Origin of the sequence: Bradyrhizobium commune (assembly GCF_015624505.1) — a bacterium.
GTDB classification, from domain to species: Bacteria; Pseudomonadota; Alphaproteobacteria; order Rhizobiales; family Xanthobacteraceae; genus Bradyrhizobium; species Bradyrhizobium commune.
The window spans coordinates 283,789-339,826 of the sequence record NZ_CP061379.1; the positions used below are offsets into that span (position 1 = coordinate 283,789).

At 64.8% G+C, this 56,038-nt stretch carries 53 protein-coding genes, 2 tRNA genes and 1 pseudogene (2 of these 56 running past the window's edge); 30 read left to right on the plus strand and 26 right to left on the minus strand.

What is annotated here, in order from left to right; translation table 11 throughout:
- The 4 genes from IC761_RS01335 to IC761_RS01350 form a co-directional block, all read left to right on the plus strand.
- A protein-coding gene (locus IC761_RS01335) for a COG4223 family protein (RefSeq protein ID WP_195801526.1) crosses the window boundary here: on the plus strand, nucleotides 1–749 show its 3' portion. It extends 481 nt beyond the left edge of the window; the window shows 749 of its 1,230 coding nt (coding positions 482–1,230); its start codon lies beyond the left edge, outside the window; the stop codon is at nucleotides 747–749.
- Nucleotides 750–784: 35 nt separating this feature from the next.
- The gene (locus IC761_RS01340; RefSeq protein WP_195801527.1) at nucleotides 785–2,530 is read left to right on the plus strand and encodes a heme biosynthesis protein HemY; all 1,746 of its coding nucleotides are present in this window, start codon (nucleotides 785–787) and stop codon (nucleotides 2,528–2,530) included.
- A gap of 99 nt (nucleotides 2,531–2,629) precedes the next feature.
- Nucleotides 2,630–2,705, plus strand: a tRNA-Thr gene (locus IC761_RS01345).
- Nucleotides 2,706–2,904: 199 nt separating this feature from the next.
- Nucleotides 2,905–3,306, plus strand: a complete 402-nt coding sequence (locus IC761_RS01350; protein ID WP_195801528.1) for a hypothetical protein — start codon at nucleotides 2,905–2,907, stop codon at nucleotides 3,304–3,306.
- Nucleotides 3,307–3,385: 79 nt separating this feature from the next.
- Here the strand turns inward: IC761_RS01350 and IC761_RS01355 are convergent, their stop codons facing one another.
- Entirely contained in the window at nucleotides 3,386–4,429 is a 1,044-nt protein-coding gene (locus IC761_RS01355) for a polysaccharide deacetylase family protein (RefSeq protein WP_195801529.1), read from the minus strand.
- Between the two features lie 253 nt (nucleotides 4,430–4,682).
- Between IC761_RS01355 and IC761_RS01360 the strand changes: the two genes are divergently transcribed.
- Nucleotides 4,683–4,973 carry a hypothetical protein gene (locus IC761_RS01360; RefSeq protein ID WP_195801530.1) on the plus strand — a complete coding sequence of 97 codons (291 nt, stop codon included), beginning with the start codon at nucleotides 4,683–4,685 and terminating at the stop codon, nucleotides 4,971–4,973.
- A gap of 186 nt (nucleotides 4,974–5,159) precedes the next feature.
- Nucleotides 5,160–5,375, plus strand: a complete 216-nt coding sequence (locus IC761_RS01365) for a cysteine rich repeat-containing protein (protein WP_195801531.1) — start codon at nucleotides 5,160–5,162, stop codon at nucleotides 5,373–5,375.
- Nucleotides 5,376–5,377: 2 nt separating this feature from the next.
- Here IC761_RS01365 and IC761_RS01370 read toward each other — a convergent pair whose 3' ends face one another.
- On the minus strand, nucleotides 5,378–7,072 hold the full coding sequence (locus IC761_RS01370) for an MFS transporter (protein WP_195801532.1): 1,695 nt from the start codon (nucleotides 7,070–7,072) through the stop codon (nucleotides 5,378–5,380).
- A 137-nt stretch (nucleotides 7,073–7,209) separates the two neighbouring features.
- Between IC761_RS01370 and IC761_RS01375 the strand changes: the two genes are divergently transcribed.
- The 7 genes from IC761_RS01375 to IC761_RS01405 all read left to right on the plus strand — a co-directional run bounded on the left by IC761_RS01375 (nucleotide 7,210) and on the right by IC761_RS01405 (nucleotide 14,961).
- Nucleotides 7,210–8,565 carry a hydrolase gene (locus tag IC761_RS01375; protein WP_195801533.1) on the plus strand — a complete coding sequence of 452 codons (1,356 nt, stop codon included), beginning with the start codon at nucleotides 7,210–7,212 and terminating at the stop codon, nucleotides 8,563–8,565.
- 34 nt (nucleotides 8,566–8,599) lie between these two features.
- Nucleotides 8,600–9,967, plus strand: a complete 1,368-nt coding sequence (locus IC761_RS01380) for a cytochrome P450 (RefSeq protein WP_195801534.1) — start codon at nucleotides 8,600–8,602, stop codon at nucleotides 9,965–9,967.
- Nucleotides 9,968–10,017: 50 nt separating this feature from the next.
- A complete protein-coding gene (locus IC761_RS01385) occupies nucleotides 10,018–11,427 on the plus strand; it encodes an adenylate/guanylate cyclase domain-containing protein (protein ID WP_195801535.1) in 1,410 nt (469 codons plus the stop codon).
- Between the two features lie 188 nt (nucleotides 11,428–11,615).
- Complete coding sequence (locus IC761_RS01390) at nucleotides 11,616–12,116, plus strand: tellurite resistance TerB family protein (RefSeq protein WP_195801536.1); 501 nt, start codon at nucleotides 11,616–11,618, stop codon at nucleotides 12,114–12,116.
- A 221-nt stretch (nucleotides 12,117–12,337) separates the two neighbouring features.
- Nucleotides 12,338–13,117: an SDR family NAD(P)-dependent oxidoreductase gene (locus tag IC761_RS01395; RefSeq protein WP_195801537.1), complete on the plus strand. Its 780-nt coding sequence runs from the start codon at nucleotides 12,338–12,340 to the stop codon at nucleotides 13,115–13,117.
- Between the two features lie 128 nt (nucleotides 13,118–13,245).
- Nucleotides 13,246–14,046, plus strand: coding sequence for a glutamine amidotransferase (locus tag IC761_RS01400; RefSeq protein WP_195801538.1), 801 nt, complete (start codon nucleotides 13,246–13,248; stop codon nucleotides 14,044–14,046).
- Between the two features lie 102 nt (nucleotides 14,047–14,148).
- Nucleotides 14,149–14,961, plus strand: a complete 813-nt coding sequence (locus IC761_RS01405; protein ID WP_195801539.1) for an enoyl-CoA hydratase — start codon at nucleotides 14,149–14,151, stop codon at nucleotides 14,959–14,961.
- Nucleotides 14,962–15,071: 110 nt separating this feature from the next.
- On the opposite strand, the gene IC761_RS01410 is transcribed toward IC761_RS01405, so the two are convergent.
- Nucleotides 15,072–15,147, minus strand: a tRNA-Ala gene (locus IC761_RS01410).
- A gap of 186 nt (nucleotides 15,148–15,333) precedes the next feature.
- On the opposite strand from IC761_RS01410, the gene IC761_RS01415 reads away from it, so the two are divergent.
- From IC761_RS01415 to folD, 3 genes are read left to right on the plus strand one after another with little or no spacing between them, the layout of a single operon-like run.
- Nucleotides 15,334–15,624, plus strand: coding sequence for a YggT family protein (locus IC761_RS01415; protein WP_195801540.1), 291 nt, complete (start codon nucleotides 15,334–15,336; stop codon nucleotides 15,622–15,624).
- 16 nt (nucleotides 15,625–15,640) lie between these two features.
- Entirely contained in the window at nucleotides 15,641–15,964 is a 324-nt protein-coding gene (locus IC761_RS01420; RefSeq protein WP_195801541.1) for a DUF167 domain-containing protein, read from the plus strand.
- A 9-nt stretch (nucleotides 15,965–15,973) separates the two neighbouring features.
- Nucleotides 15,974–16,858 (plus strand): bifunctional methylenetetrahydrofolate dehydrogenase/methenyltetrahydrofolate cyclohydrolase FolD, encoded by an 885-nt coding sequence (folD, locus tag IC761_RS01425; RefSeq protein ID WP_195801542.1) that lies wholly within the window; start codon nucleotides 15,974–15,976, stop codon nucleotides 16,856–16,858.
- A 6-nt stretch (nucleotides 16,859–16,864) separates the two neighbouring features.
- Here the strand turns inward: folD and IC761_RS01430 are convergent, their stop codons facing one another.
- From IC761_RS01430 to IC761_RS01440, 3 genes are all read right to left on the minus strand, one after another.
- The gene (locus tag IC761_RS01430) at nucleotides 16,865–18,346 is read right to left on the minus strand and encodes a M20 family peptidase (RefSeq protein WP_195801543.1); all 1,482 of its coding nucleotides are present in this window, start codon (nucleotides 18,344–18,346) and stop codon (nucleotides 16,865–16,867) included.
- Nucleotides 18,347–18,412: 66 nt separating this feature from the next.
- Nucleotides 18,413–18,949, minus strand: coding sequence for an inorganic diphosphatase (ppa, locus tag IC761_RS01435; protein WP_195801544.1), 537 nt, complete (start codon nucleotides 18,947–18,949; stop codon nucleotides 18,413–18,415).
- Nucleotides 18,950–19,126: 177 nt separating this feature from the next.
- A complete protein-coding gene (locus tag IC761_RS01440; RefSeq protein WP_027555342.1) occupies nucleotides 19,127–19,636 on the minus strand; it encodes a GNAT family N-acetyltransferase in 510 nt (169 codons plus the stop codon).
- A gap of 263 nt (nucleotides 19,637–19,899) precedes the next feature.
- Between IC761_RS01440 and IC761_RS01445 the strand changes: the two genes are divergently transcribed.
- Genes IC761_RS01445 through IC761_RS01460 form a run of 4 tightly spaced genes read left to right on the plus strand, consistent with a single transcriptional unit; the run spans nucleotide 19,900 to nucleotide 23,044 of the window.
- Nucleotides 19,900–20,784 (plus strand): alpha/beta hydrolase family protein, encoded by an 885-nt coding sequence (locus tag IC761_RS01445; RefSeq protein WP_195801545.1) that lies wholly within the window; start codon nucleotides 19,900–19,902, stop codon nucleotides 20,782–20,784.
- Nucleotides 20,781–21,248 (plus strand): DUF2269 family protein, encoded by a 468-nt coding sequence (locus IC761_RS01450; protein WP_195801546.1) that lies wholly within the window; start codon nucleotides 20,781–20,783, stop codon nucleotides 21,246–21,248. Before IC761_RS01445 ends, IC761_RS01450 begins: the two co-directional genes overlap by 4 nt.
- 8 nt (nucleotides 21,249–21,256) lie before the next feature.
- Nucleotides 21,257–22,576: an SDR family oxidoreductase gene (locus IC761_RS01455; protein ID WP_195801547.1), complete on the plus strand. Its 1,320-nt coding sequence runs from the start codon at nucleotides 21,257–21,259 to the stop codon at nucleotides 22,574–22,576.
- Nucleotides 22,577–22,636: 60 nt separating this feature from the next.
- Entirely contained in the window at nucleotides 22,637–23,044 is a 408-nt protein-coding gene (locus IC761_RS01460; RefSeq protein ID WP_195801548.1) for a thiol-disulfide oxidoreductase DCC family protein, read from the plus strand.
- Nucleotides 23,045–23,079: 35 nt separating this feature from the next.
- Here IC761_RS01460 and IC761_RS01465 read toward each other — a convergent pair whose 3' ends face one another.
- Entirely contained in the window at nucleotides 23,080–24,327 is a 1,248-nt protein-coding gene (locus IC761_RS01465; RefSeq protein ID WP_195801549.1) for a flavin monoamine oxidase family protein, read from the minus strand.
- A 217-nt stretch (nucleotides 24,328–24,544) separates the two neighbouring features.
- Between IC761_RS01465 and IC761_RS01470 the strand changes: the two genes are divergently transcribed.
- Entirely contained in the window at nucleotides 24,545–26,467 is a 1,923-nt protein-coding gene (locus IC761_RS01470; protein ID WP_195801550.1) for a DUF2339 domain-containing protein, read from the plus strand.
- A gap of 191 nt (nucleotides 26,468–26,658) precedes the next feature.
- Here IC761_RS01470 and typA read toward each other — a convergent pair whose 3' ends face one another.
- From typA to IC761_RS01495, 5 genes are all read right to left on the minus strand, one after another.
- Nucleotides 26,659–28,485: a translational GTPase TypA gene (gene typA, locus IC761_RS01475; RefSeq protein WP_195801551.1), complete on the minus strand. Its 1,827-nt coding sequence runs from the start codon at nucleotides 28,483–28,485 to the stop codon at nucleotides 26,659–26,661.
- A 262-nt stretch (nucleotides 28,486–28,747) separates the two neighbouring features.
- Nucleotides 28,748–29,008: a hypothetical protein gene (locus IC761_RS01480; RefSeq protein ID WP_195801552.1), complete on the minus strand. Its 261-nt coding sequence runs from the start codon at nucleotides 29,006–29,008 to the stop codon at nucleotides 28,748–28,750.
- Entirely contained in the window at nucleotides 29,005–30,450 is a 1,446-nt protein-coding gene (locus tag IC761_RS01485) for a radical SAM protein (protein ID WP_195801553.1), read from the minus strand. Before IC761_RS01485 ends, IC761_RS01480 begins: the two co-directional genes overlap by 4 nt.
- On the minus strand, nucleotides 30,431–31,147 hold the full coding sequence (locus IC761_RS01490; RefSeq protein WP_195801554.1) for a prolipoprotein diacylglyceryl transferase: 717 nt from the start codon (nucleotides 31,145–31,147) through the stop codon (nucleotides 30,431–30,433). The genes IC761_RS01485 and IC761_RS01490 overlap by 20 nt, the downstream gene beginning before the upstream one ends.
- 85 nt (nucleotides 31,148–31,232) lie before the next feature.
- Nucleotides 31,233–32,000: a Crp/Fnr family transcriptional regulator gene (locus IC761_RS01495; protein ID WP_195801555.1), complete on the minus strand. Its 768-nt coding sequence runs from the start codon at nucleotides 31,998–32,000 to the stop codon at nucleotides 31,233–31,235.
- Nucleotides 32,001–32,164: 164 nt separating this feature from the next.
- Here IC761_RS01495 and IC761_RS01500 point away from each other — a divergent pair, with 164 nt between their 5' ends.
- The gene (locus IC761_RS01500) at nucleotides 32,165–32,563 is read left to right on the plus strand and encodes a response regulator (protein ID WP_195801556.1); all 399 of its coding nucleotides are present in this window, start codon (nucleotides 32,165–32,167) and stop codon (nucleotides 32,561–32,563) included.
- 1 nt (nucleotide 32,564) lies between these two features.
- Here the strand turns inward: IC761_RS01500 and IC761_RS01505 are convergent, their stop codons facing one another.
- Both IC761_RS01505 and IC761_RS01510 read right to left on the minus strand, forming a co-directional pair.
- A complete protein-coding gene (locus IC761_RS01505; RefSeq protein ID WP_195801557.1) occupies nucleotides 32,565–34,112 on the minus strand; it encodes an alkaline phosphatase D family protein in 1,548 nt (515 codons plus the stop codon).
- A 108-nt stretch (nucleotides 34,113–34,220) separates the two neighbouring features.
- Nucleotides 34,221–35,666, minus strand: coding sequence for a TAXI family TRAP transporter solute-binding subunit (locus IC761_RS01510; RefSeq protein WP_195801558.1), 1,446 nt, complete (start codon nucleotides 35,664–35,666; stop codon nucleotides 34,221–34,223).
- A 150-nt stretch (nucleotides 35,667–35,816) separates the two neighbouring features.
- Between IC761_RS01510 and IC761_RS01515 the strand changes: the two genes are divergently transcribed.
- Both IC761_RS01515 and IC761_RS01520 read left to right on the plus strand, forming a co-directional pair.
- The gene (locus tag IC761_RS01515) at nucleotides 35,817–36,107 is read left to right on the plus strand and encodes a 4a-hydroxytetrahydrobiopterin dehydratase (RefSeq protein ID WP_195801559.1); all 291 of its coding nucleotides are present in this window, start codon (nucleotides 35,817–35,819) and stop codon (nucleotides 36,105–36,107) included.
- 101 nt (nucleotides 36,108–36,208) lie between these two features.
- Complete coding sequence (locus IC761_RS01520) at nucleotides 36,209–36,583, plus strand: YkvA family protein (protein ID WP_195801560.1); 375 nt, start codon at nucleotides 36,209–36,211, stop codon at nucleotides 36,581–36,583.
- A gap of 224 nt (nucleotides 36,584–36,807) precedes the next feature.
- Here IC761_RS01520 and IC761_RS01525 read toward each other — a convergent pair whose 3' ends face one another.
- The 3 genes from IC761_RS01525 to IC761_RS01535 form a co-directional block, all read right to left on the minus strand.
- The gene (locus tag IC761_RS01525) at nucleotides 36,808–37,968 is read right to left on the minus strand and encodes a TAXI family TRAP transporter solute-binding subunit (RefSeq protein ID WP_195801561.1); all 1,161 of its coding nucleotides are present in this window, start codon (nucleotides 37,966–37,968) and stop codon (nucleotides 36,808–36,810) included.
- Nucleotides 37,969–37,986: 18 nt separating this feature from the next.
- The gene (locus tag IC761_RS01530) at nucleotides 37,987–38,823 is read right to left on the minus strand and encodes a hypothetical protein (RefSeq protein WP_195801562.1); all 837 of its coding nucleotides are present in this window, start codon (nucleotides 38,821–38,823) and stop codon (nucleotides 37,987–37,989) included.
- A gap of 432 nt (nucleotides 38,824–39,255) precedes the next feature.
- Entirely contained in the window at nucleotides 39,256–40,230 is a 975-nt protein-coding gene (locus tag IC761_RS01535) for an NADPH:quinone oxidoreductase family protein (protein WP_195801563.1), read from the minus strand.
- A 154-nt stretch (nucleotides 40,231–40,384) separates the two neighbouring features.
- On the opposite strand from IC761_RS01535, the gene IC761_RS01540 reads away from it, so the two are divergent.
- The 6 genes from IC761_RS01540 to argG all read left to right on the plus strand — a co-directional run bounded on the left by IC761_RS01540 (nucleotide 40,385) and on the right by argG (nucleotide 46,481).
- A complete protein-coding gene (locus IC761_RS01540; protein WP_195801564.1) occupies nucleotides 40,385–41,224 on the plus strand; it encodes an SDR family oxidoreductase in 840 nt (279 codons plus the stop codon).
- Nucleotides 41,225–41,338: 114 nt separating this feature from the next.
- The gene (locus IC761_RS01545; protein ID WP_195801565.1) at nucleotides 41,339–41,974 is read left to right on the plus strand and encodes an invasion associated locus B family protein; all 636 of its coding nucleotides are present in this window, start codon (nucleotides 41,339–41,341) and stop codon (nucleotides 41,972–41,974) included.
- Between the two features lie 181 nt (nucleotides 41,975–42,155).
- Complete coding sequence (gene rlmN, locus IC761_RS01550) at nucleotides 42,156–43,358, plus strand: dual-specificity RNA methyltransferase RlmN (RefSeq protein ID WP_195801566.1); 1,203 nt, start codon at nucleotides 42,156–42,158, stop codon at nucleotides 43,356–43,358.
- A 123-nt stretch (nucleotides 43,359–43,481) separates the two neighbouring features.
- Complete coding sequence (locus IC761_RS01555; RefSeq protein WP_195801567.1) at nucleotides 43,482–43,976, plus strand: hypothetical protein; 495 nt, start codon at nucleotides 43,482–43,484, stop codon at nucleotides 43,974–43,976.
- A gap of 297 nt (nucleotides 43,977–44,273) precedes the next feature.
- Nucleotides 44,274–45,050, plus strand: a complete 777-nt coding sequence (locus IC761_RS01560) for a phosphatase PAP2 family protein (RefSeq protein WP_195801568.1) — start codon at nucleotides 44,274–44,276, stop codon at nucleotides 45,048–45,050.
- Nucleotides 45,051–45,143: 93 nt separating this feature from the next.
- Nucleotides 45,144–46,481, plus strand: coding sequence for an argininosuccinate synthase (argG, locus tag IC761_RS01565; protein ID WP_195801569.1), 1,338 nt, complete (start codon nucleotides 45,144–45,146; stop codon nucleotides 46,479–46,481).
- Between the two features lie 152 nt (nucleotides 46,482–46,633).
- On the opposite strand, the gene IC761_RS01570 is transcribed toward argG, so the two are convergent.
- From IC761_RS01570 to sdhC, 9 genes and pseudogenes are all read right to left on the minus strand, one after another.
- Complete coding sequence (locus IC761_RS01570) at nucleotides 46,634–48,646, minus strand: OmpA family protein (protein WP_195801570.1); 2,013 nt, start codon at nucleotides 48,644–48,646, stop codon at nucleotides 46,634–46,636.
- Between the two features lie 209 nt (nucleotides 48,647–48,855).
- A complete protein-coding gene (locus IC761_RS35775; RefSeq protein ID WP_246791422.1) occupies nucleotides 48,856–49,149 on the minus strand; it encodes a hypothetical protein in 294 nt (97 codons plus the stop codon).
- 73 nt (nucleotides 49,150–49,222) lie between these two features.
- Nucleotides 49,223–49,450: pseudogene (locus IC761_RS01580) on the minus strand (VOC family protein); the annotation flags it as partial.
- Entirely contained in the window at nucleotides 49,420–50,271 is an 852-nt protein-coding gene (locus tag IC761_RS01585; protein ID WP_195801572.1) for an FkbM family methyltransferase, read from the minus strand. The pseudogene IC761_RS01580 and the gene IC761_RS01585, both read right to left, overlap by 31 nt.
- A gap of 171 nt (nucleotides 50,272–50,442) precedes the next feature.
- Entirely contained in the window at nucleotides 50,443–52,581 is a 2,139-nt protein-coding gene (locus IC761_RS01590; RefSeq protein ID WP_195801573.1) for a hybrid sensor histidine kinase/response regulator family protein, read from the minus strand.
- Nucleotides 52,582–52,772: 191 nt separating this feature from the next.
- Complete coding sequence (locus IC761_RS01595) at nucleotides 52,773–53,555, minus strand: succinate dehydrogenase iron-sulfur subunit (protein ID WP_195801574.1); 783 nt, start codon at nucleotides 53,553–53,555, stop codon at nucleotides 52,773–52,775.
- A gap of 24 nt (nucleotides 53,556–53,579) precedes the next feature.
- Nucleotides 53,580–55,430, minus strand: coding sequence for a succinate dehydrogenase flavoprotein subunit (gene sdhA, locus IC761_RS01600; RefSeq protein ID WP_195801575.1), 1,851 nt, complete (start codon nucleotides 55,428–55,430; stop codon nucleotides 53,580–53,582).
- Nucleotides 55,431–55,433: 3 nt separating this feature from the next.
- On the minus strand, nucleotides 55,434–55,838 hold the full coding sequence (gene sdhD / locus IC761_RS01605; protein ID WP_195801576.1) for a succinate dehydrogenase, hydrophobic membrane anchor protein: 405 nt from the start codon (nucleotides 55,836–55,838) through the stop codon (nucleotides 55,434–55,436).
- Nucleotides 55,835–56,038, minus strand: partial view of a succinate dehydrogenase, cytochrome b556 subunit gene (gene sdhC, locus IC761_RS01610; protein ID WP_195801577.1) — the 3' portion only. 195 nt of this gene lie beyond the right edge of the window; 204 of the gene's 399 nt are visible here — the last part of the coding sequence; the start codon falls outside the window, past its right edge — the gene reads right to left on this strand; the stop codon is at nucleotides 55,835–55,837. The genes sdhD and sdhC overlap by 4 nt, the downstream gene beginning before the upstream one ends.

The window sequence follows — 56,038 nt, forward strand, 5'->3', positions numbered from 1 at the left end:
CTGCCAGCACCCTGCGCAGCGACATCGCCAGTCTGCGCGCACAGTCCGACAAGACCGCGAGCGCCTTGAACGACTCGAAATCTGCGCCGCGCGACGCAGCCGCATCGTCCGACATTGCCGCGCTCAGCGACCGCATCGCCCAGCTCGAGCGCGCCAGCACGACCGCCCGCGCCGAGCTCGCGCAGCAGGGCGAGAAGATCGCCGATGCCAAGGTGATGGACGACAAGCCGTTGCGCTATGTGGTTGCCGCCACTTTGCTCGACGTTGCCGTGCGCCATAACGATCCCTATCAAGCGCAGCTCGTCGCCGCGCGGCAGCTTGCGGCCAAGCCTGACGCGTCGAAGCTGCTTGAACCGCTCGATCTGTTCGCGTCCACCGGCATCCCGACGCCGGTCGCGCTCAGTCGTGAGCTTCTCAACATCGTACCGAAATTATCGCCACCGGCGGACACGCAGACCGGTGGGAACAGCATCGTCGAGCGGCTTCAGGCCGGGGCCTCGAAGCTTGTCCGCATCGAGCGCACCGACGGGGTCGGCAACGACCGCGGCGCCATCGTCGCGCGGGTCACGGCTGCGGCGTTGCGCAACGATTTCGTGGAGGCGCGGCGCGAGCTGAAGATGCTGCCGGAGGCCGATCGCGTGCCCGCAAAGGCCTGGCTCGACAAGGCCGATGCCCGCGATGCCGCGCTCGCGGCCTCCCGCAAATTCGCCGATGACGCCATGGCCGGTCTCGCCAAGCCTGCTCAATAAGATTCGCGCAACAATCTGCGCGTATAGGGATCGCCATGCTTCGCATCGTCCTCTTCCTCGTTCTGATTGCGCTCGCAGGCGCCGGCGCGGCCTGGGTGGCCGATCAGCCCGGCAATGTCGTGATGACCTGGGGAGGCTGGCGCGCCTCACCGAGCATTCCGGTGTTCGTGCTCATCCTCGGCATCTTCGCCGTCGCGATTGTCTTGTTCTGGAGCATCCTGACCGTGATCTGGCGGATGCCAGGCCGCATGCGCCGCCGCAGCCGCGAGAAGCGTCATGCGCGCGGCCGCCACGCCATCACCCACGGCCTGCTTGCGATCGGCCACGGCGACACGGCGCTCGCCCGCCGGCACGCCGAAGCGGCGCGGCGCCATGCGCCGAACGATCCGCTTGCGCTGCTGCTGCACGCGCAGTCCGCCCAGCTCGACGGCAATCGCGACGAGGCGCAGCGCGCCTTCCGCGCCATGGCCGAGCGCGAGGATACGCGGCTGCTCGGCCTGCGCGGCCTGTTCATCGAGGCGCAGCGCGCAGACGATGCAGTCGGCGCGGTCATGATCGCGGAGGAGGCGATCAAGCTGTCGCCGTCCTCGACCTGGGCCTCGCATGCGGTGCTCGGCTTCCGCTGCGCGCGCGGCGACTGGAGCGGCGCGCTTGCGATCCTCGATTCGAATTTGTCCGCCGGCTTGATCGACAAGCAGGCCTATCGCCGCCAGCGCGGCGTGCTGCTCACGGCGCGCGCGCTCGAGCTCGAGACTATGGACCGCGATGTCGCGCGCGAGAGCGTGATGGAGGCAGTCAAGCTCGCGCCGACCCTGGTGCCGGCCGCCGTGCTCGCCGCGAAGTTCGAGAGCGAGGCGCATCAGGTGCGCCGCGCCATGAAGCTGGTCGAGGCCGCCTGGCTCGCCAACCCGCATCCCGATCTTGCGGATGCCTATGCGCATGTGAAGCTCGGCGATTCCGCGCGGCAGCGCTTGCAGCGGGTCGAGACGCTCGCGGCGAAGACGCCTGCGGACAAGACCGGTCACGTCGAAGGCCAGCTCGCGCTTGCGCGCGCCGCGATCGATGCCTCCGAGTTCGCCCGCGCACGCGAGGTGCTGGCGCCTTATGTCAACGATCCGACCCAGCGCGTTGCGCTCTTGATGGCCGAGCTCGAGCGCGCCGAGCATGGCGACGGCGGCCGGGCCCGCGCCTGGACCCTGCGCGCGGTGCGCGCCCGCCACGATCCGGCCTGGACCGCGGACGGCTATGTCAGCGACCGCTGGCGTCCGGTCTCCCCGGTCACCGGGCGGCTCGACGCCTTCCAGTGGCAGACGCCGGTTGCGAGCCTGCCTTCCGACAAGGGCCCCACGATCGAATCGTCGGCCTTCGAGGAAGCCATGCTTGCCGCCCCACCGCCGAAGCGGGTGACCGCGGCGCCGAGCGAAAGCCCCGCGGAACCCGTCGTTATAACGCCGGCTCCGGTCCCAACCCCGGCCGCGCAGGACAACGCACCCCCGGCGGCCAAGGAAGAGGAGTCGGCCAACTTGCCCGTGGAGCCGGTCAAACCGGCCCCTGAGCCCGCCGAATCATCGCCGGTGGCGGCAACGCCGGTGTTCCGGACCCGCGCCGATCTGGGCAAGCCCGCGCCAGCCGCGATCCCTGACGTCATCCCGATCGTGCGCGCGCCGGATGATCCCGGCATCGACGATGACGGTCCGAGCGATGAATTTACGGAACAAATCGGCACGCCAAAGGTCCAGGCCGGCGGCTGGCGCGGATTCTGGTCCCGCTGGGGCGGGTGAGCCGCATTTCGCGGCCCGCTTGTCCTTGCCAATTCCGGCCGTGCCCGATATCACGAGCGCGCGTATCGGAGCCGGCATCGCCGGGTCCCGTCAGGGTTCGCCGCAATAGCTCAGTCGGTAGAGCACGTCATTCGTAATGACGGGGTCGGGGGTTCGAATCCCTCTTGCGGCACCAGCGCCTTGATTGATCCCATCACGACGATGTCCTGGCTGGCGCATCCGGCAGAAATCAGCGCGCGCATTTCGGGTAACTCTGGTGGTGGGCGCGGAGGCCGTACGCGTTCGAGGTCGCGCTAAGCTGCGTGATCTGCATCACATCGTGTGGCGCGCACCTTCCCTACTGTCCCGGTCACGCAAGCACCGGGAGAGTTCACATGCGCAAGATCATTCTGGTTGCCGCCATGGTTCTGGTCTCTGCATCTGCCCAGGCCGGCGGACCACGCAGCCTCTCGATGGCCCCCGCCAACGAAAAGGCCGCCGCTCCGCAACCGACGACGGCCACCACACCCGCGGCCGCACAGGTGAGCGAAATTTCCACCGCTCCGAAAAATATCGATGGTCCACCGGCGGTTTCGAATACGGCGCCCACCGCGGCGAGCACGACGACGACTGCGACCACGAAGCCGTCAGCACCCATCACGGCACGGCCGGCGCCGAAGTCCACCGCGAAGACCTATGCCTTGCCGAAGGTCTACGCCTATAAGCCGAAGCACAAGCACTATTGGACCGAAGCCCGGTTCGTCGCCGAACTGCATCGCTACGGCTTCTATTGGTAAGCAGCTATTCGTCGCCAGAACACAAAATGGCCGGGCAGATGCCCGACCATCAAACCCACGAGGTTCGTTCCGATCGCGCTTATTGCGACACCGTCTGCACCACGCTTCCGATCGGACGCGCGCTTGAGGTCGGCACCTTCAACTCCTTCATCAACGCTTCGTCATATTCCGGAAGCGTCTGGAAGGTGGTCTTGGCCTTGATCTGCACGACCTTGTAGCCGCCGGCCTTCAGGCGCGCGAGCAGGGTCGGCAGTGCTTCGCCGGTGTGCTTCTGGAAGTCGTGCATCAGGATGATGCCCTTGCCGAGCTTGTCGAGCCTGGTCATCACATTGTTGACGATCTTGTCCGGCGTTGCGCCCTTCCTGAAGTCGAAGGAATCGAGATCGGTCGAGAACATCGCGACGTTGCGGGTGCCGAAATAGGACACGATCGCCGGATTGTGCTGAAGCTGCGGGAAGCGGAAGAACGGCGCCGGGTTAGTGCCGAGCGCGAATTTCACCGCGGAAAAGCCCAATTCGACTTCGTCCTTAGCCTGCTGCTCCGTCATCTTCTTGCTGTTGAGATTGACGTGCGACCAGGTGTGCGCTCCGACCGTGTGGCCCTGGGCCAGCACCTGGCGCAGGATCTCCGGATGATAGGTCGCATGCTTGCCGACCGAGAAGAACAGGCCCTTGGTGCATTCATCCGCGAGCGCCTTCAGCACGGCGGGCGTGTTGACCGGCCACGGACCGTCGTCGAAGGTCAGCACGACCTCCTTGTCGGTGAGGAAGTCGAACTGCTTGAAATGCTCGAAGCCGAAGCCCGGACCGCCCGTGGTGTCGATCTCGACCACGCGGGAGACGCCGAGTGCGTTCGGATTGGTGCAGGTCGATTTCTGCTGCACTGGGATCGCAGCCGGCGCGGGCGCCGGGGGCGCGGCAGGTGCGGCGGGCTTGCTTGCGATCGCCGCAGTGGTATCGACATCGTCCTTGGCGGAAAGTTTCGCCGGCAGCGGATCGGCGGCACGGGCGGCTGTTGTCTGGGGGGCGCCCTGGTCGGCGCGCGAGGAATAAAAGTACCAACCTCCGGCGATCACGATCGCCGCAATCACACTGGCCAGCATCAGGCCCAACGCATTACGCATCGCTACTCTTTCCAAATACGCAAACAAACCAGCGGATTGCCCCGCGTGCCGAGCCATTAATGCGAAGGAACAGTTAACGTGACACCAACACGACAGCGGTTCCGGAGGAATTTCAGGCAGGTGCGCCAAAGTGACCGGTGTCACAATCGGGGTGCGGCCTGTGATGGTCATCACAGTAGAAGCGATTCTGCTGGGGCATGGTCGCTCCCATCGACAACGGGCCCCGCTTGGGCGGCGCCAATGGGAGCTTCACATGACCAAGTCTTTCTCTGCCAAGGTCCGCGACACCAGCCTGGCTCTGGGCTTTGCCGCCATTGTCTCGATCATCTCGACCAGCTCGAGCTTCGCCTTCTCCGAGCAAGTGAAGCAGGCGTGCTACAGCGACGCCTTCCGCCTCTGCTCGTCGGAGATTCCCAACGTCCAGAGGACCACGGCGTGCATGATGAAGCGTAAGTCCGAGCTGAGCTCGGGCTGCCGCGCTGCGGTGGAACAGGACCTCGGCGGTGCCTCAGGCAAGGTCGTGAACGCCCAGAACAACCGATAAGCGCGCGCAACACAACGAACGTTGCATTCCCCCAAAAGCTCCCGCGCGATGTGCCCCGGCGTCAGGCCGGGGCCGTCCGGCGGAGCAAGTCTCCTATCAGGTCCTCCCAACAATAAAGCCGTTGCGGCTCCTTTATCGCCGCTCTAGCTTCGCGCGCACATTCTTCCGGGTAAGAGGCATTAGGCGATGAGCAGATTTCTTTTCATCATTCCTTTGGTTCTGTGCACAGCCGGCGCGTCGGCGCAGCAGCAACCCGGCCAGGATGCCTGTGCGCGTGACGTCACGCGTCATTGCCGCGCCGTCATGAACAACGGCGATGGCGCCGTGCTCGCCTGCCTGAAGCAAAACCGCGCGCGATTGAGCAAGGCCTGCGACAAGGTGCTGACGGATCACGGGCAGTAGGGCTAGTGTCTGACGCTGCTCCCCGCAGCGGTCGCAACCACCGGCAGCACTTCGGCGCTGGCGCGGTCCGGCGTCTCTTCCTTCGAGCGCACTGAGCCGAACGGCCGCTCCAGCATGCGGCGGATCCGCACCGGCTCGGGGCCGATGTGGAAGGCGATCGCTTCCTGATGCAGCGCGCGTTCCGACTGGGTCGCGCGATTGCGCTGACGGAGGTAGTCGAACCAGGTCGGGCAGTGATAGCGCTCGGTCCACAATTCAGGATCGGCGATGTCGCGCGCGATCGACCAGCCATAGGCGCCGTTGCGCTGCCTCGAGAGCTGCACGTCCTGCATCACATTGTGGAAGGCGCGCGCGTTCTCCTGGGCGACGCGGTATTCGATCTCCACCACCAGCGGTCCGCTGCGCCCGGTCAGCGACAGCTTCACTTCCGGATCGGCCAGCACCTCGGCGTCCTCGTTGCGGGCGCCGACGCGCGGCATCGCAAGCCAGATCCCCAGCAGCGGCGAGACCAGCATCAGGCCTGCCGCAACCAGCAGCGCAACCTCGACACCGGCATAGTCAGTGAGATGGCCCCAGCCCCAGGCGCCGATCGCGATGCCGCCGGAAATCGAGGCCTGGAACGCTGCGAGCGATCGTCCCGCGACCCAGCGCGGTGCCGAGAGCTGTACGCCGATATTGAACAGCGCCACCGCGGCCATCCAGACCGCGCCGGCCAGCACCAGCGCGGCTGCGGTCAGCACGGGTTCGGTGGAGAGCCCAAGCGCCGCCATCGCGAACGCCATCGAGACGGTGCAGGCGCGGATCGCCGCCTCGCCGCTCATACGCTTGCGTAGTTCGTGGATGTTGAGCGCTCCGACGACCGCGCCCATGCCGAAGGCGCCGAGCATGATGCCGTAGGTCTGCGCGCCGCCATGTAGCAGGTCGCGCGCGACCAGCGGCATCAGTGCCATCACGGCGCCGCCGATCAGGCCCATCACCAGCGTACGCAACAGCACGATCTTGATCGGCGGCGAATTGGTGATGTAGCGGAAGCCCGAGACCATCGCGCGGTTGAGTTTTTCCCGCGGCAGCCGGGATGGTTCGGTGGTGCGCCGCCACAGCAGCAGCACCACCAGCAGCGGCAGATAGAGGATCGCGTTGCAGGCGAACGCCGCCACCGCGCCGAGCGAGGCGACAATGACGCCGCCGACCGCTGGACCGAAGCTGCGCGCAATGTTGTAGCTGATGCCGTTGAGCGCCACCGCAGACGGCAGTGCGTCCGGCGGCACCTGCTCACTGACCGAGGACTGCCAGGCAGGACCGAACAGCGCGTTGCCGCTGCCGACGACGAAGCAGAAGGCGAGCAGCGTCTCCGGGGCGATCAGCTTGAGCCCGGCCAGGATCGTGAGCGCGGTCGCGCCGGTCAACGCGATCGAGAGTGCGACCAGGGTCACGATGCGGCGGTCATACATGTCGGCAATAGCGCCGGCCGGCATCGAGATCAGCATGATCGGCAGCATCAATGCGGTCTGCACCAGCGCCACCTTGTCGGCGGAGGCCGCCATCTGCGTCATCGCCCAGGCCGCGCCGACACCCTGGATCAGGAGGCCGAGATTGGAGAGCAGGCTGGCGAGCCAGATGCGCCGAAACACGGTGTATCGCAGCGGTGCCGTGATGCCGTCGGCGGAACGTCTCTGGCGGTTCGTCTGCTCGGTCATATCCCCTTCCAAGTCGTCTGGCAGAAATGGCTTGAATGATTCCGGCAGCTTCAGTGATGCCCGCGAAAGTCCTTCGCTGTCCAGTGGTTAGGCCGCTATAAGCGGTGCAAAGACATGGTTTTGCCGGGGAGGAGCAGATGACGCTGTCACGACGGACGATCCTGCTAGGGGCGGGTAGCCTGCCTTTCGCGGTTGCGAGCTTCCGGACCGCTGCACTGGCGCAATCGCCGTCGGCGGAAAAAGGCTACGACGTGCCGCCAATCCTGTTCGTCCACGGCAATGGCGATTATGACGCGGTCTGGATGACGACCATGTGGCGAATGGAATCCAACGGCATCGCGCGCGACCGCATGACGGCGATCAATTTCACCAACCCCACGGCGCGCGACGATAACACGGTCGCGCAAGCCAATTGTTCTTCGACCGAGGACCAGCGCCGCGAGCTTGCGGCGGCCATCACCGAGCTGAAGCACCGCACGGGCGCTCAGCGCGTCGCGTTGGTCGGCAGCTCGCGTGGCGGCTACACGATTCGCAACGCCGTCAAGAACGGCAACGTCTATGATGTCAGCCACGTCGTTCTGTGCGGTACGCCCAATCACGGCGTGTTCGCGTTGGATACCCGGCTCAACAGCGAATTCAACGGCCGTGGACCCTTCCTGAGCGGCTTGAACGCAGGCGACAGCGAGGTGACGCCAGGCGTGGCGTTCCTCACCCTGCGCAGCGACGGGATAGACAAATTTGCCCAATCCGGCACGCCCGATGCACCGACCGGTGTCACCCCCGACAGCGCGGTGCTGAACGGCGCCACCAATCTCAAGCTCGGCGCGCTCGATCATCGCGAGACGGCGTTTCATCCACGCGCTTTCCGCGAAATCTACAAGTTCATCGCGGGCCGCGAGCCCGCGCTGATCACAATCAAGCCGGAGCGGAGCGTTCGCCTCAGCGGATTGGTCACGGGCACGCCGGGCGGCATGCCCACCAACATTCCGGTGGCGGGGGCGACAGTCGAGCTATTCCACGTCGATCGCAACAGCGGCGAGCGCAGGGGCGATGTGGTGTACCGCTGGACGACGGCGGCTGACGGCCGCTGGGGACCGGCCGAGGTCGAGGCGACCTCGCCGATCGAGATCGTCCTGACCACGCCGGACGCGCCGACGACACATTTCTATCGCTCGCCCTTCCCGCGCTCCTCCAACGTCGTGCATTTGCGCGCCGCGCGCCCGTTCGCACCGGACGAGAAGGATGCCGGCGCCGTCGTGATCATGTCGCGCCCGCGCGGCTATTTCGGCCTGCCGCGCGACATCGTTCTGTTCGACGGCAAGGAGCCCGCCGACGTCACACCGGGCGTGCCTGCGGTGTCGGCATCAACCTTGCGCTTCCCGGCCAGCGAGGTCGGTCGTATGATCGTGGCCCAGTTCAACGAAGAACGAATTGTGGCAAGGATCTGGCCTGCTTCCGAGAACAGGATTGCGGTTGCCGAGCTGACTTACTAGCTGTTGAGGGACGTCTGATCTGCGGGAGCGAGCCATGAACATCGCCAGCGTGCGTCGGCCCATCGTCCCTCCGACCCCGCCGCGCGCGCCGGACGACATGTCGTTCTTCGCCCGGCTCGCGGTGATCAGGCAGAACATGATCGCGACCTGGGGGCAGCGCGCCTATGAAGAGGATATCGTCCAGGGCCGCTTCGTCCTGCGCAGGAGCTTTATCCTCAACCGGCCGGACGCGATCCGGCATGTCCTGCTCAGCAATTACGAGAACTACGCGCGCACGCCGGCGGGCATCCGCATGCTGCGGCCCGTGCTCGGCGATGGTCTCCTGATCGCCGAGGGCCACTCCTGGACGTTTCAGCGGCGTACGCTGGCCCCGGCGTTCACGCCGCGCGCCACCGCAAACCTCGTCCCGCACATGACGGCGGTGCTTGACGAGACCATTGCCAAGCTCGACGCCCAAACGGGTGCGCCGGTCGATCTGCGCGAGATCATGCAGCGCATGACGCTCGAGATCGCCGGCCGCACCATGTTCTCGTTCGGCATGGACAAGCATGGCCCGACCTTGCGCAATTTCGTGATGGAATATGGCGAGCGGCTCGCGCGGCCCTATTTCCTCGACATGGTGCTGCCGGTGACCTGGCCGACGCCCATGGATCGTGCCCGCGCGCGCTTCCGCAAGCGCTGGACCGAATTCGTCGCAATGCTGATCGCCGAGCGCCGTGCCGTGGGCAAGAAGGACGGCGCGCCGCCGAGCGACCTGTTCGATCTCATGGACGAGGCGCGCGATCCCGAAACGGGCAAGGGCTTTTCCGATGAACAGCTCATCGACGAGGTCGCAACGATGATCCTCGCGGGTCACGAGACCACGGCGACCGCGCTGTTCTGGGCGCTCTATCTGCTCGCGCTCGATCCGGAGACGCAGGAAGAAGTTGCCGTGGAGACGCGGGGTGAGCATCTCGACAGCATCGCCGACATCGACCGCCAGAAATTCACCCGTGCGGTGATCGAGGAGACGATGCGGCTGTACCCATCCGCCTTCCTGATCGCGCGTGCGGCGCGCGAGAAAGACAATGCTGCGGGCGTCGAGATCAGCAAGGGCGACATCATCATTATCGCGCCATGGCTCCTGCACCGGCACGAGAAGCTGTGGGAGCAGCCGAACGCATTCATCCCCAAGCGTTTCATGTCGAAGGAGGCTCCCGACCGCTTCGCGTATCTGCCGTTCGGTGCCGGTCCGCGCGTCTGCATCGGAGCGCCGTTCGCGCAAGCCGAGTCGGTGCTGGCGCTGGCCCGGCTGATCGGAGCATTCCGCGTCGAGCTCGCCGATACGACCCCCGTCATTCCGTACGGCGTCATCACGACGCAACCGGACCACTCACCCATGTTCCGCATCACGCGTCGGTGACAGGCATTCGTCTGGCCGATGGCGTGATCGACCCGAGATGGAGTTGCGCCATGAGCGACATCCAGGCCCAGTTTTCCGTTCTGAAGCAGACCGCCGACCCAAAGGTGGTCGACGCGATTGCGCATCTCATCGAGAACGGTGAAGATCACGAGCTCAATCGCGTCAACGTGCTCGACTTCTCCAGGGAGCACGGCCTCGACGAGGAGCACGTGATCTCCGCCTTCCTGCATTCGGCGCGACTCGGGCTGTTCGATCTCGGCTGGAACGTGCTGTGCCCGGGATGTGGCGGCGTGCTGGGCGCGCATTCGACCCTGAAGGCGCTCAAGCCCGATGACTATCACTGCGCGCTGTGCGCCTGTGGCTACAAGGCCTCCGTCGACGACCAGGTCGAGGTCTCCTTCACGGTGAATCCGCGCGTGCGGCGCATCGCGGCCCACGATCCCGACTCGCTTCCGGTGTGGGAGTATTTCAAGCAGGTGTTCTGGAGCTCCGGCGTCGATTTCAACAAGGAGTCGTTTGCGACGCTCGCCAATGAGGTGACGCTGGACACGATGGAGCTGCCGGCCGGCGAGAAGGCGACCATGTCGCTGCAACTGCCGAACGACTTCATCATCATCTTCGAGCCGGTGACGCACGCCGCCCAGTTCATCGACGTGCAGGGCGAGCCGACCAAGGACCGTCAGCAGCTTGCCATCATGTACAACAAGGTGCGGGCGCCGACCGGGACCACGACGATGCGCCCCGGTCCGTTGCGGCTGTCGCTGGAGAACCAGGCCGGCGTGCGCGTGCTGCCGTCGGTGTTCATCGCGGCCGAAGCGCTTCATCACCTCATCGGCCAGCGCAAGCCGTTCCTCACCGCCAAGCGGATGCTGTCGAACCAGACCTTTCGCGACGTGTTCAAGGCGGACAATCTCAGCCTCGACCAGCGGCTCCAGATCACCTCGCTGACCTTCCTGTTCACGGATCTCAAAGGTTCGACCGCGCTCTACGAGCGCGTCGGCGATCTTGCCGCCTTCGATCTCGTGCGCGCGCATTTCCATGCGTTGCTCGAGATCATCTCATCGGAAAAAGGCGCGGTGGTGAAGACGATCGGCGATGCCGTGATGGCGACCTTCGTGCGCCCCGAGCACGCGATCGTCGCAGGACTGCGCATGCGCGCGGCGATGGACGAGCTCAACAAGCAGCGCGGCACCGACGATCTGATCGTCAAGATCGGCATCCATGAAGGCCCCTGTCTCGCGGTGATGCTCAACGAGCGGCAGGATTATTTCGGCCAGACCGTCAACATCGCGGCGCGGGTGCAGAGCCTGTCGACGGCGCAGGAGATCCACATCACCGGCCCGGTGCTGGATGCGCCGGCGGTCGCCGAAGTCCTCAAGCAGCGCGAGATCAGACCGATCCAGAAACAGGCGGCGCTCCGCGGCATCGCCGACAAGATGGTGGTGTACGAGATACCGTAAGGCTTTGACGGTGTCTCCCCGATGGGTCCTGGCTTTCGCCAGGGCGACATCGAGGGTATGACGACGAGATATTGCCGAAACGTAATGCAGCGCGCGGAACTGACGCACGTTGCGCCGGTTGAGTTTCCCGCTCATATAAGGCTCGTAGCGGCCGCTTCCCGCGGCTTCATCGATTTCGGTAGGACTTCATGCTCGACGGCCTGCGCCAATTCATCGCTGAGATTGTGGCCCCTCATGCCGAGGGGCGCGCCTTTGGCGATAGCGATTATCGGTTGGCGGCAACCGCGCTACTGGTTCACGTGATCTCGCTGGACGGCCAGCCGACAGAGGCCGAGCAGCGCAAGTTGCACAGTCTGATCGAAAGCCATTTCGGGCTCGATCGCGGCTCGGCGGACCGGCTGATCGCGGACGCCACCCAGGTCGAGGGCGAAGCCGTCGACCTTTATCATTTCACCAGCGTCATGATGCGCTCGCTCGACGAAGCCGGCCGCAAGCGTATCGTCCAGATGATGTGGGAGCTGGTCTATGCCGATGGCCAGGTCACCGAGTTCGAGGACAATGTCGTCTGGCGCGCCTCCGACCTGCTCGGCATTTCCCAGCGCGACCGGATCGACCTCAAGCATGCGGTCGCGGACCGTGCCGGCGGTCAGGTGCAAGGTGAAGTGAAGGACAGCGCCGTCGGCGGCTGAGCCGCGCGGCATGATTGCCGGTTGTGCAGATCACATGACGAAACTTTAATGTAGCGGCTGGACCTCCCGGTTCCGGATTTTCTCTGTAAATCCGCGGTTTTTCTGGCTCCCTGTTGCCCACTCAGGCAGCCATGCTGCCAGCGACGCTTGCTTGTCGCAGGCGGCCTATGCTCTCGTTCCATCGTTATGAGCTAAAAAACTTGAATTAAGAGACTGCGATCGTGACTGAGCGGGTGACGCTGATTACCGGTGCCTCGGCGGGCATTGGCACGGAGCTGGCGCGCGTTTTCGCCGCCAACGGCCACCGTCTTGCGCTGACCGCGCGGCGGGCGGATCGGCTCGAGGCGCTTGCGAACGAGCTTTGCACCAAGGGCGGCAAGAAGCCGATCGTGATCGCCTGCGATCTCCAGGACGCGGACGCCGGCGAAAAGATTGCGGCAGCGCTCGCGGCCGAAGGCGTGGAGCTCGATTATCTCGTCAATAATGCCGGGTTCGGCGTGTTCGGCGATGCAATCGAATGCGATCGCGTCGCCCAGGTCGGTATCGTCGATGTCAACGTCCGTGCCCTGACGGATCTGTCGCTGCGCTTTGCCGATCAACTCATCCGCAACAGGGGCGGTCTGCTCAATGTTGGATCGGTCGCCGGCTTTCTGCCCGGCCCCGGCATGGCCGTCTACTACGCGTCCAAGGCTTATGTGATTTCACTGACCGAAGCCTTGCGCGCCGAGCTCGCGCCGCGCGGCGTGCGTGTCACCGTACTTTGCCCGGGTCCGGTGCAGACCGAATTCCAGGCACGTGCCGGCGTCGGTGCCGGACATGACACCGCCGTTCTCAACGTTCCTGCCGTGGACGTTGCGCGGCAGGCCTATCGTGGCCTGATGGCCAACAAGCGGGCAGTGCTGCCCGGCCTCGGCATCAAGATTGTGCCATTCGCGCTGCGTTTCTTCCCGCGCGGCTTCATCCTGTCCGCCACCAGTCGGTTCCAGCGGCAGCGGCACTGAACAAAGCCCGAAGCATCCGAGCTGGCCCGGAGCTTGCTTCAATATCGGTTGTGTGTGCGCAAACTCACACGATGTTAACCTTCGCTTAGCTATGCTGGCGGACTGAACCGATAGCATTTGGAAAGGCAATGTCGTTCCGGACGGACAGGCTTGGTGGTGCAGAGGTGGTGCCCTTCCGCAAGAGGGCGCCCGGCGCGACCGCCTCCGCCGGCGAAGCCCCGTTGCCGGTTCTGATCGTCCTGCATCAGGAATCCTCGACGCCCGGCCGCGTCGGCAATGCGCTCCGCGCGCTCGGCCATCGCCTCGACATCCGCAGGCCCCGCTTCGGCGATTCCTTGCCCGAGACGCTCGGGCAGCATGCCGGTGCCGTGGTCTTCGGCGGGCCGATGAGCGCCAACGATTCCGACGGCTACATCCGCCGCGAGATCGACTGGATCGAAATTCCGCTCCGCGAGCAGCGGCCGTTCCTCGGCATCTGTCTTGGTGCACAGATGCTGGCAATGCAGCTCGGGGCCCGCGTCGCGCCGCATGCCGACGCGCTGACCCAGATCGGCTATTACCCGATCCGCCCGACCGCTGCCGGACATGCGCTGTGCCCGGCCTGGCCGGCGCAGGTCTATCACTGGCATCGCGAAGGTTTCGAGCTGCCGGTCGGTGCCGAACTGCTTGCGGAAGGCGATGATTTTCCGAACCAGGCATTCCGCACGGGCAATGCCATTGGCGTGCAGTTTCACCCCGACGTGACCTACGCGATGATGCATTGCTGGACGACGCGCGGCTATGACGGCCTGTCCGCGCCCGGTGCACGCGAGCGGCATCATCATTTTGCCGACCGCGCCGTCTATGATGTCGCCGAACGCGCCTGGCTCGATCATTTCATCGACGGCTGGCTGGCGCGCCGACCGGTGCTGGCGCAAGCCGCAGAGTAACGTCGCCACTCCCGCACGCAGCCCTTGTTTCATCTCTGAATGTGCTAGGCTCGCTGCCAACGAGCGCGTGTGAAGACGCGCCGAGAAACAAGGGAGAGCGCCGTGGCCTACGAACACATTCTCTATGAGGTGAGCGACAAGATCGCGACCATCACGCTCAATCGTCCCGACCGCATGAATGCATGGACGCCGACCATGGAGCGCGACGTGCGCCACGCGATGGAGGCATCGAGCGCAGACGACAATGTCCACGTCATCGTGCTCACCGGCTCGGGCCGCGCCTTCTGCGCCGGCGCCGACATGGATGCGCTGAAGGGGCTCGATCCCAACGATATCAGGCGCGCCTCGAACCTGCCGCCCTTCGACATGAATCGCCGGCCGGACTGGCAGACGCGCTACGGCTTCTATCCGTCGATCGGCAAGCCGGTGATCGCGATGCTCAACGGCGCCACCGCCGGCATCGGCCTCGTCCACGCGCTCTATTGCGACCTGCGCTTTGCCGCCGACAATACGGTGTTCACCACCGCCTTTGCGCGGCGCGGACTTATTGCCGAGCATGGCATCAGCTGGATGCTGCCGCGTATCGTCGGCCACGCCAATGCGATGGATTTGCTGCTCTCGGCGCGGCGCGTGGCAAGCGACGAGGCGTTGCGGATCGGACTCGTCAACCGGCTTTGCCCGCCCGAAAAACTGCGCGAGGAGACCTATGCCTATGCGCGCGACCTCGCCGATTTCGTCTCGCCGAGCGCAATGGCCGTGATCAAGCGCCAGCTCTACGAGGTGCCGTTTCAGACGTTGGCCGAGGCCACGATCGAGGCCAACCGGGAGATGCTGGTCGCGCTCAACGGCAGCGATTTCCGGGAAGGTGTGGCAAGCTTTATGGAGAAACGGCCACCAAGGTTTACGGGGAAGTAGGGGGATTTGCCGGAGACCGTCCGTCTTCACCCTGCGGGCTTCGCCGGACACCACGCTTCACCCTTCAGGCTCTGCGCGGCCGCGCCACGCGGAGCCCGTAGGGCGAAGCGTGGTGGAGCCAGGCGGGATCGAACCGCCGACCTCGTCATTGCGAACGACGCGCTCTCCCAGCTGAGCTATGGCCCCTTTGCTGGCCGCTCTGGTCAACGCGGCCGACAACCGGGCGCCATTTAAGTCCCCGGCAAGGTCAAGTCAAGGACGGGTGTAACCCGGTTTTAGCCATCCGGGCGCCGACTTCCCTTGTTTGGGTCGGGGGGAACCGATATCTAGCCATGACCGTCCCATCGCACAGGCTCAGAGAGTGTTTCGCTGATGCGCCCGATCGTCTTCATCCTGATCCAGATCATCAATCTGTACATTTACCTGCTGATCGCATCGGCAATCCTGTCCTGGTTGATCGCGTTCAACGTCGTGAACACCCGCAACCAGTTCGTCGGCGCGGTCTGGGAGTTCCTTTATCGGATCACAGAGCCGGTGCTCGGCCCGATTCGGCGACGACTGCCCAGCATGGGCGGGCTCGATCTTTCTCCGATCGTCGCGTTCTTCGTGCTGTGGCTGATCCAGCTCTATCTCGCCGAGTACGTTTATCCGAACGTGCCTTGAGGCCGATGGAGTTCTGATGGCGCCTTGGCGGACCTCCACCACAGGCGTCACCATTGCATTGCGGGTGACGCCGCGCGGTGGCCGCGATGACGTCGACGGGATCGAGCAACTCTCGGACGGACGTGATGTCTTGAAGGTGCGCGTGCGGGCCGTAGCCGATGGCGGTGAAGCTAATCGTGCGGTGCTGGCGCTGCTGGCGAAATCGCTGGGCGTGCCCAAGGCCAGCGTGAGTCTTCTCTCCGGGGCGACGTCGCGGCTGAAGCAGGTTGCGATCGAGGGTGATCCGGCACGGCTCACTGAGGTGTTGCGCCAGCTCGCGCCGGACGGGTCACAGGCATAGGGAACTGACATGACGGCCAAGAACATCGATGGAAAAGTCATTGCCGCGGAGCTTCGCGCCCGCGTCGCCGACGAAGCCGCCCGCGTCAAGCGCGAGCACAATCTGGTGCCTGGCCTCGCCGTTGTCCTGGTCGGCAACGATCCCGCCAGCGAAGTCTATGTCCGCTCGAAGCAGACCCAAACCCAGGCCGCCGGCATGGCGTCGTTCGAGCACAAGCTGCCGGCCGACGTGTCGCAAGGAGATCTGCTCGCGCTCGTGGCAAAACTCAATCGCGATCCCGCCGTGCACGGCATTCTGGTGCAGCTGCCGTTGCCCAAGGGTCTCAACACCGAGGCCGTGATCAATGCGATCGATCCCGCCAAGGACGTCGACGGCCTTCATCCCAACAATGCCGGCCGGCTCGCCGGCGGTTTCGAGGCGCTGTCGCCCTGCACGCCGCTCGGCTGCATCATCCTGACCAAGAGCGTGCATGCTTCGCTCGAAGGCATGAACGCCATCGTCATCGGCCGCTCCAACCTGGTCGGCCGTCCGCTGGTGCAATTGCTGCTGAACGAGAACGCCACGGTGACGATCGCGCATTCGCGCTCGCGCGATTTGCCTGGGCTCGTGAAGCAGGCCGATCTCGTTTATGCCGCGGTCGGCAAGCCTGAGATGGTGCGCGGCGACTGGCTGAAGCCCGGTGCGACCGTGATCGACGTCGGCATCAACCGGATTCCAAAGGATGACGGCAAGACCCGTCTCGTCGGCGATGTCGCCTATCAGGAAGCACTCGGCGTTGCCGGCGCGGTGACACCGGTGCCGGGTGGCGTCGGCCAGATGACGGTCGCCTGCCTGCTGGTGAACACGCTGCGCGCGGCCTGTGCGATTGCGGGCCTACCGAAGCCGGCGGTGTAATTCACCTCACCCCGCCGTGTTCTCGATCAGCCGCCGGTAGAACCGGATCATGTCGGCATAGCCCTCGACGCTGAGGCGCTCGTTGGTGCCGTGGAATCGCTTGAGATCGTCGGAATTGGCGCGCACCGGCGAGAAGCGGAAGATGTTGTCGGTGAGGCCGGCATAGTGGCGGGAATCCGTCGCCGCGATCATCAGGCCGGGGGCCACGATCACGTCGGGAAAAACTTCGCGGATCGAGCGCGTCAGCGCCGCATAGGACGGGCTCGCGGTGCCCGTCACGGGCGGCGGGTCGGTATTGCCCGGGAACGTCGCGATCGAGATCTTGTCATTGGCGATCGTCGAGCGGACGTGATCGGTGACGCTGGCCTCGGTATCGCCGGGCAGCAGGCGGAAATTGACGGTCGCTTCCGCATTCCCGGGCAGCACATTGTCCTTGTCGCCGGCATTGAAGATGGTCAGCGCCGTGGTGGTGCGGACCATCGCTTCGGTCGGGCCGCTCTTCTCGAATTCGCGCAGCAGCAGCGGCTTGAACAGCCACAGGTTCGACAGCACCACGCGGTTGAAGCCGCCCATCTCCGGCGCCAGCGTGTCGAACATCTCGGCGACCGTGCCGCGGACATGCGGCGGCAGCCGGTGGTCTTCCAGCCGCGTCAGCGCGGCGCTCATCATCCCGATCGCGGTCTCGCGCGGCGGCATCGAGGAGTGCCCGGGCGCCGTATGTGCCGTCAGCACCAGCGTCGAATAGCCCTTCTCGGCAACGCCGATCAACGCTGCCGGCTTGTCGAGGCCCTTCATGATGCCTTCGGTGATCAGCAGGCCCTCGTCGAGCACGAAGTCGAGTTTGACGCCGCGCGCGGCAAGGGCGGCGGCGATCAGCCTGGCGCCGCGGGTGCCCGAGACTTCCTCGTCGTGGCCGAAGCCGAAATAGATCGTTCGCTTCGGGCGGAAGCCGTCTTTGGCCATCTGCTCGACGGCCTCGAGCATCGAGTAGAGATTACCCTTGTCGTCCCAGGAGCCGCGGCCCCAGATGTAGCCGTCCGCCACCGCGCCATCGAACGGCTTCTGCTGCCAGTCCTTCTCGGTGCCCGGCGCGATCGGCACCACATCCTGATGCGCGAGTAGCGCGATCGGCTGTGCCCTCGGGTCAGTGCCTTCCCAGGTGTAAAGCAGGCTGTAGCCGCCGATCACCTCGCGCTTGGCGGCGGCGTGGAAGGCCGGGAAATTCGCGGCGATATGAGCCTGAAGGCCGCGCAGCGCGTCCGCGTCCTGCTCCGGATTGAGGAAGTTCGAGATGGTCCGGAAGCGGATCGCTTCCGACAGGCGCCGCGCAGCCGCTTGCGCATCGACGGTAACGCGCGGGATCGCCCTGACCTGCACCTGCCGCGAGCCGCGCGTGACGACATTGTACGCCAACACGCCGGCGAGAACGACGAGGCCTGCGACGATCAGCAGGGCCAGATTGCGGACGATCTTGAGAAAGCGGCGCATTCGGTCTTCTTGCCCCGGACGCAGCGCAGCACGCAAGTGGTGCACCGCCTCGTCGGGTACGAAAGCTTACGCCTTCTTCTTTTTCTCGCGCTCGATGCCTTCGAGGATCAGCTTCTGCGCGTCTTCCGGGCCGCCCCAGCGCAGGATCTTCACCCACTTGCCCTTCTCGAGATCCTTGTAGTGCTCGAAGAAGTGCTGGATCTGCTGCAGCGTGATATCCGGCAGGTCGGAATAGGACTTCACCTTGTCGTAGCGCTGGGTCAGCTTCGACGACGGCACCGCCAGGATCTTCTCGTCGCCGCCGGCTTCGTCCTCCATGAACAGCACGCCGACCGGGCGCACGCTCATGACCGCGCCGGGGATGATGGCGCGGGTGTTGATGATCAGGACGTCGCAGGGATCGCCGTCATCCGACAGCGTGTGCGGGATGAAGCCGTAATTGCCGGGGTAACGCATCGGCGTGTAGAGGAAGCGATCGACCACCAGCGTGCCGGCTTCCTTGTCCATCTCGTATTTGATCGGTTCGCCGCCCACGGGGACTTCGATGACGACGTTGACGTCGTGCGGTACGTTTTTCCCGATCGAGATCGCATCGATACGCATTAAAAAGGCTCCGTTATTGCCGAAGTTAAATCTCGCCCGGCAGCGATTTTGGCGCTGTCATACGCGGGCTTGGCCCGCCGATCCATCGTGTTTTTACGAAATAATGAATCCAGCGATCACCGGCACAAAACGGCAAAGGTATCGCCGGGAGACGCTTCCGGTTAAGGCTTCAGCGGCTCAATTGGTCCAGGCGAAGGCGACCTTGTCGAGCGACTTCGGCCCGAACCGCTCCGAGGAACGCGCCACCATGCGGCCGCCCAGGGCCCGGTAGAACTCGGTGGCGGGATCATTGTCCGAGAGCGCCCACACCACCATGCTCTTCAGATTGCTCTGCATAAGGTCGCGACGGGCGGCGGCGAACAGGCGACGGCCGAAGCCGAGGCCCTGAAACTCGGGGCGAAGATAAAGCTCGTAGATCTCGCCGTCGAAATGCAGGCTACGGGCGCGGTTGCGGCCGTAATTGGCGTAGCCCGCGATCTTGTCGCCGAACACCAGCACACTGACGCGGCTGCCCTTGCGGATTGCGCTGTCCCACCACTGCGGACCGCGGCGGTTGATCAGCTTTTCCAGCTCGGCGCCGGGAATGATGCCCTGATAGGCGGAACGCCAGGCTTCGTCATGGGTCGACGCCACCGCAGTTGCATCTGCAGCTTTGGCCGGCCGGACCTCGATCAGGGTTGTGCTCATGGACGCGATCAAACCAAGTCGCCGCGCCGGCGGCAAGACCTATCGTTAATTATCGGTTAACCTGTGGACTTTCTGCATCAGTATTTTAACCATGTTGTACCGAAAGAGGACAAGACGCTGCCTTGAATGGCAACGGATTGCTGTGCGTCGGTGCAAAACTGCTTTGTGACAGCGCGCCTGAGGCGGGTAACGCAGAAAGTCCGCCCAGGATGATTCGTTCCCGCTAGTCTCGGCTTCGCTGCTCCCCGCGCTTCCGGCAATTCATGCGGCTTCTCGACACGCTTGCCCTCCTGCCTCTGCTGACCTTGCTGACCGCGCCGCCTTTGTGCGCTCAGGTCACCTTTGGTGCGTCGGGCGCGGAGGGCGAGCCATTTCGCCGACAGGAATGGCGCGTGCCGTCGCCGGATACCGACATTGCCGCGCATGCGCTGCTGTTTCGTCCCGTTGGCGCGGGCCCGTTCCGGCTTGCGGTGATCGCGCATGCCTCGACGCAGAACCTGCTGCGTCGTGTGCAAATGCCGCAGCCGGAATATCGCGCGCTCGCAGCGTTCCTCGTCGCGCGCGGCTTTGCCGTGCTGGTGCCGGAACGGCCCGGCCATGGTGCGACCGGCGGCCGCTATGTCGAAGACCAGGGCGGTTGTGACGAGGCGGACTATGCGCGTTCCGGCCGTGCCACCGCGGAGGAGATTTCGCTCGCGCTGGAATTTCTGCGGAAGCAGGATTTTATTCGCAAGGACGCCGCCATCGTGCTCGGCCATTCCGCCGGTGGCTGGGGCACGCTGGCGCTTGCCGATAGTGATCCGAAGGCGATTTCAGCGATCATCGCGTTCGCGCCGGGGCGCGGCGGCCACGCCAATGATGAGCCGAACAAGATTTGCGCACCACATTCGCTTCTCACGGCTGCAACGGAATTTGGCAAGACCGCGCGTATTCCCGTCACATGGCTTGTTGCGGCCAATGACAGCTATTTTGCGCCGGCGTTCTCGCGAGGACTGGCCGACGCATTTCGCAACGGTGGCGGCAAGGTCGATTTCGACACGCTCCCATCCGTCGGCAGCGAGGGCCATTGGATGATAGAGACCGAGGCCGGCGTCAAGGCTGCGGGGAGCGATCTCGATCGCGCGCTAAAGCCGGCGAAGAAACCATGACACTGTATTTTCTGGTCAAATATCTCCACGTGCTCGGGGCCATCGTCATCCTCGGCACCGGAACCGGCATCGCCTTCTTCATGCTGATGGCGCATCGCACGAACGACGCGTGGTTCATCGCGCGCACCGCTTCTGTGGTGGTGATCGCGGATACGATCTTCACGTTCTCGGCGGTGATCTTCCAGCCGGTCTCGGGCGGCTTGCTGATGATGCTCTCCAACACGTCGGCGGCCGAGCGCTGGCTGCTCGCCTCGCTGGTGCTCTACGTCATCGCGGGCCTGTTCTGGATTCCCGTCGTCTTCATGCAAATCGAGATGCGTGATCTCGCGCGGAAAGCGGCCGAGCAACGCAGCGCGCTCCCGGAGCGATACTTCGTGCTATTCCGCCGCTGGTTCGCGTTCGGCTTCCCCGGCTTCGGCGCGACGATGCTGATCTTGTGGCTGATGATCGCGAAACCGTTTTGAGAGATGTGATGAGTGAGCGCATCATTTTGGTGCTCGGCGCCTCCGGCCTGATCGGCCGCTTCGTCACTGACGATCTCCGCGCCCGTGGCTTTCGCGTGGTCGGCGTCGCGCGCAGCCTGTCGCCGGCGCAGAGAATGAGCGCGCTCGATATCGAGCTGCCGGTCTTGTCGCTCGATGCAGCCGCGCTGGCGGGTCTGTTGCGCGAGCATGAGGTCGATGTCGCCGTGAACTGCCTCGGCGTGCTCCAGGATGGTCCGGGCAGCGACACCAATGCCGTGCATCGTGATTTCGTCGCGCGCCTGCTTCAGGCGATCGGCGACAGCGGCCGGGCGATCCGGCTGGTGCACATTTCAATTCCCGGAACCGTGGAGGCGGATCGCACCGCCTTCGCCATGACGAAGCGTGAGGCCGAGCGGCTGATCGCGGCGTCCGGAATTCCCCATGCCATCCTGCGGCCCGGCTTTGTGGTGGCGCCGTCAGCCTATGGCGGCAGCGCCATGCTGCGCGCGCTCGCCGCCTTTCCGCTCGACCTGCCGCCCGCGGAGATGGCGACACCATTCCAGTCCGTCGCAGTCGAGGACATCGCCGCCACCATCGCCTGGCTCGCCGTGCGCGACATCGACGATGTCATCGTCAAAGCGGTGAGCTGGGACTTGATGCAAGCCGAGCCCATCGCGATGGCCGGTGTCATCAAGCAGTTCCGTTTCGCCTTCGGCACGGCTGGCTGGCCGCGGATCGCGATGCCGTCGTTGATGCTCGGTCTCGGCGCAAAAATCGGCGATTTCGCCAACACTCTCGGCTGGATGCCGCCGATGCGCTCAACCGCCATTGCCGAGCTGCGCCGCGGCGTGACCGGTGACCCCTCAGCCTGGATCGCGGCCACCGGCATCACGCCCAAGACGTTGGCGGAGACGATCGGGCGTCATCCCGCAACCATCCAGGACAAATGGTTTGCGCGGCTGTTCCTGATCAAGGCGCTGATCCTCGCAAGCCTGGTTGCATTCTGGCTCGTCTCGGGCTTCATCGCGCTGTTCGTCTCCTATCGCGCCGCTGCCGGCATTTTGAGTGCCCACAATTTCCCGCCGGCGCTGGTCGATCCCGTCACCGTCGGCACCAGCCTGATGGACATGTCGATCGGCGTGCTGATTGCCTTCCGCCGCACAGCAGCGATCGGCTTGGTTGCGGGCATCGCCGTCTCGCTCGGTTATATGTTCGGCGCAGCGATCCTGACGCCATATCTCTGGATCGAGCCGCTCGGGGCGCTGGTAAAGACAGGGCCGGCGATCGTGCTGATGCTCGTTGCACTCCTCATGCTGGATAACAGATAGCGTTTTCAAGCGAAGTGGATGCCGGTTCGCGTGAAGAGAACGCGTCAAAAAGAGAGTCTGATGCCAAAGTGGCCCGATGACGACGTGATTCTGTTCGACGGTGTCTGCATCTTCTGTTCGCGCTGGGTCCGTTTCGTCGCGCAACGCGACACGGCGAAGCGGTTTCGCTTCACGCCCATCCAGTCGGATTATGGTGCAAGGCTCGCAAGGACGTTCGGCATCGATCCCGATGATCCCGACACCAATGCCGTGGTCCACGGCGGCGCGGTCTTCATGAAGTCGGACGCCGCGCTGACCGTGTTGTCGCATCTGCCGGGCTGGGGCTGGACGCGCGCGCTTTTCGCGGTGCCGAAGTTTTTACGCGATCCCGTGTACAGCCTGATCGCGCACAATCGCTACCGCATCTTCGGGAAGTACGATGCGTGCTTTGTTCCGGATGCTGATTTGCGGGCGAGGGTGATCGAATAAACCCGTCATTGCGCTCGCAATGACGGAGTTTGCGGTTATGGTTTGCCCAGAGCAGCCAGCACTTCATGTGCCGCCCGCTCCCCGCTGTCGCGCGCCCCATGTGCCGTCGTGAAAAAATTCGGCGACGTCGCTTCGCCCGCGAAGAACAGCCGTCCATCCACCGGCGCGGCCAGCCCGGCGCGGTCGCCGGCATGGCCCGGCAGTGCGTGCGAGTAAGAACCTCGCGCGAAGGGATCGCGCCCCCAGCGCGACTCGTATAGCGGCTTCAGCTTCCGTCTGACGTCGTTGCCGAGGAAGCCTGCGATCTCGTCGATGCTGTGTGCGGCGATGGCGCCCTCGCCGGCATCTTCCAGCTTGCGCGCAAAGCTGCCGCCGAAAAAGCCCTCGATACAGGGTTGGCCGAACGGGCGGATATGGTAGGTGCCCATCTCGGTGCGCATGGTGGCGCCGCGCAGATTTCCTTCCCTCGGGAAGGCCTCGGCGTCGTCCAGCGCCAGCGTCACCTTGTCATCGACGCCGAGCGGCAGGCCGTGCGCGGCATCGACCTTGGCCGGCAATGGCGGTGAGAAGCGGATGGCTTCGTCTGCGATCAGATTGGTCGGCACGGTGACGATCGCCTTGTCGGCGGTCAGCGTGCCCTGCGACGTCTCGAGGCGAATGCGCTTGCCGGAATGATCGATCAGGGCGACGTTGCAGTTCAACGCCACCGGGCAAGACGTGCCATAGGCCGCGATCAACGCGCCATAGCCGCGGCGGACGCGCCAGTTGAGGTTGCTGTCCTCATAGGCGTCCCAGTCGAGCGTCGACATGTCCTTCAGCTCGCAGCCGTTGATATAGGTCGAGATGGCGTCGATCATGGGATTCCAGCGATTGCCGGGCTCGAGGCTCTGGCTCGCCGGCTCGTCCTTGCCCTTTTGCGCGGCCTGCCAGAGGCGCTCGTAAAAAGCGTCCATCGCGCGCATGAAATCGTCACGCAGGCGTTGCGGAAACGCATTGCCGAAGGCGCGCTCGCGCCAGGGCGGCAGGTCCTTGTTGATCTCGAAACCGAGCTGTTTGGCAATTCCGACGAAGGAGTTTCGGTCGGCCGTATGTAGCCAGCCGCAGCCGACGTCGAAGGTGACCTCAGGCGAGGCCTGCACGGTCCAGGCGCGGCCGCCGAGGCGGTTGCGTGCCTCCAGCACGATCACGGAAAGGCCGCAGCCTTGCAGCGCATGCGCGGCGCCCAGGCCGGCTGCGCCCGCGCCGATGATGGCGACCTCGACGGAGGAAGGGAGGGAAGTCATGGGCGGGCTCTAGCACGTCCGCGGAGCGTGCTGAAGCTCGCCTTCCGCAGTGAGCCCGGACCGTGGACGCAGCTCAGGAGGGGGCGACGCGATTGCAGCCAAAGCCGATGCGGCGTTCGGTCAACCCAGCTGACTTGCGTTTCTTCTGAAGGTTGTATTCAATGAATTTTTCACGTCCGGTTCATTTCAGATTTCATTTCAATCAGGGAATTTCAGCATGATCGACATTGATCCAGGTGGGGAGCACAAGCGAACCGCGGTACTGGCGGTTCACGGCATCGGCAGCCAGCGCGCGCTGGAGACCGTACGCGGTGTCATTCGCGGCGTCTGGCGCGATCGTGGCAATCCCGCGGACGCCGGCAAGCGGGTCTGGACGCATCCTGAGGCGAGCGGCATCGACATCGACCTCTCCGTCATGACGACCAACGAAGTCCCGGGAGCAAGGGACAGGCGCGTGGTGGATTTCCACGAGCTCTATTGGGCCCACCTGATGAGCGAGACCAAAGCGGTCGCTGTCCTGCTCTGGCTTTATGAGCTCGCCCGGAAGGGCCCGATCATGAGGCAAGGGCTCAATGGGCTGTGGTGGGTCGCCGCGATTTTCCTTTGCCTGATGAACCTTTCCTTTGCGCTGATGCTCCTCAAGGGCGTGTGGATGCTGTCACAGGGTTGCGCGCAAGGCTGCACGCAGAGCAGCGCGCAGAACATCCTCGTGGCGCCGTTCCTTCTGCTTTTCAGCAGCCTCGTCTTCGGCTTCGCTGTCGCCAGTCGCTGGCGGGCTTCGCGTCTGATCAAGGCACTGGCCTCGTTCTGTGCGCTGGGCCTCGCCGTCATCGTCGCCTATTTCGCACTTGAATGGGCCGTGCCGGCAAGGCCGGGCATTCCGGATGGCGCCGAGCTCGCCACCATTATCGGCTTGCCGACGCTGGATGCGTTGATCGCGACCTATCTCGTCATGGGGCAGCAGGGCCTGCGCGCCTTCTGGCGCACGCTCGTGGTCTCACTCCTGGTCGGCGCGGCCTTTGCTGCGATCGATCGCTACTGGTATCCGGACCACACCTGGGCGGAAACGCTGCTCAAGGCTTGGCCATGGGCGCTGAACTCGCCATGGGCGGTGCCAATCGCGGCAGGCGTGATCGGCATCTATCTCGCGGCCAACGGAGCTTTCCTCCAGCCTTATCTCGGCGATGCCGCGCGCTATTTCCGTGGCTCGCCGGCCAACGTCGCCGTTCGCCGTGCCATCAGGAAGGAGGCGGTGGACACGCTGGACCGCCTGCATACGTCAGGCAAGTACGACCGGATCGTGATCGTGGCGCACAGCCTCGGCTGCGTCGTCTCCTACGACATGCTGCGAGCCTATTTCAGCCGGGTTTGCGACGAGTTGCCGCCAGTCGCGCTGCTTGATCCGGAGTTTTCGGAGATCGATCGTGCGACGTGGCAGCCCGAACCCATCGCGCCCGCCAACGACAAGCGGCAGCTGCGCGAAAAGGCGCGGCTGTTGGTTGCCAACATCGCCGGCGTCACCGTCAAGCTGCCGATCGAGGAACGGCGCTTCAAAAGCTGGCTCGTGACCGATTTTGTCACGCTCGGAAGCGCGCTGTCGCACGCCTATTTCCTGATGTGCGAGGAGGCGAAGAAGGACGACGGCGACGATGCCGCCAGGGTGCCCGGAGAGCCCGTACAGAACGACGGTCACCAGAGGCTAAGGATGGATTTCAAGCGCCGGGTGGAGGAGCGAGAGTTTCCGACTTGCCCCCCGAAACAGCTCGACAATGACGGCCTGCTGGCCTTCGACAACTGGAAGACGAAGACGAGACAGTTCCACAACGGCGCGCTGTTCGGATTGACGCGCTGGACCAACATCTATTTCCCGATCGAGCAGATCTTCTGGGGTGACGCGATCGGTGGTCCGCTGGCTCCGATCTTTGGCCGTCACATCGTCGATGTCCCGGTCTCGACAAAGCAGGCAGGTGGCGCGGATTTCTTCACCCACACCGCCTATTGGGATGTCGATCGGGAGCCCGATACCCACAACGCGCCCCACATCGTCGCGTTGCGCGACGCGGTGGACCTCGCCGAGTCTGGATCGGCGATCGCCATTATCGATCGCGGCGAGAATGCGCTGGATGGAGACGCAGGCTAGAGCATGATCCGGGAAAGTGTGCAGCGGTTTTCCCTCGCGACAAACGCGAAGCGCGTTTGCGCGGAGATCATGCTCAGCTTCGTAAGGTGGGCAAGGGCGCTCTTGCGCCGTGCCCACCATCGTCATCCGGGGTCTCAAGTGGTGGGCACGCTTTCGCTTTGCCCACCCCGACGCACTACGGGTGCGGTAGCTTACGCCACCGCTTCCTTGGCCTTCTCCGCGCGCTTGCGCTCGTTCGGGTCGAGATGCTTCTTGCGCAGGCGGATCGACTTCGGCGTGACCTCGACGAGCTCGTCGTCCTCGATATAGGCGAGCGCCTTTTCCAGGGTCATCCGGATAGGCGGGGTCAGCCGCACCGCTTCGTCCTTCGACGTGGTGCGGATGTTGGTGAGCTGCTTGCCCTTGAGCACGTTGATCTCGAGATCGTTGTCGCGGGTGTGCTCGCCGACGATCATGCCCTTGTAGACCTTCCAGCCCGGCTCGATCATCATCGGGCCGCGGTCTTCCAGCTTGAACATGGCATAGGCGACCGCCTCGCCCTGGTCGTTGGAGATCAGCACGCCGTTGCGGCGGCCCTGGATCTCGCCCTTGTACGGGGCATAGCCGTGGAACAGGCGGTTCATGATCGCGGTGCCGCGGGTATCGGTGAGCAGCTCGCCCTGATAGCCGATCAGGCCGCGGGTCGGCGCGTAGAACACCAGGCGCTGGCGGTTGCCGCCGGACGGCTTCATCTCGACCAGCTCGGACTTGCGTTCGCTCATCTTCTGCACGACGACGCCGGAATGCTCCTCGTCGACGTCGATCACGACCTCCTCGATCGGCTCCATGGCACCGCCGGTGGCTTCGTCCTTCTGGTACACGACGCGCGGGCGCGACACCGAGAGCTCGAAGCCCTCGCGGCGCATGGTCTCGATCAGGATCGCGAGCTGCAATTCGCCGCGGCCCGACACTTCCATCGCGTCCTTGTCGGCGGCTTCGACGACGCGCAGCGCGACGTTACCCTCGGCTTCGCGCAACAGACGGTCGCGGATCATGCGGCTCGTCACCTTGTCGCCTTCGGTGCCGGCGAGCGGGGAGTTGTTGACGATGAACGACATCGACACGGTCGGCGGATCGATCGGCTGCGCCGGCAGCGGCACCTCGACGGTCGGATCGCAGAACGTGTCGGCGACGGTACCCTTGGTGAGGCCCGCAATGGCGACGATGTCGCCGGCTTCGGCTTCCTCGAGCGGCGTGCGCTCGAGACCGCGGAACGCGAGAATCTTGGTGATGCGCCCGGTCTCGACCAGCTTGCCGTCGGCGTGCAGCACCTTGACCTGCTGGTTCGGCTTGAGAACGCCGGACGAAATGCGGCCGGTGATGATGCGGCCGAGATACGGGTTGGCTTCCAGAATGGTGCCGATCATCCGGAACGGGCCTTCCTCGACCGTCGGCGGTGCGACGTGGCGCAGGATCAGGTCGAACAGCGGCTCCATGCCCTTGTCCTGCGGACCCTCGGGGCTTTCGGCCATCCAGCCCTGCTTGGCCGATCCATAAAGAATCGGGAAGTCGAGCTGCTCCTCGCTGGCGTCGAGCGCCGCGAACAGGTCGAACACCTCGTTGATGACTTCAGTCGGGCGCGCGTCGGGGCGGTCGACCTTGTTGATGACGACGATCGGCTTCAGGCCGACCTTGAGCGCCTTGGAGACCACGAATTTGGTCTGCGGCAGCGGGCCTTCGGCGGCGTCCACCAGCACCAGCGCGCCGTCCACCATGTTCAGGATGCGCTCGACCTCACCGCCGAAATCGGCGTGGCCGGGGGTGTCGACGATGTTGACGCGGGTGTCCTTCCACTGCACCGAGGCCGCCTTGGCCAGGATGGTAATGCCGCGCTCGCGCTCCAGATCGTTGGAGTCCATGGCGCGATCCGTCACCTTCTGGTTCTCGCGGAACGTGCCGGACTGCTGGAGGAGCTTGTCGACCAGGGTCGTCTTGCCGTGGTCGACGTGGGCGATGATGGCGACGTTACGAAGATTCATGAGTGAGCTTCTTTGCGGTCGAACAATGGGTTAAGCGCGATCTCGCCGGTCAAGCCGGGACCTCTTCACGGACAACGCTGGAAACGTGGAAAACGGGGCCTGCTACGCCCAAAAGGGAAGCCCGGCCATATCGACCGGGCACCCTGTGCGTTTGCGGCGCAATATATGCAAAAACCGCCAAAAAACAATGCGTTCTTTGGCCTTTGGTGGACTGAATTTTGCCCGGGAATCCCCGGGGCTTAGGTGGGGTCCGGACCGGGCCTTAGGGCTTTCGTCCCCTGACGGCTGCCCAGATCAGGGCGACGCCTCCAGCGCCGACCGCCAGCCCCAGGAAGACGAATGGCGCGATGCCGTCTTCGATCTTTCCTCCCTCGACCACGGACATCCCGCCGAACAGCAGCGCGCAGAGGCCCGGCAGCAACATGATGATCCCGAACAGCACCATGATCGCGGTCAGGCAGCCGCTGCGCGCCTGGCTGGGTGTTGGGACAGGTGGCAGAATCGGCGGGGGCGTGTCGCTCATCGTGGTACCCCCTCGCTCTGCATTGCCCCGCGATAGGTCTGTCCTTCGAGTTCGGCGCGGATCCGGCCGATCGCACCATTGCGGTAGAATAGATTATAGGTGTCGAACGGAATGATTGCGCCCTGCTCCGTCACGAAATGGATGCAGCTGCGCTTGACGTTGCCGACGCAGAAATTGAAGCGATCGAGAAACTGCACGATGGTGACGCGGAACACGTTCTCGTAGGTCAGCCCTTCCGGCACCTCGAAGCTCGGCAGGCAGCACAGCAATTCGCAGACGCGCTCGGACGTGTTGAGCGGGCCTGACGACAGCGAGAACAGATCGATGAATTTTTCGCGCAACATCGGATATTTTTCCGGGCTGATGGTGTTGGGCATCACCGCAACCAGCTGCTCCTGCGGGATCAGCGAGGTCAGCGGCAGCACCTTCTCGCCATTGCGCAGGCCGTAGCCGATCGAGATGCTTTCGGGATTGCAGGGCAGCGGGATCATGTCCTTGTCGCCGAACACGCCGGTTTCGACCACACGCCGGCGGATCTCCGACAGCATGATGCGGTCGGTGTCCTTATCGAAATTCTCGTTGCGGCCGGCGTCCTGCACCGGCTGGAGCGTGACGCCGCGCACGCATTTCCAGGAGAGTGCGTGGCGGACGATGTCGCCGATCTCGGCGTCGTTGACGCCGCGCTTGATGGTCGCCACCAGCGTGGTCGACACACCGAAATGCTCGAGATTTTCCAGCGCCTGCTGCCGGATTTTTCGCAAGTCCGCGCCGCGCAGATCGACCAGCGCGTCGCGCTGAAGCGAATCGAACTGGAGATAGACCTCCAGCCCGCGCCTGTTCTCGGCGAGCCGCGCCACGAAGTCCTTTTCGCGGGCGATGCGCAGGCCATTGGTGTTGATCATGACGTGGCGGATCGGGCGGGCGCGCACCGCGTCCAGGATCGCGAAGAAGTCCGGATGCAGTGTCGGTTCGCCGCCGGAGATCTGGACGAGATCGGGTTCGCCCTCGCTTTCGACCAGCGCGTCGAGCATCTTCTCGATCGTCGCGAGCGGCGTGAACTTCGTTCGCGCCGGCGTGGACTCGGCGAAGCAGACCGGGCAGGTGAGATTGCAGTGCTCGGTGATCTCGATCAGCGCGAGGCAGGAATGCTGCTCGTGGTCGGGGCAGAGGCCGCAATCATAGGGGCAGCCGAATTCGGTGTGACGCTGGAAAGCGAGGGGGCGGTCGCCCGGCTTGATGAAATCCTTGCACAGGCGCCAATAGGCTGCGTCGGTCGAAACCAGCGTCGACTGCACGCCATGCTCCCTGCAACGCTTTTCGTACCAGACCTCGTTGCCGAGGATCTGGATCTTGGTCGGCACCAGCTTCAGGCAGGTCTCGCAGAGCGACTGGGTCTGGCCCCAGAAGATATAGGGGCGCGACTTACGCAACGGCGCGTTCATGCACAGGCCTCGCTTTGGGCGCCGTCGCCAGCATGACGGCGGCGTAGAGCAGGATGGACAGCGACAGCAGGTGAAACAGCGTGAAGGGGCCGATCAGCGTGCCATAGGGCTTGAGGAATTCCCACAGGAAGCGCTGCGCCCCATAATAGAGCAGAACCAGGTAGAAGCCATTGGTGATCGCAAACGCGTTCCGGTTCAAGACAGCCAGCACATAGACAGCCGCGAACACGGCCATCGCGGCGCTCTCGTAGAGCTGAACGGGATGGCGAGGAACGCCGTCGCCGAAATCATGGCCCCAGGGCAGCGCCGTCGGCGTGCCATAGGTGAAATCGTCGAGGCCCGCGAAATAGCAGCCGAGCCGCCCGATCGCGATGCCGAGGGCCAGCGGCAGCGCAAACCGCGCGCCGGTGCGGACGTTGATGCCGGCCTGCCATTTGTAGAGCTCGACCGCCACGATGCCGCCGGCGAGCGCGCCCTCGACCGAGCGCGCAATGCCGCTCTCGCCCGACAGCCACAGATTGGCGGAGCCGAACAGATAGGCGCCAAGGCCGGCGCCGAACACCAGCGCGGCGATGTAGGGCAGTTCGAAGGATTGCGCGGGAAACTGCAAGCCTTGTCGCGACAGCCAGTAAACCGCAGCACCCGCCGCCAGCCACGCCGCAATATCGAAGACAGTGTGAAGGAATGCCCCGCTCATGCGGGACGCAGGCTAGCACGGGGGACGTTTGCCGTCGAACGCCGGCATCCTCTCCCGGAGCGGCGGGTGTCGAGGGAGCGCGAGACTAGCTCGCGGTGCTCGCCTCCTCGGTCGGATAGACCCCGCGCAGCACCTCCTCGAAATGCATCTTCACGGCGTCGTTGCAGAGGCAGGCGCGCATCCGCAGACCGTCATGGTTGCGGACCAGGATCGAGCCGCGCCGCGTGTCCAGCACGCCTTCGGCCTTGAACGATTGCAGCACGCGGCTCGCATAGCTGCGGCCGACCCCGAGCAGCGTCGCAAGCTGCTCATGCGTCAGCGGGACGCTGCTCTCGTCGCCGGTCCGCTCCATCGCCGCGATGATCCATTTCGCCGTGCGCTGCTCGATCGAGTGGATGGCGTTGCAGGCGGTGGACTGGAAGATCTGTGCCAGCATGCAGTCGGCGTAGCGGGCGAAGATGTTGCGCAGCGACGGCGAGCGCGCTTTGGCTGCCTCCAGCTTGGCGACGTGGATCCGCGCAAACGGCCCGCCGAACTTCACGCAGATGCGGGTATAGGCCGGCAGGAAGCCCTCGCTGACGATGCCGCCGACGGCGCCTTCGCGGCCGACCAGGATGGTCTCGACATCGCGGCCGTCTTCATTGGGGACGAGAAAGGTCGCGAGCGACGGCCCGCAGGGAAAGTGCACGACCTGGACATTGTCGCCGGGACTGTACAGCAGATCGCCGGCCGCAGCGTCGTCGACGCTGACATGCGGTGCGAGCAGCGCGTAGTCCGCTGCGCTCAGGCGCCGCAGCAGATTATTGGCCGGTCGACTACTGACCTCGTTTGCCTTGCTGATACGCGCATCCATCGTGAACTCCCGATCCTCCTTTCCACACTAGCGAGTTCCGTCCACCGGCTGTGTGCACAAGTGGACAGACTGGAGAACTCTGATGTGGTGGGTTTCGTTCCGGGAACCCTCCGGTGCGCTGGGCGCAGGCATCGTGTCGCGGCCGTCCTGATCCGAGAAACCTCATGCTCCAAGATGCGATCATGGCCCCCGTTCTTTCCGATGGCTCAGACTGTCCTGCCGATGTCCTGATCGTGGAGGACGATCCGATCATCGCGATCGATTTCGAGGACCGTCTGCTCGGCTTTGGCGTGACGAAGGTACGCACCGTGGGGTCGGTCGCGCAGGCGTTGAAGGCGATCGCGGCGCGTGCGCCGGATTTCGCGCTGCTCGACGTCGAGCTGATCCGCGAGAAGAGCTTTGCGATTGCCGAGCGGCTGGCCGCGCTCGACATCCCCTTCGTCTTCGTCACCGGCTACGGCGCGGAGACGAGCATTCCCGCGCAGTTTGCGGCACGGCCACGGCTGCAAAAGCCGTGCTCCAGCGATGCGCTGGAGGCGGCATTACAGATGCGCGGCGCCTGACTCAGGCCGATTTCGGATCGAGCGTGGTCGACCACAGCGCGACATCGGCGCGGTCGCGCAACGTCACCGTCATCTGGCCGGAGGCGCCGTCGATCTTGACATGACCGAAGAACTGCATGCCGGCGGACGGCGGCAGGTTCTGCTTGTCGAGCCCGGGCGCCTTGACGAAGCGCACCTCCGGTCCAAACGTATTGTCGAGCTCGTTCGGGCCGAACGTGCCGGCGTGCAGCGGGCCGGAGACGAATTCCCAGAACGGCTCGAAATCCTGGAACTGCGCCTTGTTCGGATCGTAATAGTGCGCTGCCGCGTAATGCACGTCGGCGGTCAGCCACACCGTATTGTTGATCGGCGCCATCTTGATGAAGCGCAGGATGTCGGCGATCTCGAATTCGCGGCCGCGCACCGGGCCATCGCCTTGCGCGAAGGCTTCCGAGCCCTTCTTGTTGGTCGCATCGTCATAGACGATCAGGCTGAGCGGCATGTCGGAGGCGATCACCTTCCAGGTCGCGCGCGAATTCAGCAGGCCGCGCTTGAGCCAGGCCATCTGATCCGGCCCGAGGAAATAGGCCGCCGGGCCGTAAGACGTCTCCAGGTTCGGGCCGTTGCCGCCGCGATAGCTGCGCTCGTCGAGCACGAACACGTCGAGATGCGGACCGTAGGAGATCTGGCGATAGACCCGGCCGGGCTCGACGATGCTCTCGCGCATCGGATACATCTCGTGGAAGGCGCGCGCGGCACGCGCCGCCAGCAGCGTGATGTTGTGCTCCTTGTAGGTCGCCGGCAGCTCCTTCGACAGCGACCAGTTGTTGGTCACCTCGTGATCGTCCCACTGCACGAAGATCGGCACCTCGGCATTGAAGGCGCGGACATTGTCGTCGGTGAAATTGTACTTGTGCGCGGCGCGGTACTCGTCGAGCGTCTCGGCGACCTTGGCCTTCTCGGGGATGGTGACGTTCTTCCAGGTCTTGCCGTCGGCAAGCTTGACCTCGGCGGGGATCACGCCGTCGGCATAGATGGTGTCGCCGGAGTGCAGGAAGAAATCCGGACGGCTCTTGCGCATGGCCGAGAAGGTGAACATGCCGCCGTCGTCGGGATTGATGCCCCAGCCTTGACCTGCGACGTCGCCGCCCCAGACGAAGCTGACGTCGCGGCGGTCGGCGGGCGCGGTGCGGAAGCGGCCGACCACCGGCTCGCCCTCGATCGCGGTGTGGGAGAGATCGCGGAAGCGGACGCGGTAGAAGATGTCCTGGCCGCTTGGAAGATTCTCCACCAGCATCTTGGCGGTGAAGTCGCTCTCGGGGAGCGCCGCGATCGGCGGCAGCGCGCGCGCGTCCTTGAATGATTCCGTCGTCGCCACCTCGACCAGCATCTGCGACGGCCGGTCGGCGCGCGCCCAGACCACGCCGCCGTCGACGGTGACGTCACCGGACTGCACGCCGTGGGTCACGGCCGGCCGATCGGCCGCGCGCGACAGATGCGGCATCGCGATCGCGCCAAGCGCGCCGGCGCTGGTGGTGAGGAAATTGCGGCGGGAGAATTTGATCTTCATGCAAGGCTCCCCAATGTCGCGAGGGGCGGTCGCCCGAGCGGCAGCCGCCACGATGAAGTCAGACGCTATATTGAGACATTGTGACGCAGCAATTACGCGCGCAAGCGCTTATGCGTTGCCTGCGGCGCGGAATTGGGCGCCGGCGCGTTGCAGGTTCTGCGGCAGGCTGAACAGCACGGCCTTGCGGTCGGCGACGGCGGCGTGGAACTGGTCGAGCACGATGTTGAAGGCGGTCAGCGCCGCCTCCTCGATCGCGCCGTGATCGTAGCAGCGCAGCGTGTCGCGCAGGATCTCGTCGGCCTCGGCCTGCATCTGGTCGAGCTCGTCGGCCGCCTCGCTCTTGCGGGCGACGGCGATCATGTCGAGCAGGCGGTCGCGCAGATGGCTGTTGTTGTCGCGCTCGTCCTTCTTCAGATAGCCGGCGAACCATGCGCCGATCGAGCCGGTGGCGGAGAGCGCCATCAGGCCCCACCAGATGAAATCGCTGTATTTGTCGAGGAAGGTTTTCTCCTCGCCGTCGACGAAGGCGGCCGCACCCGGATGCACGGGAATGACGGCGTCCTTGTCGGTATCCGGCGTTTCGATCTTCGCGGCCTGCGGGAAATCCGTCAGCAGTTGCTGACGCACGGCGAAGAGCTGCCGGGTGAAGGCCGCAACCGTGGTCTCGGACAGGCCTTTGCGCGCCACCACGTGATGCGAGAAGCTGATCGTCTTGACCTCGTCGTCGGGACGATCGGGCGAGCCGCCATAGGTGCCGGCGGGGATCTCGGACGCTTCATAGACCGGATGGTTCTGCGCGATGGCGTCGGCCGAATCGATTGCGAGGAATGTCGGCGTGCCGCCGTCCTTGGCGGAGGCGGCGATCGCGTCCGCGGTGATCTTGCTGTTGACGGGGCCCGCCGCGAGATAGACGTCGGCCTTCTGGGCCTTGATCGCCTCGGCCACTTCGCTCGCCGGGAATTGCACGATCTCGACCTTGGCCGGATCGATTCCGTATTGCTGGAGGATCACCTTGAGCAGATTGACGTTGGCCTGGGTCTTGCCGACTACGCCGACGCGATGGCCTGCGAGCTGCGAGACCTTGGTGATCTTGGCGCCCTTCTTCTTGCCCTTGCCAGGCACGGACCACAGCACCACGACATTCTTGCGCAACGTCGCAACCGCCTGCGCGTTCTTGGGGACATCGAGATCGCCGCGCACGATGGCGAGATCGGCCTTGCTCTCGGCGATCGTCTCGGCGCTCGCGGTGGCGCCGTCGGTCTGGATCGGGCGCAGCCGGACATAGCTCTTGTTCTGCGCGAAGGCCTGGGTCAGCGCCTGCACCACCTTGACGTCGTCGCTGTTGGCGGGGCCGACTGCGATCTTCAGCGTCACCGGTCGCATCGCGAAATAATAGCCCCCGGCGAGGGCGCCGATGACCGCAAGCACCAGCGCCAGAGACACGAGCGCGGTCTTCCGCGCCGCGGATCGCGGCGAAGGCGGAGAGGGCGCTTCGGCCAGGTCCAATCCCCCGGTCATCGATCTCCCAAACAGGCGCTTCAGGCTCAGTTTCATCTTGGCCGGCGATTTACGCCGGGAAGTGTAGCAAATTTCTTGTCCGGCGGGGTTACATCTCCGTCATGGTTAGCGGATGGACGACATCCCGGTGAACCCGGGCCTAAGCACGGTGTTAGGGTAAAGTTCCCCTGAAGGACGGAGGCGGTCATGGCAGAGCGGTTGTCAGCGGAGGCGCGCAAGCAGGCGCTGGGCGGTATCCCGGGCTGGACCGAGGTTTCGGGCCGCGACGCCATCGGGAAGACCTTTGTCTTCAAGGATTTCAACGAGGCCTTCGGCTTCATGACCCGGGCCGCGCTGGTCGCCGAAAAGATGGATCACCACCCCGAATGGCGCAATGTCTACAAGACGGTCGAGGTGGTGCTGTCGACCCATGATGCGGGCGGACTCACCGCGCGCGACATCGAGCTTGCCAAGGCAATGAATGCCATCGCCGGCTGACGTCTTGCGGGCACGGACTGCATCCCCATCTTGTGATCGGCAGGGGATGCGGCCATCCGCCGCCCCCGCACCAGGAGTTTTGGACCAAGGAGCTTTGGACTATGGCTGCCGAACACAGCGTCGGCTTCGAGCCGGCTGATCGGCTCGCGGAAGATCGTGAGAGCGTGCGCCGCCGTTTCTGGCGCAAGCTGAAGCGCGTCGTCGCACACCTGCCGTTCGCCGAGGACCTGCTCGCCGCCTATTACTGTGCCTTCGATCGGCAGACGCCGCGCCACGTTCAGGCCTCGCTGCTGGGTGCGCTCGCCTATTTCATCCTGCCGTTCGACTTCATCCCTGACGTGATGCCGGTCCTCGGCTTCACCGATGACGCGGCCGTGCTCGCCACCGCGATCCGCATGGTCGCCAGCCACATCACCGCCGAGCACCGCGAAGCCGCCCGCGCCGCGTTGAAGCGCGGCGGGGATGAGGCCGCGTAACGCCAGCCGCGTTTACGTTGTCACGCCCCGCGAAAGTGAGGGTGTTGCGCATCGATCTTACCCCACTTTCGTCCCGGCGGAGGCCGGGACCCATACCGCGGAATCTACCGCGTGCGGGTGGTGTTAATCTCGAACGACTAGTCTTCGCCAAACATCTCCCTGGGAGTATGGGTCCCGGCCTTCGCCGGGACGACTCTGGGAGAGTGTCTGTGCTGACGCCGCCGTTACTTCTTCTCTGCCTGCGCCCGCGTATTCTCCGCATCCCATGCCTGGAATTGCTTGAACAGCGCTTCCCTGTCCGCGTCCGATACCTTCGCGGCTGCGGGGCTTTGCTTCAAAAACGCCTCGAAGCGCTGCTGCGTCACCGGCTCGACGCCGTGGCGGTCGAGCCATTGCTGTGCCACCGGCAATCTGTTCCAGCCCGCGAGCGGCGCTGCGAGCGAGACCTCTTTCCATTTGGGATGGAAGGGTGGGTTCTGAAGCGCCGGGAATTTGGTGAAGAACGCGTCCACGAACAGCGCGAGCTTGCGGTAGCGCTCGGTGTTGGGCGCCCAATTATAGGCCGCGAGCACCGCCGGTACCGCGATCGTATCGACGCTCTCGCCGTCCTTGATCAGGTTCGGATAGTCCTTAGGCGTCAGCGTCGCCGGCAGATAATCGCCCTGGAGCGGCTTTGCGTAATCGACCTTCGCGAGATGGAAGCGGCCGTCATTGCTGAAGGTCGAGACTGATTTGTACGGCTTGCCGCCGACCACGATGACGGCGTCGATCTCGCCCGCTTTCAGCTTCTCCATCGCGATGCGCTGCTCGACATAGACGAATTTCGCCTTGATCCCGAGCCGTTCGAACACGGTGAGCGCGGTGACGAAGGTGCCGCCGTTCGGCAGGTCCACGCTGACCGTCTTGCCTTCGAGGTCTTTCAGCGTCGCAACCGATTTCGGCGCGATCACCTGCATCTCCTCGTTGTAGAGTTTTGTCACATAGGTGAACTGACGCTTGATGTCTTTCGCAAAGCCCTTGCGCTCGAGATAGTCGAGCGTGTCGGCGCGCACGACGCCGAGGTCGACGCCCTGCAAAAACAGGATGTCGGCGACGCTCTGCACCGAGCCGCGGCCGACGATCGGCAGCACGCGGATCTTGTTGCCGTCGTCGAGCACCGAGGCGAGATCGGCGCCGAACTGCACATAGGTGCCGCCGATCGTGCCGGTGATCAGCGTAACGGTGTTGGCGTTCAGCGCCTGCTTGGTCGAGCTCGAGCCGAACTGGAAGATGGCCTTCAAACTGTCCGAGACCTTGGCCGGATCATATTCGGTCGGCTCGGCGCGTGCCGCGAAGGCACAGATCGTCATGATGGCGGCAACCGCCATCTTCAAAGCGTTACGCATGATGTCCCCTAAACCGTTCTAGTTTGAGAGTTGAGCGAGGCGCTGCTTCGCCTCCGTCGATCCGAGAGCCATTGCCTTCTGATACCAGTCGCGCGCGGCCGAAGCGTCGGCGCTGACGCTCCGAATGTCGCGTGTGCCGAGCACGGTGGGATCATAGGTTTGCGCCAGCAGGAGTGCTGCCGTCGCGTCGTTGGCATTGGCCGCGCGTTCGAGCAACAGGCGCGCCGCAGCGATATCGCCGACGCCGATCAGGCCTTTCGCACGCGTCATCAGCCCGGCCAGCGTGTCGGCATCGAGCGTCTTTGCGGGCGGCTGCGGCGGGGCGGGCGGCGCTGCGACGGGCCCCGGCGCCTGGGCCTGGAGTGCGATCTGATAGGCGCTTGCGATCGCCTCGCGGCTTGGCGCAGACGGTGTGGGAAGGTTCTGCGCGTCGGCGCTCGCCAGCATCGTGTTGGTGACGCGGGCCGGGTCCTTGAGCGGGCCCTTTTGCGCAATTTGCGGACCGGCCTGTGCCGCAGGCTGGCCAGGCGTCGCGACCGCGCCTCCGGCATTGGCGGCGACGAGGTTGCGAAGATCGGACTGAAACAGCGCGCCCAGGATGGCCAGGATCGCTACCGCCAGAACGGCGGCGATCAGGCGCGGCACAATGCTGGGACGCAGCGCCCGCGGCGCAAATTCGCGCGGGTCCGGCTCGCCGAGCGGATCGGACAGGAAGAGAGGAACTGGATCGTCTTGCGAAAGATCCGCGCGCTCGGCGCGCGCACGAATGTATGATGCGGTCGACGGAAGTGATGTAACGCGATCGGAGTCGAGCGCCCTCGACCCCCTGGACGGACGGGATGCCGTCGTCTCCATGGTGATGCTCCCCATTACTGACGCAACAAAAGGGCCTTCCCGGCTTCAGTCTTCTTGGTGTTGTCCAGAAGCGCCCCGCAAGCTGGAACCCGTAAATCGCCGTTTGAATCAGCCCAAAAGACGACGGCGATTGGCGCGAATCGGGAGATATTTGGGTTTGATTGGGGCGAGGCGGGGGAATGCACCGCAATTTTGGCGGCGATGGTTGAGGGGGATTTTACCGGGCGTTGTGCGCGCTATTCCACGCGGACGTGCGAGTTGGCCCCGCTGCCTGTTCAATTCTCGCTGTCATGCCCCACGAAGGCGGGGCATCCAGTACGCCGCGGCCCATCGATCAATCACGACTGTCACGGAGTACTGGATCGTCCGGTCAAGCCGGACGATGACAGCTGAGTGTGTGGCGACAACGTCGTGACGATGATGCCTGCATCCTCACGGATGCAGGATCACCTTGCCCATGGCCTGACGTCCCGCCAGCACCTTCAATGCATCGGCGGTCCGCGCCAAAGGGAATGTGCGGTCGACATGCGAAGAAATCTTTCCTTCCGCAGTCCACTTCACGAGCTTCTCGAGATTGGCGCGGTTCTTCGCGGGGTTGAGCCGGGTCCATGCGCCCCAGAACACGCCGCGGATATCGCAGCCCTTCAAAAGCGCGAGATTCAGCGGCATCTTTGGAATGTCGCCGGCGGCAAAGCCGATGACGAGGAAGCGGCCTTCCCAGGCAATCGAGCGCAGCGCGGCTTCCGCATACGCACCACCCACGGGATCGAAGATGATGTCGACGCCCTTGCCGCCGGTGAGTTTCTTCAAGCCTTCCTTCAAATCTTCCTTGCCGTAGTTCAGCGTCAGCTCGGCACCATGAGCCTTCGCGAATTCGAGCTTCTCGTCCGATGAGGCGCAGGCGATCACCTTCAGGCCCATCAGCTTGCCGAGCTCGCAGGCAGCTAAGCCTGTGCCGCCCGCCGCACCCAGCACCGCGAGCGTCTCGCCCGGCTTCGGGCTGGCGCGATCTTCCAGCGCATGCAGCGCGGTGCCGTAGATGATGATGATGCCGGCGGCGCGGTCGTAATCGAGATTGTCGGGGATCTTCACGATCGACGCCGCCGGCAGCGCGATCTTCTCGCGCGCGCCGTTATGGCCGCAGGACGCGACCACGCGATCGCCGACCTTGAGGTCGGTCACGCCGGGTCCGATGCTCTCGATCACGCCCGCGACTTCGGCGGCCGGCGAGAACGGGAACGGCGGCTTGATCTGGTACTTGCCCTGAATCATCAGGATGTCGAAAAAATTCAATGCCGCCGCCTTGATCGCGATCACGGCCTCACCGGGCCCCGCCACCGGATCAGGCACCTCGGCGAGCACGAGATCGTCGGGCTGGCAATATTGCGAGCAGAGGATGGCTTTCATGGCGGAACCTTAGGCGTTTCGAGGCAGAATTATAGTTGGCTGTTTCTGCCGGATTTAACGTGGTCCGACAATCTGATTTCTTTGTCTAAGGCCATGCACCGGCCTATCCTCGTCATTGCAATGACGAAACAAGAAGAAAAGGAGGATTCAAACGATGTTTGAAACGGGTTTACTCCACAACAAGCGCATCCTCATCACCGGCGGCGGCTCTGGCCTTGGTGCTGCGATGGGACGCCGCTTCCTCGCACTCGGTGCCGAGCTCGTCATCTGCGGCCGCAAGCTCGACCGGCTGGACGCAACCGCGACCGAGATGCGCGAAGAGACCGGCGGCAAGGTCACGACGATCGCATGCGATGTCCGCGACGGCGCCGCCGTTGAGGCCATGATGGACGCGATCTGGCGCGAGGCGCCGCTCGACATCCTCGTCAACAACGCCGCCGCGACCTTCATCGCGCAGAGCGAGCATCTGTCCTTCCGAGCGGCCGATGCGATCCTGGCCCCAACGCTGCACGGCGCGATGTATTGCACGCTCGCCGCCGGCAAGCGCTGGATCGACGGCAAGCACAACGGCGTCGTGCTCTCGATCCTCTCGACCTCGACCATCACTGGCCGCGCCTTCACCGTGCCGTCCGCGATGGCAAAATCGGCCGTGCTGGCGATGACCAAGAGCCTCGCAGTGGAGTGGGGCCCGAGGGGCATCCGCACCGTCGCGATTGCGCCGGGGCCGTTTCCGACCGCCGGCGCATCGGGACAGCTGCGCCCGGAGGGGCGCGACGAAGGCTGGACCGCGCGCAATCCGCTCGGCCGCACCGGTGAGCACAGCGAGCTCGCCGATCTCGCCAGTTTCCTGGTCTCGGACCGGGCCGGCTACATCAATGGCGAGATGGTGGTGATCGACGGCGGCGCGCATCTGCGTAGTTCCGGCGCCGAGGATTTGTTGCGCTGGACCGATGCGCAATGGGCCGAGCAGCGTGCCGCGCGATCCAAAGGCTAGCCGCATCATCCCGCTAACTGCCTTCCCAAATTGGACTTTCCCGGCTATCCCTGCGCGGGGACAAAACGCCGCCGGGCCATCTTCCAGTCACAATATTGAGGGAACCACTCCAGCATGTGGCGGGCGCTTTTTCTTGCTTTGATGACTGGCGTGGCGGCGTGGGGGATCAGTGATTCCGCGCGGGCGCAGACGACGCAACCGGCGCCAAAGGCTGCGGCAAAACCGACGGCTACGGCCGCCAAGACGGCGGCCAAGCCCGAGAGCAAACCGGCGGCTCCTCCCGTAGCAGTTGCTGGCGGGGCTGAACCGACGCTGATCGGCCAGTTCGGTACCTGGGGCGCCTATTCGGCGACACCCAATGGCAAGAAGGTCTGCTTCGCGCTGGCCAAGCCCTCGTCGTCGAAGACCAACCCGCCGAACCGTCCGCGCGACCCCGCCTATGCCTTCGTCTCGACCCGGCCGGCGGAGAAGGTCAACAACGAAGTCTCGGTGATGATCGGCTACGCGCTGAAGCCGGGCTCGGAATCGACCGTCGAGGTCGGCGGCGCCGCGTTTGCGATGTACACGCAGGGCGACGGCCTTTGGATCAAGAATGCGGCCGAGGAGGAGCGGATGGTCGAGGCGATGCGCAAATCCGCCGATCTCGTGGTCAAGGGCGTCTCGGCCAAGGGGACGGAGACGACCGACACCTTCTCGCTGAAGGGCCTCGCCCAGGCCCTGGACCGGATTTCGCAGGATTGCAGACGTTAAGGCTGCAAGCGGTATCATGGTCGCAATCGGCGGTTCCGGTTGCTATATAGGGGTATTCCAAAGGTGCAGCCGTCATGCCCGGGCTTGTCCCGGCCATCCACGCGCTGGTTCCAGGCGGAAAGATCGTGGATGCCCGGGACAAGCCCGGGCATGACGAGACAGCAGCAATCTTAGGCAACCGATGCAACCGACGACCGAGCCGCACAACGCAATCCTGGTGGAGAAGACTCCGCTCGAAACCTATGTGCCGCCGGCAAAGCCGTCGCTGATCGGGCTATCGCGCACCGAGCTTGCCGATTGTCTCGGCGAGATCGGGGTTCAGCCTGCGCAGCGCAAGATGCGCGTGCAGCAGCTGTGGCACTGGATGTATTTCCGCGGCGCTCAAAGCTTCGACGAGATGACCTCGGTCTCGAAAGGCATTCGCGCCGATCTTGCGGAGCATTTCACTGTCGACCGGCCCGAAGTCGTGGCCGAGCAGATCTCCAACGACGGCACCCGCAAATGGCTGCTGCGGCTGCCGAGCGGCGACAATGTCGAGAAGGCGCATGAAGTCGAGTGCGTCTACATCCCCGAGACCGACCGCGGCACGCTCTGCGTCTCCTCGCAGGTCGGCTGCACGCTGAACTGCTCGTTCTGTCACACCGGTACGCAGCGCCTGGTGCGCAATCTCACCGCCGGCGAGATCGTTGGTCAGATCATGGTCGCGCGCGATCGCCTCAATGACTGGGCCGATCGCGAGGACGGCACGCGTCGCGTCACCAACATCGTGATGATGGGCATGGGCGAGCCGCTCTACAATTTCGACGCCGTGCGCGATGCGCTGCTGATCGTTGGCGACAATGAGGGCATCGGCATCTCCCGCCGCCGCATCACGCTGTCGACCTCCGGCGTGGTGCCGAACATCGTGCGCGCCGGCGACGAGATCGGCGTCATGCTCGCGATCTCGCTGCATGCGGTGCGCGACGAGCTGCGCAACGAGCTGGTGCCGCTCAACCGCAAATATCCGATCAAGGAGCTGCTCCAGGCTTGCCGCGACTATCCCGGCGCCTCGAACGCACGCCGTATCACCTTCGAATATGTGATGCTCAAGGGCGTCAACGATTCGCTCGACGATGCCAAGCTGTTGGTGAAGATGCTCAAGGGCATTCACGCAAAGATCAATCTGATCCCGTTCAATCCCTGGCCCGGCACGGCCTATGAATGCTCGGACTGGGACCAGATCGAAAAGTTCTCCGAATACATCTTCAACGCCGGCTATTCCTCGCCGGTGCGCACCCCGCGCGGCCGCGACATCCTCGCCGCCTGCGGCCAGCTCAAGTCGGAGACCGAAAAGCTCTCGGCCCGCGAACGCCAGGCGCTGCGCGCCATGGCAATGACGGATTGAGTTGATGCGCGCCCGCGCTCTCGCATCCTCGTCATTGCGAGCACGGCGAAGCAATCCAGGATCTTTCCGCAGAGACAGACTGGATTGCGTCGCTGCGCTCGCAATGACGGTGAGGACAGTGTCATGTCCCTGATCGGCCGCCTCATCGTCATCTTCATCGGCTTCCTCGCCGCCTGCTTCGTCGGCGGCATGATCGTGGTCGGCGCGCTGCTGTTTCCCGAGTTCTCCGATCTCGGCGCCGGCCCCGTCGATCAAGGCACGATCGACGTCCTGCTCGGCTTCGGTTTCATCTTCGTCTCGGGCTTTGCGCTGGTGCCGGCGATGCTGATCGCCGCGATCACGGAAGCGCTCTACATCCGTAGCGCGCTGGCCTATGCGGTCGGCGGTGGCCTCGTCGGGCTCGCCTGCTATCTCGGCCTCATCCCGTTCCATCCCGACACGTTTCAGTTCGAAGGGATCGTGCGGCGTCACCTCGAGATCATGACCGGTGCGGGCATCGTTGCCGGATTCGTCTACTGGCTGATCGCCGGCCGCAACGCCGGCGTCTGGCGCATCCCGGCGCCGCCACGCCGGCCGCCCCCGCCGCTGCCATCGAATTCACGGCCGGATGCGCGGTGATGCAGCTGTTACGCTGAGACGAGAGGCAGCATGCTACATAGATGGTGTCGTCCCGGCCTAGTGCGCAATTGCGCACGGGGGGCCGGGACCCATAACCACGGGGTCGAGTTTGGCGAAGATTCGCTGTTCGGTACTCCTACCGCGGGCAATTGATAAATTCCGCGGTATGGGTCCCGGCCTTCGCCGGGACGACGTTGTTGAAGCATTTCGTTTCAACAACATCATGGTCGCCTGCGTCGCCAGCCGCGCCCGATTCCAGGGTTTTCATCTCCGCCTCACTCCGCTAAACCGCGCGCCATGAACCGAACTGGACTCTTCATCGCCCTGGCGCTGTGGCTCGTGATCGGCGTCGTTTTTGGCCTCTATCCCGAGCTCGATCTCAAGCTCGCCGCGCTGTTCTTCGATCCCGAGACCAGGACGTTTCCGCTCAAGCTGAACGAGTGGGCCGGGTTCGCGCGTGACGCTGCGATGTGGGTCTCCTGGGCGTTCGTGCTGCCCCCGCTTGTCGCGCTCGTGGTCAAGATGGTCCGGCCCGATCGTCCCTTGCTGGTGTCGGGCCGCGCGATCGTTTTCCTGCTCGTGACGATCATCCTGTCGGCCGTCATTCTCTCCAACCTCACCTTCAAGACCTATTGGGGCCGACCGCGGCCGGTGGTGGTGACCGAGTTTGCCGGCGATCAGCAGTTCGTGGCGTGGTGGGACCCGCGCGGCGATTGCGAGCGCAATTGCTCGTTCTTCTCGGGCGAAGGCGCGACGGCGTTCTGGACGCTGGCGCCGGCCGCGCTGGCACCGCCGGCGTGGCGGCCGCTCGCCTATGCTGCGGCGGTGGTGTTCGGCGCCACGACCAGCGGGCTCCGCATGGCCTTTGGCGGGCACTTCTTCACCGATGTCGCGACCGCCGGGCTCGTCACCTTCGTCGTGATCTGGTTTGCCTACGCGCTGATTTACCGCTGGTCGCGGACCCGGTTCTCCGACGCGGCGGTCGATGCCGCCCTGACCCGGCTGAACATGCCCGCTTATCGGCTCCGCAAGCGCCTGTTCGGCGGCAAGACCGGCCCTGCAGCGTCGATTTGAGCCATTAAATGGGTGCCGAGGCCTGCGAAATTTGATATTCGCGCGGTCAAACCGCACCCTTCATCAGCCCCTTGAGACCCGATTGGAAGCCCCATGACCACGATTCTGAAAAGCCTGCCCAAGGGTGAGAAAGTCGGCATCGCTTTTTCGGGCGGCCTCGACACCTCGGCGGCGCTGCTCTGGATGAAGCAGAAGGGCGCGCGCTGCTACGCCTATACCGCCAATCTCGGCCAGCCCGATGAGGCCGACTACAACGAGATACCGCGCAAAGCGCTTGAGTTCGGCGCCGAGAAGGCGCGCCTGGTCGATTGCCGCATGCAGCTCGTGCATGAAGGCATCGCCGCGATCCAGTCGGGCGCCTTCCACATCTCGACCGGCGGCATCACCTATTTCAACACTACGCCGCTCGGCCGCGCGGTCACCGGCACGATGCTGGTTGCGGCGATGAAGGAAGACGGCGTCAACATCTGGGGCGACGGCTCGACCTTCAAGGGCAACGACATCGAGCGCTTCTACCGCTACGGCCTGCTCACCAATCCGGGCCTGAAGATCTACAAGCCCTGGCTCGACCAGCAGTTCATCGACGAGCTCGGCGGCCGCGCCGAGATGTCGGCGTTCATGACCGCGCAGGGTTTTGCCTACAAGATGAGCGCCGAGAAGGCATATTCGACTGACAGCAACCTGCTCGGCGCCACGCATGAGGCGAAGGATCTCGAGAGCCTCGACAGCGGCATCAAGATCGTCAACCCGATCATGGGCGTGCCGTTCTGGCGCGACGACTGCAACGTCAAGGCCGAGAAGGTGGTCGTGCGTTTCGAGGAAGGCCAGCCGGTCGCGCTGAACGGCCAAACCTTCAGCGATCCCGTCGCGCTGTTCCTCGAGGCCAATGCGATCGGCGGTCGCCATGGCCTCGGCATGAGCGACCAGATCGAGAACCGAATCATCGAGGCCAAGAGCCGCGGCATCTACGAGGCGCCCGGCATGGCGCTCTTGCACATCGCCTATGAGCGCCTCGTTACCGGCATCCACAACGAGGACACGATCGAGCAGTACCGCATCAGCGGCATGCGCCTCGGCCGCCTGCTCTATCAGGGCCGCTGGTTCGATTCGCAGGCCTTGATGCTGCGCGAGACCGCGCAGCGCTGGGTCGCGCGCGCCGTCACCGGCGAGGTCACGCTGGAGCTGCGCCGCGGCAACGACTATTCGATCCTCAACACCGAGAGCCCGAACCTCACCTATGCGCCGGAGCGGCTCAGCATGGAGAAGGTCGACGATGCCGCCTTCACGCCGGCGGATCGCATCGGCCAGCTCACGATGCGCAATCTCGACATCGCCGACACGCGCACCAAGCTGAAGCTCTACACGGACACCGGTCTTCTCTCAGGCAGCGAAGGCTCGCAGATCTTCCGGCTCGAGAGCGACAAGGACTGATGCGCTTGTAGCCCGGATGGAGCGAAGCGAAATCCGGGACATTCTCACCGAGCAGATAGATCCCGGATTGCGCTCCGCTCCATCCGGGCTACGGATCTCAAACAAACAACGGCCGGGATCGCTCCCGGCCATTTTGCATTCGTGGTGCTGCCTCAGCGCGGCGGCGTGATGCCGGGCGGGGGGGGCGGCAGCGAGGCCGTGCCGCCGTTGAGCAGCGGCGTGATGCGGCGGACGGTGACACGCCGGTTGATGCGGCTCGGCCCGTCGGTCTGCTCCTTGAGGTACTGCCTGCCATAGCCCTGCGACGTCAGGTTCTCCGCGGGCACGCCGAATTGCTGGGTCAGCAATTCGGCCGCGGATTGCGCACGGCGATCCGACAGCGACAGATTGTCGACGTCGTTGCCGACCGCGTCGGTGTGTCCCTCAATCAGGAACACCTCGCGCGGGTTGCGCTGGATCGCACGGTTGAGGCCGTCGGCGATTACTTGCAGCCGCGCGGCCTGGTCCGGCGGGATGGTCCACGATCCCGTTTCGAAATTGATCGTGTTGATGTCGATGCTCGGCATCGCCATGCGGACATTCGGCGAGTAGCGGATCTCGTCGAGCGAGTAGCGCCGTTCGATCCGCTGGACCGGCGGAGCTTCCATGGTTTCGTAGATCACGTCCGGCGACGCCTCCTGGGCGTCGACGATGTAGCGATCATAGGGAATGCTGACGACCGGCGGTGGCACGTCGACATAGAAGCCGCCGACCGCGCGCGGATCGCGGTAGCTGTTGTCGATGATGATGATCTCGCGCCCGCCGGGGTCGCGGCGGATGCGCCGCAGCAGCGAGCCGTCCGGACCGACCACGGTGATCACCTCGCTGCCGTCGGGACGGATCACGACGGTGCGGGTTTCGCCGCCGACGGTCTCGGTGCGGATGTCGCGGGCGCCGTAGCGGAAGCGATAGAGATCGTTGCCGCGGACATATTCCTGCCCGCCCGGGTCTCGGATGATGATGCGGTCCGGCTCGGTGTAGATGGTGCGGCCGCCTTCGACGACCTCCTGCCGCTGGTTGCGGTAGTCGGCGATGGTGGCGCCGATCACGGCGCCAGCCACCACGCCTGCGCCGATCGCGAGCGGCGTCAGGTCACGCTGCTGCGGACGCGGCGGCGGCGGCAAGGGCGCTGCAACGGTCGGCGCGGCGCGGAAGGCCGGCGCAACCGTCGGCGGCGCGTATTGCGCCTTGTTGGGTGGCGGCGCTGCGGCTGGCGTCGCTGGGACGACAGAGGGCGCCGCGACGCCGGGCGGAGGAGCTGCTGGGCGAGGCAGGGCACCCGCCTGCGGTGCCGCAGGCGGCGTACCAGCAGCTGGTGCGCCCACAGGCGGCGTTCCACCCTGGCGTCCGGGAGGCGACGTCATCGCACCGCCGGGAGCCGGCGTTGCTGTCGGGGCCGGGGCGGCACCCGGAGCCGGCGATCCCGCTGCCGGCGGACCGCCGGGACGTCCTGGCGGCGTTGAGCCGGGCGCCGGCGTTGCGGACGGCGCGGGCGTGGTTGTCGGGGCGGGAGGCGTCGCCGGCCGAGCTGCCGGCGCTGCGGGCGTCGGAGCGGGCGTTGCTGTCGGCGCTGGCGTCGCCGTTGGGAGGGGCCGTGCGGCAGGGGCCGCCGAAGGCGGCGTGGCGGGCGGCGGAGGTGTTGGCGTGGTGGCCGGACGCGCCGGTGCCGCAGGTGGCGGGGGCGGTGGTGTCGGCGCGTGCTGCTGCGGAGCCGCAGCCGGCGGCGGCGTGGGTGCCTTGGGTGCGGCGGCCGGTGGGGGCGGAGGCGGCGGAGGTGTCTGATGCGTCGCCGGCGGCGGCGGTGGAGGCGGCGGCGTCGGACGTGCCGGCGCAGCAGCCGGCGGGGGGGCAGCAGGCGGATGCGGTGGTGCAGCCGCCGGTGGCGGAGCGGTCGGTGGCTTGGGAGCCGCAGGCGGCGGCGGAGGCGGCGCTGCCGGGCGCGCGGCGGGCGGCGGCCCCTTCGGCGCTTCCTTCGGAGGCTGCTTCGGTTTTCCGTCAGGGCCTGTCTCTGGCTGGGCCTGCGCGACCACGAGCGGCGGCGCGTTTTGCGCATGCGATGCGGAGCTTGCGAATTGCATCGCGGTCAGAGCCGTCGTGGCAAGCAGCACGAAACGAAGGTTGGTCATGATGGTGAACTTCCCCGGAAGGTTCTTTGACGAAGTCGCGGTTTGACGAAGTGGTGGTTCAGCTAAGTCTTGGTTCAACGAAGTCTTGGTTCAACGAAGTCTAGTGATGAACAGCTACGCGTTGGGCCGCATTGTGGCGGGCAAAGAGGCTGCGGCCCGATATATTTCTGCACGCAAATCACGTCACGACGGCAACGTTCATTGCGCATTCAGACGCAGGTTGCAATCGCCTCACATGGGATCATTCGCTTCGTCTGCGATATCCGCGATCCCACAGCGGAAATCGCATCCGTTGCGGGATTCGGCGTGAGCGGTCCGCTCGGACCGCGCGACGGAATCTCTTCAGGCGTATGGCCCGGCAATTCATCGGGCCGTGGTGGCGAACCGGGCTCGCGCACCGGTGGCGCGATGTCGGGCTGCGGATTGCCCGGCGGAATGCCGGGCGGCGGCTCGGTGGGGGTCCCCGGTGTTGCCGGCGGTATCTCGGGCGGTTCGATCGGCATTCGGCATCATCGAGATCAATTGTCTGGAGAACGACAACGATGATGCCGCGTCGATGTTCCGCGTCGCGACGTCCTATTCGGGCGCATGGCAGACGGCTTCGATGTTGTGTCCATCGGGATCGAGCACGAAGGCGCCGTAGTCGTTCGGATGATAATGCGGGCGGATGCCGGGCGGCCCGTTGTCGCGGCCGCCGGCTGCCATCGCCGCCTTGTAGAACGCATCCACCGTGGCGCGGTCTTTTGCCGCAATCGCAACATGCACCGGCTTGTTCATCGCGCCTTCGCCGCCGATCCAGAAATCCGCGACAGGAACGTATTGCTCCGCGTCTTGCGCGCGATCGCAAAGCCGCGCGCGACCATGTCAGCAATACAATCATCCCGCCATTCGTTTTGTGACAGATGCTCGATCACGACTGCACGCGGCCACAGCGATTGCGGCGCATCGCGGAAGAAGCCGATCAGCACGCGATCCTCAAAGCCTTCAACGTCGATCTTGAGCGAATCGACGTTGGCAATGCCGGCCTCGTCGAGAATGCGCGTCAGCCGCAACGACGGCACCTTGATCGCATCAGTGCTGGCCGTGCCGGTGACGACATGGGTGGCGCCGAGATTGCCGCCGCCGCTCTCGATCATCAATTCGCCGTCGCTGTCGCCGGCGGCGGCCTGCACCAGGCGCACCTGCGTCGCTTTCGATGCCGCGTGGTTGAAGGACAGCCGTCCAAAGGTCATCGGATGCGGCTCGATCGCAACCACCTTGCCGGCGGACCCGACCTGGCGCGCCATCACCAGCGCAAACGTGCCGACATTGGCGCCGACGTCGACGAAGACGCCGCCGGCCGGCGTGTGCTGGCGCAGGAAGTCGAGCTCGTCGAGATTGTAATCCGGATTGAACAACGCGCCGCGCTCGGTCGCACTGCCCTGGTGATAGAAGCGGAACGAGGCGCCCTGATACTGCACGTCGACCGGGCCGCCGCGCATCAGATTGACCAGCCGCGACATCCAGGGCCGGAACGCGCCGCGCTTCAGCCGCGAGCCTTGTGTCAGGCGAATGACCGCAGCCTGCGCCGCATTCGGCGCAAACGCGCCGAACGGCGCGGACGAAGGGGCGTTGTCGGGCGTCAAGCAGGCGATCCTCGTTGCAAGCGGCGCATGCATAGCCGGTTTTTGCCGGGGACTCCAATCTTCACGAGAGATCTGTAGTCCGGATGGAGCGCGGCGAAATCCGGGTTTGTGTCCGCAGGTGGTAGACTTTCCCGGATTACGCTTCCGCTCGATCCGGGCTACGTGACCGGCCTATTCCGCAGCGCCGTCGCGCACGCGCCGCGGCCGCGCGGCGCGATGCAGGACGCGCGAGAGCTCCTCGATGGAGTAGGGCTTTTGCACGAGGTCGCAGCCGAGGCTCCCCTGTTGCGCCAGGGCCTGGCTGTAGCCCGTGGTCAGCACGACCGGCACGCCGATGCTGCGATCGCGGATCGCCTGTGCGAGATCGAGCCCGGTCATGCCCGGCATCACCACGTCCGAGAACACGACATCGAAGCGATCCGCATCCACGGTCAGCTCGGCGAACGCGTCGGTGGCGTTGTCGACGAGCGTGATGCTGTAGCCGAGCTCGGTCAGGCCGTCGGCGGCGAAATTGCCGAGCTCGATATTGTCCTCGACCACCAGCACCGACATGCCGCTGCCGGCGACCGCCGGTGCGGTGTTTGGCGCCTGCCGCTGCGGCAGCAGATCTGCCGGCACGCGCGGCAGATAGAGCGCGAAGGTGCTGCCCTGCCCGACCGCGCTTTCGACCGTCACCTCGCCGCCGGACTGACGGGCGAACCCGAACACCTGCGACAGGCCGAGACCGGTCCCCGCGCCGACCTGCTTGGTGGTGAAGAACGGCTCGAAGATGCGTCCAAGTCGCGCGGCCGGAATACCGACGCCGGTGTCGCTGACGGTAATGCTGACGAAACCATGGCTTCCTGCGAGATGCGTCAGCGTCTCCGGAACGTTCGTCGCAGCCTGCACCGTGAAGTTGATCCGGCCCTTGCCCTGCATGGCGTCGCGCGCATTGGTCGCCATGTTGATCAGCGCCGTCTCGAACTGGCCGGCATCGGCATTCACGAGGCAGGGCTCCGCTGGCAGCCGCATGATGATCTCGATGCCGGGACCGAGCAGCGTGGCGAGCATGTCGCGCAGCGACTGGATCCGTTCGCCGACGTTGAACACCTCCGGCTTCAGGGGTTGCCGGCGCGCGAAGGCCAGGAGCTGCGACGTCAATTTGGCGGCGCGCGCGACCGCGTCCGCAATCGCAGTGATATAGCGCTGGCGCCGCTCCTCGCTCAGTTGCGGCCGGTTCAACAAATCGACGGAGGCGCGGATCACGGTGAGGAGGTTGTTGAAGTCGTGCGCGACGCCGCCGGTGAGCTGGCCCAGCGCCTCCAGGCGCTGGCTGTGCTTGAGCGCCTCCTCGGCCTCGCGCCGCTTGGCAGCTTCGAGCTGGAGATGCTGGGTGCGCCGGAAGGCGAAGGCGAGCAGCAGAAACAGCAGCGCGGTCGCGGGAATGCCGAACACCAGATGCTGGCCGATGGTGCCGAGCCAGCGTGCGCGGATGGCGGAGGTCTCCAGCCCCGCGCTGACATAGATCGGATACTCGGCGATGCGCCTGTAGCCGATGCGCCGCTCGATCCCGTCCGACGGCCAGGCGATCGTCATCAGGCCGTGCTCGGGACTGGCCGCGATTTTCTGGCCGACCGGTCCGCCTGGGTCGAGCTGGAAATCGCGATCGAGCCGCGGGAAATGCGCGATCACCACGCCGTCGGCGCGTCCCATCGCGAAGAAGCTGCCGGGATCGGACCCGATCCTGGCGTAAAAGCTCTCGAAATATTCCGGCAGGACCGACGCCTGAATCACGCCGATGAAGCTGCCGTCGTCGGAGGAGCGGCGGCGGCTCACGCCGAAGAAGCGCGCACCCTGATAGGGCGGGCGCGGCGTCAGCGAGGCGCCGATGAAGGTGCCGATGCTCTGGTCGACATGGGCATAGAAATAGTCACGGTCCGCAAAACTCTGATCCGGCGGCGGCGAGGCGAGGCTGTTGACCAGCGATTTTCCGTTCGCATCGAAGATCCAGGCGGATTTGAGCTGCGGTAGCGAATCGGCGAGCTGCTTCAGGCGCTGGTGCAGCACAGGTTCGCGCGCCCGGATGACCTCGTCGGGCAGGCCGCGCACGACCTCGTTGAGCTCGGCGAGGCTGCGGTCGATGGTCTCGAACACCTTGAGCGCATGCTCATGCGCGACGTCGAGCGTGCGCTCGATCTCGCGATCGGCAATGTCCAGCGTCGAGGTATAGGAGATCGTGGCGGCGATGGCGAACAGCGCAATTGGCAGCGCCAGGGATGCAGCCATCATCCACTGCAACAGTCTCAGCGAGTTGCGTTGTGCGCCCTGCACGGTCGCTCCGGTCCCCCGCCGGAAAGCTTACTAGAATTTCGCGCCGGGAAGGAAGCGGCTTATGCGCGGAACCGGAGGTTGCAATATGTCAGATCGCGCGTGAGCGGCAAGCTAGATAAATTCTACTGAAATTGAAGCCAGTTGTAGAATGCCCCGGCCGTTCGGGCCGGGGGTCGAAGCATGAATGGCGCCTAGACCTGCCGCTCGACCATCTTGAGCTTGAGCTCGGCGATGGCTTCGGCCGGGTTGAGGCCCTTCGGGCAGGCCTTGGCGCAGTTCATGATGGTGTGGCAGCGATAGAGCCGGAACGGGTCCTCGAGATCGTCGAGCCGTTCGCCGGTGGCTTCATCACGGGAGTCCGAGACCCAGCGGTTGGCCTGGAGCAGGGCGGCGGGACCGAGATAGCGGTCGCTGTTCCACCAATAGCTCGGGCACGAGGTCGAGCAGCAGGCGCAGAGAATGCACTCGTAGAGGCCGTCGAGCTTCTCGCGGTCCTCGTGGCTCTGGCGCCATTCCTTCTGCGGCGTCGGCGAGGTCGTCTTCAGCCAGGGTTCGACCGAGGCATACTGCGCATAGAAGTTGGTGAGGTCGGGGACGAGGTCCTTCACCACCGGCTGGTGCGGCAGTGGATTGATCTTCACCGCGCCGTCCTTGACGTCGTGCATCGAGCGGGTGCAGGCGAGCGTGTTCTGGCCGTCGATGTTCATGGCGCAGGAGCCGCAGACGCCTTCGCGGCAGGAGCGGCGGAAGGTCAGCGACGGATCGATGTGGTTCTTGATCCAGATCAGGCCGTCCAGCACCATCGGGCCGCAATCATGGGTGTCGACGTAATAGGTGTCGACGCTCGGATTCTTGCCGTCGTCCGGATTCCAGCGATAGACGCGGAATTCGCGAAGCTCGGTCGCGCCCGCGGGCTTCGGCCAGGTCTTGCCGCCGGTGATCTTGGAGTTCTTCGGAAGTGCGAATTCAACCATTCGATTCAGGCCTTCGCTGTTCGATCAATACACGCGCGCTTTGGGCGGGATGTACTGCACGTCGTTGGTCATGGTGTAGTCGTGAACCGGGCGGTACTCGATCTTGACCTTGCCGTTGTCATCGAGCCAGGCCAGCGTGTGCTTCATCCAGTTCTTGTCGTCGCGCGCCGAGAAATCCTCGCGGGCATGCGCACCGCGGCTCTCGGTGCGGTTGGCGGCGGAATCCATCGTCACCACCGCCTGCGAGATCAGATTGTCGAACTCGAGCGTCTCGATCAGGTCGGAATTCCACACCAGCGAGCGGTCGGACACGGCGATGTCGGTGATGCCGCTGTGGACCTTCTCGATCAGGTTCTGGCCTTCGCTCAAGACTTCGCCGGTGCGGAACACCGCGCAATTGTTCTGCATCACGTGCTGCATGCCTTCGCGCAGCTTCGCGGTCGGCGTGCCGCCCGAGGCGTAGCGGTAATGGTCGAGGCGGCCGAGCGCGAGCTCGGACGAGTTCGCCGGCAGCTCGGGCTGACTGGCGTTCGGCGTCAGCTTCTCGGCGAGACGCAGCGCCGCGGCGCGGCCGAACACGACGAGGTCGATCAGCGAGTTGGAGCCGAGGCGGTTGGCGCCGTGCACGGAGACGCAGGCGGCTTCGCCGATCGCCATCAGGCCTGGAATGATGGCGTTGTCGTCGCCGTCCTTCTTGGTCAGCACTTCGCCGTGATAGTTCGTCGGGATGCCGCCCATGTTGTAGTGCACGGTCGGCACGATCGGGATCGGCTCGCGCGTCACGTCGACATTGGCGAAGATCTTGGCGGATTCGGAGATGCCCGGCAGCCGCTCGGCGAGCACCGCGGGATCGAGATGGTCGAGATGAAGGAAGATGTGATCCTTCTTCTTGCCGACGCCGCGGCCTTCGCGGATCTCGATGGTCATCGCGCGCGAGACGACGTCGCGCGAGGCCAGATCCTTTGCGGAAGGCGCGTAGCGCTCCATGAAACGCTCGCCCTCGGAGTTGACGAGATAGCCGCCCTCGCCGCGCGCGCCTTCGGTGACGAGACAGCCCGAGCCGTAGATGCCGGTCGGGTGGAACTGCACGAACTCCATGTCCTGCATCGGCAGGCCGGCGCGCAGCACCATGCCGCCGCCGTCACCGGTGCAGGTGTGGGCCGAGGTGCAGGAGGCATAGGCGCGGCCGTAGCCGCCAGTGGCCAGAATCACGGTCTGGGCGCGGAAGCGATGCAGCGTGCCGTCGTCGAGCTTGAGCGCGATGACGCCGCGGCAGGTGCCCTGGTCGTCCATGATCAGGTCGATGGCGAAGAACTCGATGAAGAACTCGGCCGCGTGGCGCAGCGACTGGCCGTACATCGTGTGCAGCATGGCGTGGCCGGTGCGATCGGCGGCGGCGCAGGTACGCTGCGCCTGGCTCTTGCCGAACTCGGTGGTCATGCCGCCGAACGGGCGCTGGTAGATCTTGCCGTCCTCGGTACGCGAGAACGGCACGCCCCAATGTTCGAGCTCGTAGACCGCCTCGGGCGCGTTGCGCACCATGTATTCGATCGCGTCCTGATCGCCGAGCCAGTCCGACCCCTTCACGGTGTCGTACATGTGCCAGCGCCAGTCATCCTTGTGCATGTTGCCGAGCGAAGCCGAGATGCCACCCTGCGCCGCCACCGTGTGAGAACGGGTCGGAAACACTTTTGTGATGCAGGCGGTGCGCAGGCCAGCCTCGCTGCAACCGACCACGGCGCGCAGGCCGGCGCCGCCGGCGCCGACAACGACGACGTCATAGGTGTGGTCTTCGATCGGATAGGCTTTTCCATTGGTGGCGGGAGCGCCGTTGCCCTTGCCATTCGTCTCGGCGGCCGATGTTCCGGTGGCCATGGCTTACACTCCGGATGAAAGCTTCAGGATCGCATAGGTCGAGGCGAGTGCCACGGCGATCGCGAAGAAATTGTTGAGCATGATCGAGACGAGCTTCAGCTTCTCGTTATGGACGTAGTCCTCGATCACGACCTGCATGCCGATCTTCATGTGCCAGGCGCAGGCGAAGATGAACAGCAGCAGGATCACGGCGACGGGCAGCGAAGAGAGGATCTGCGCAGCGCCGACCTGGTTGCGGCCGAGCAGGATCATGACGATCACCAGTGCCGGGATCATCAGCAGGGTCATCGCGACGGCGGTGATGCGCTGACGCCAGAAATCGGACGTGCCGGAATGGGCCGCGCCAAGATTGCGGACGCGGCCGAGCGGGGTGCGCATGCTGCGCTTCGGCAAGTCGGTTGCGCTCATCGTCCACCTCCGATCATGTAGGCGATGATCCAGATCAGCACCGTCAGCACGATGCCGCCGATCAGCGCGCCCCAGGTCAGGGCCTCGCGCTCATTGGCCTTGAAGCCGTAGCCGAGGTCCCAGACGAAGTGCCGGATGCCGCTCAACATATGGTGCATCAGCGCCCAGGTGTAGCCGAACACGATCAGGCGCCCGATGAT

Coding starts and splice junctions, on each gene's coding strand:
- IC761_RS01340 (WP_195801527.1), top strand. CDS start 785: ATGCTTCGCATCGTCCTCTTCCTCGTTCTGATTGCGCTCGCAGGCGCC.
- IC761_RS01350 (WP_195801528.1), top strand. CDS start 2,905: ATGCGCAAGATCATTCTGGTTGCCGCCATGGTTCTGGTCTCTGCATCT.
- IC761_RS01355 (WP_195801529.1), bottom strand. CDS start 4,429: ATGCGTAATGCGTTGGGCCTGATGCTGGCCAGTGTGATTGCGGCGATC.
- IC761_RS01360 (WP_195801530.1), top strand. CDS start 4,683: ATGACCAAGTCTTTCTCTGCCAAGGTCCGCGACACCAGCCTGGCTCTG.
- IC761_RS01365 (WP_195801531.1), top strand. CDS start 5,160: ATGAGCAGATTTCTTTTCATCATTCCTTTGGTTCTGTGCACAGCCGGC.
- IC761_RS01370 (WP_195801532.1), bottom strand. CDS start 7,072: ATGACCGAGCAGACGAACCGCCAGAGACGTTCCGCCGACGGCATCACG.
- IC761_RS01375 (WP_195801533.1), top strand. CDS start 7,210: ATGACGCTGTCACGACGGACGATCCTGCTAGGGGCGGGTAGCCTGCCT.
- IC761_RS01380 (WP_195801534.1), top strand. CDS start 8,600: ATGAACATCGCCAGCGTGCGTCGGCCCATCGTCCCTCCGACCCCGCCG.
- IC761_RS01385 (WP_195801535.1), top strand. CDS start 10,018: ATGAGCGACATCCAGGCCCAGTTTTCCGTTCTGAAGCAGACCGCCGAC.
- IC761_RS01390 (WP_195801536.1), top strand. CDS start 11,616: ATGCTCGACGGCCTGCGCCAATTCATCGCTGAGATTGTGGCCCCTCAT.
- IC761_RS01400 (WP_195801538.1), top strand. CDS start 13,246: ATGTCGTTCCGGACGGACAGGCTTGGTGGTGCAGAGGTGGTGCCCTTC.
- IC761_RS01415 (WP_195801540.1), top strand. CDS start 15,334: ATGCGCCCGATCGTCTTCATCCTGATCCAGATCATCAATCTGTACATT.
- IC761_RS01420 (WP_195801541.1), top strand. CDS start 15,641: ATGGCGCCTTGGCGGACCTCCACCACAGGCGTCACCATTGCATTGCGG.
- folD (WP_195801542.1), top strand. CDS start 15,974: ATGACGGCCAAGAACATCGATGGAAAAGTCATTGCCGCGGAGCTTCGC.
- IC761_RS01430 (WP_195801543.1), bottom strand. CDS start 18,346: ATGCGCCGCTTTCTCAAGATCGTCCGCAATCTGGCCCTGCTGATCGTC.
- ppa (WP_195801544.1), bottom strand. CDS start 18,949: ATGCGTATCGATGCGATCTCGATCGGGAAAAACGTACCGCACGACGTC.
- IC761_RS01440 (WP_027555342.1), bottom strand. CDS start 19,636: ATGAGCACAACCCTGATCGAGGTCCGGCCGGCCAAAGCTGCAGATGCA.
- IC761_RS01445 (WP_195801545.1), top strand. CDS start 19,900: ATGCGGCTTCTCGACACGCTTGCCCTCCTGCCTCTGCTGACCTTGCTG.
- IC761_RS01450 (WP_195801546.1), top strand. CDS start 20,781: ATGACACTGTATTTTCTGGTCAAATATCTCCACGTGCTCGGGGCCATC.
- IC761_RS01455 (WP_195801547.1), top strand. CDS start 21,257: ATGAGTGAGCGCATCATTTTGGTGCTCGGCGCCTCCGGCCTGATCGGC.
- IC761_RS01460 (WP_195801548.1), top strand. CDS start 22,637: ATGCCAAAGTGGCCCGATGACGACGTGATTCTGTTCGACGGTGTCTGC.
- IC761_RS01465 (WP_195801549.1), bottom strand. CDS start 24,327: ATGACTTCCCTCCCTTCCTCCGTCGAGGTCGCCATCATCGGCGCGGGC.
- IC761_RS01470 (WP_195801550.1), top strand. CDS start 24,545: ATGATCGACATTGATCCAGGTGGGGAGCACAAGCGAACCGCGGTACTG.
- typA (WP_195801551.1), bottom strand. CDS start 28,485: ATGAATCTTCGTAACGTCGCCATCATCGCCCACGTCGACCACGGCAAG.
- IC761_RS01480 (WP_195801552.1), bottom strand. CDS start 29,008: ATGAGCGACACGCCCCCGCCGATTCTGCCACCTGTCCCAACACCCAGC.
- IC761_RS01485 (WP_195801553.1), bottom strand. CDS start 30,450: ATGAACGCGCCGTTGCGTAAGTCGCGCCCCTATATCTTCTGGGGCCAG.
- IC761_RS01490 (WP_195801554.1), bottom strand. CDS start 31,147: ATGAGCGGGGCATTCCTTCACACTGTCTTCGATATTGCGGCGTGGCTG.
- IC761_RS01495 (WP_195801555.1), bottom strand. CDS start 32,000: ATGGATGCGCGTATCAGCAAGGCAAACGAGGTCAGTAGTCGACCGGCC.
- IC761_RS01500 (WP_195801556.1), top strand. CDS start 32,165: ATGCTCCAAGATGCGATCATGGCCCCCGTTCTTTCCGATGGCTCAGAC.
- IC761_RS01505 (WP_195801557.1), bottom strand. CDS start 34,112: ATGAAGATCAAATTCTCCCGCCGCAATTTCCTCACCACCAGCGCCGGC.
- IC761_RS01510 (WP_195801558.1), bottom strand. CDS start 35,666: ATGAAACTGAGCCTGAAGCGCCTGTTTGGGAGATCGATGACCGGGGGA.
- IC761_RS01515 (WP_195801559.1), top strand. CDS start 35,817: ATGGCAGAGCGGTTGTCAGCGGAGGCGCGCAAGCAGGCGCTGGGCGGT.
- IC761_RS01520 (WP_195801560.1), top strand. CDS start 36,209: ATGGCTGCCGAACACAGCGTCGGCTTCGAGCCGGCTGATCGGCTCGCG.
- IC761_RS01525 (WP_195801561.1), bottom strand. CDS start 37,968: ATGCGTAACGCTTTGAAGATGGCGGTTGCCGCCATCATGACGATCTGT.
- IC761_RS01530 (WP_195801562.1), bottom strand. CDS start 38,823: ATGGAGACGACGGCATCCCGTCCGTCCAGGGGGTCGAGGGCGCTCGAC.
- IC761_RS01535 (WP_195801563.1), bottom strand. CDS start 40,230: ATGAAAGCCATCCTCTGCTCGCAATATTGCCAGCCCGACGATCTCGTG.
- IC761_RS01540 (WP_195801564.1), top strand. CDS start 40,385: ATGTTTGAAACGGGTTTACTCCACAACAAGCGCATCCTCATCACCGGC.
- IC761_RS01545 (WP_195801565.1), top strand. CDS start 41,339: ATGTGGCGGGCGCTTTTTCTTGCTTTGATGACTGGCGTGGCGGCGTGG.
- rlmN (WP_195801566.1), top strand. CDS start 42,156: ATGCAACCGACGACCGAGCCGCACAACGCAATCCTGGTGGAGAAGACT.
- IC761_RS01555 (WP_195801567.1), top strand. CDS start 43,482: ATGTCCCTGATCGGCCGCCTCATCGTCATCTTCATCGGCTTCCTCGCC.
- IC761_RS01560 (WP_195801568.1), top strand. CDS start 44,274: ATGAACCGAACTGGACTCTTCATCGCCCTGGCGCTGTGGCTCGTGATC.
- argG (WP_195801569.1), top strand. CDS start 45,144: ATGACCACGATTCTGAAAAGCCTGCCCAAGGGTGAGAAAGTCGGCATC.
- IC761_RS01570 (WP_195801570.1), bottom strand. CDS start 48,646: ATGACCAACCTTCGTTTCGTGCTGCTTGCCACGACGGCTCTGACCGCG.
- IC761_RS35775 (WP_246791422.1), bottom strand. CDS start 49,149: ATGCCGATCGAACCGCCCGAGATACCGCCGGCAACACCGGGGACCCCC.
- IC761_RS01595 (WP_195801574.1), bottom strand. CDS start 53,555: ATGGTTGAATTCGCACTTCCGAAGAACTCCAAGATCACCGGCGGCAAG.
- sdhA (WP_195801575.1), bottom strand. CDS start 55,430: ATGGCCACCGGAACATCGGCCGCCGAGACGAATGGCAAGGGCAACGGC.
- sdhD (WP_195801576.1), bottom strand. CDS start 55,838: ATGAGCGCAACCGACTTGCCGAAGCGCAGCATGCGCACCCCGCTCGGC.